At 68.8% G+C, this 57,475-nt stretch carries 50 protein-coding genes and 1 riboswitch; of the genes, 34 read left to right on the top strand and 16 right to left on the bottom strand.

What is annotated here, in order from left to right:
- Positions 1-539 precede the first annotated feature (539 nt).
- From dapB to EV643_RS12570, 4 genes are all read left to right on the top strand, one after another.
- Positions 540-1,286, top strand: coding sequence for a 4-hydroxy-tetrahydrodipicolinate reductase (gene dapB / locus EV643_RS12555; RefSeq protein WP_133800204.1), 747 nt, complete (start codon positions 540-542; stop codon positions 1,284-1,286).
- 56 nt (positions 1,287-1,342) lie between these two features.
- Positions 1,343-1,783, top strand: coding sequence for a hypothetical protein (locus tag EV643_RS12560; protein WP_133800205.1), 441 nt, complete (start codon positions 1,343-1,345; stop codon positions 1,781-1,783).
- A 227-nt stretch (positions 1,784-2,010) separates the two neighbouring features.
- The gene (locus EV643_RS12565) at positions 2,011-4,503 is read left to right on the top strand and encodes an ATP-binding protein (protein WP_238165541.1); all 2,493 of its coding nucleotides are present in this window, start codon (positions 2,011-2,013) and stop codon (positions 4,501-4,503) included.
- A gap of 140 nt (positions 4,504-4,643) precedes the next feature.
- The gene (locus EV643_RS12570) at positions 4,644-6,098 is read left to right on the top strand and encodes a peptidoglycan-binding protein (protein ID WP_133800207.1); all 1,455 of its coding nucleotides are present in this window, start codon (positions 4,644-4,646) and stop codon (positions 6,096-6,098) included.
- A gap of 500 nt (positions 6,099-6,598) precedes the next feature.
- Here EV643_RS12570 and EV643_RS12575 read toward each other — a convergent pair whose 3' ends face one another.
- On the bottom strand, positions 6,599-8,338 hold the full coding sequence (locus tag EV643_RS12575; protein ID WP_133800208.1) for an alpha/beta hydrolase: 1,740 nt from the start codon (positions 8,336-8,338) through the stop codon (positions 6,599-6,601).
- Positions 8,339-8,506: 168 nt separating this feature from the next.
- Here EV643_RS12575 and EV643_RS12580 point away from each other — a divergent pair, with 168 nt between their 5' ends.
- Genes EV643_RS12580 through EV643_RS12590 form a run of 3 tightly spaced genes read left to right on the top strand, consistent with a single transcriptional unit; the run spans position 8,507 to position 9,970 of the window.
- Entirely contained in the window at positions 8,507-9,055 is a 549-nt protein-coding gene (locus EV643_RS12580; protein WP_133800209.1) for a DinB family protein, read from the top strand.
- Positions 9,052-9,489 (top strand): VOC family protein, encoded by a 438-nt coding sequence (locus tag EV643_RS12585; protein WP_202869531.1) that lies wholly within the window; start codon positions 9,052-9,054, stop codon positions 9,487-9,489. Before EV643_RS12580 ends, EV643_RS12585 begins: the two co-directional genes overlap by 4 nt.
- Before the next feature lie 58 nt (positions 9,490-9,547).
- Positions 9,548-9,970, top strand: a complete 423-nt coding sequence (locus EV643_RS12590) for a DUF5655 domain-containing protein (protein WP_133800210.1) — start codon at positions 9,548-9,550, stop codon at positions 9,968-9,970.
- A gap of 112 nt (positions 9,971-10,082) precedes the next feature.
- On the opposite strand, the gene EV643_RS12595 is transcribed toward EV643_RS12590, so the two are convergent.
- Positions 10,083-10,466 (bottom strand): cupin domain-containing protein, encoded by a 384-nt coding sequence (locus tag EV643_RS12595; protein ID WP_133800211.1) that lies wholly within the window; start codon positions 10,464-10,466, stop codon positions 10,083-10,085.
- A 53-nt stretch (positions 10,467-10,519) separates the two neighbouring features.
- Between EV643_RS12595 and EV643_RS12600 the strand changes: the two genes are divergently transcribed.
- A complete protein-coding gene (locus tag EV643_RS12600) occupies positions 10,520-11,527 on the top strand; it encodes a GlxA family transcriptional regulator (protein ID WP_133800212.1) in 1,008 nt (335 codons plus the stop codon).
- Here EV643_RS12600 and EV643_RS12605 read toward each other — a convergent pair.
- A complete protein-coding gene (locus EV643_RS12605; RefSeq protein WP_133800213.1) occupies positions 11,516-12,121 on the bottom strand; it encodes a GNAT family N-acetyltransferase in 606 nt (201 codons plus the stop codon). The genes EV643_RS12600 and EV643_RS12605 overlap by 12 nt on opposite strands.
- A gap of 121 nt (positions 12,122-12,242) precedes the next feature.
- Between EV643_RS12605 and paaA the strand changes: the two genes are divergently transcribed.
- The 7 genes from paaA (at position 12,243) to EV643_RS12640 (ending at position 17,422) form a co-directional block, all read left to right on the top strand.
- Complete coding sequence (paaA, locus tag EV643_RS12610) at positions 12,243-13,172, top strand: 1,2-phenylacetyl-CoA epoxidase subunit PaaA (protein ID WP_238165542.1); 930 nt, start codon at positions 12,243-12,245, stop codon at positions 13,170-13,172.
- Positions 13,169-13,447 (top strand): 1,2-phenylacetyl-CoA epoxidase subunit PaaB, encoded by a 279-nt coding sequence (paaB, locus tag EV643_RS12615; protein ID WP_133800214.1) that lies wholly within the window; start codon positions 13,169-13,171, stop codon positions 13,445-13,447. The genes paaA and paaB overlap by 4 nt, the downstream gene beginning before the upstream one ends.
- Positions 13,444-14,187: a 1,2-phenylacetyl-CoA epoxidase subunit PaaC gene (gene paaC, locus EV643_RS12620; RefSeq protein WP_133800215.1), complete on the top strand. Its 744-nt coding sequence runs from the start codon at positions 13,444-13,446 to the stop codon at positions 14,185-14,187. Before paaB ends, paaC begins: the two co-directional genes overlap by 4 nt.
- 35 nt (positions 14,188-14,222) lie before the next feature.
- Positions 14,223-14,711, top strand: coding sequence for a 1,2-phenylacetyl-CoA epoxidase subunit PaaD (paaD, locus tag EV643_RS12625; RefSeq protein WP_133800216.1), 489 nt, complete (start codon positions 14,223-14,225; stop codon positions 14,709-14,711).
- A gap of 10 nt (positions 14,712-14,721) precedes the next feature.
- Positions 14,722-15,807 (top strand): 1,2-phenylacetyl-CoA epoxidase subunit PaaE, encoded by a 1,086-nt coding sequence (gene paaE / locus EV643_RS12630; protein WP_133800217.1) that lies wholly within the window; start codon positions 14,722-14,724, stop codon positions 15,805-15,807.
- A gap of 95 nt (positions 15,808-15,902) precedes the next feature.
- Positions 15,903-16,697, top strand: coding sequence for a metal-dependent hydrolase (locus tag EV643_RS12635; RefSeq protein ID WP_133800413.1), 795 nt, complete (start codon positions 15,903-15,905; stop codon positions 16,695-16,697).
- Positions 16,694-17,422 (top strand): leucine-rich repeat domain-containing protein, encoded by a 729-nt coding sequence (locus tag EV643_RS12640; RefSeq protein ID WP_133800218.1) that lies wholly within the window; start codon positions 16,694-16,696, stop codon positions 17,420-17,422. The genes EV643_RS12635 and EV643_RS12640 overlap by 4 nt, the downstream gene beginning before the upstream one ends.
- 373 nt (positions 17,423-17,795) lie before the next feature.
- Here the strand turns inward: EV643_RS12640 and EV643_RS12645 are convergent, their stop codons facing one another.
- On the bottom strand, positions 17,796-18,299 hold the full coding sequence (locus EV643_RS12645) for a hypothetical protein (RefSeq protein WP_133800219.1): 504 nt from the start codon (positions 18,297-18,299) through the stop codon (positions 17,796-17,798).
- Positions 18,300-18,538: 239 nt separating this feature from the next.
- Here EV643_RS12645 and dapA point away from each other — a divergent pair, with 239 nt between their 5' ends.
- The 3 genes from dapA to EV643_RS12660 all read left to right on the top strand — a co-directional run bounded on the left by dapA (position 18,539) and on the right by EV643_RS12660 (position 22,294).
- Positions 18,539-19,453, top strand: coding sequence for a 4-hydroxy-tetrahydrodipicolinate synthase (gene dapA, locus EV643_RS12650; protein ID WP_133800220.1), 915 nt, complete (start codon positions 18,539-18,541; stop codon positions 19,451-19,453).
- Positions 19,450-21,144: a ribonuclease J gene (locus EV643_RS12655; RefSeq protein ID WP_133800221.1), complete on the top strand. Its 1,695-nt coding sequence runs from the start codon at positions 19,450-19,452 to the stop codon at positions 21,142-21,144. Before dapA ends, EV643_RS12655 begins: the two co-directional genes overlap by 4 nt.
- Positions 21,145-21,265: 121 nt before the next feature.
- Positions 21,266-22,294: a LacI family DNA-binding transcriptional regulator gene (locus EV643_RS12660; protein ID WP_133800222.1), complete on the top strand. Its 1,029-nt coding sequence runs from the start codon at positions 21,266-21,268 to the stop codon at positions 22,292-22,294.
- A gap of 40 nt (positions 22,295-22,334) precedes the next feature.
- Here EV643_RS12660 and EV643_RS12665 read toward each other — a convergent pair whose 3' ends face one another.
- From EV643_RS12665 to EV643_RS12680, 4 genes are all read right to left on the bottom strand, one after another.
- Positions 22,335-23,093, bottom strand: a complete 759-nt coding sequence (locus EV643_RS12665) for an alpha/beta hydrolase family protein (RefSeq protein ID WP_133800223.1) — start codon at positions 23,091-23,093, stop codon at positions 22,335-22,337.
- An 84-nt stretch (positions 23,094-23,177) separates the two neighbouring features.
- On the bottom strand, positions 23,178-24,257 hold the full coding sequence (locus EV643_RS12670) for a fatty acid desaturase family protein (protein WP_133800224.1): 1,080 nt from the start codon (positions 24,255-24,257) through the stop codon (positions 23,178-23,180).
- 127 nt (positions 24,258-24,384) lie between these two features.
- Complete coding sequence (locus tag EV643_RS12675) at positions 24,385-25,092, bottom strand: GAF and ANTAR domain-containing protein (RefSeq protein ID WP_133800225.1); 708 nt, start codon at positions 25,090-25,092, stop codon at positions 24,385-24,387.
- A gap of 72 nt (positions 25,093-25,164) precedes the next feature.
- Positions 25,165-26,244 carry a fatty acid desaturase family protein gene (locus tag EV643_RS12680; RefSeq protein ID WP_133800226.1) on the bottom strand — a complete coding sequence of 360 codons (1,080 nt, stop codon included), beginning with the start codon at positions 26,242-26,244 and terminating at the stop codon, positions 25,165-25,167.
- 238 nt (positions 26,245-26,482) lie between these two features.
- Between EV643_RS12680 and EV643_RS12685 the strand changes: the two genes are divergently transcribed.
- Together EV643_RS12685 and EV643_RS12690 are read left to right on the top strand one after the other, a co-directional pair.
- Positions 26,483-28,018, top strand: coding sequence for an alkaline phosphatase D family protein (locus EV643_RS12685; protein WP_133800227.1), 1,536 nt, complete (start codon positions 26,483-26,485; stop codon positions 28,016-28,018).
- A gap of 137 nt (positions 28,019-28,155) precedes the next feature.
- Entirely contained in the window at positions 28,156-30,210 is a 2,055-nt protein-coding gene (locus tag EV643_RS12690; protein WP_133800228.1) for a prolyl oligopeptidase family serine peptidase, read from the top strand.
- 161 nt (positions 30,211-30,371) lie between these two features.
- Here EV643_RS12690 and EV643_RS12695 read toward each other — a convergent pair whose 3' ends face one another.
- Complete coding sequence (locus EV643_RS12695; protein ID WP_133800229.1) at positions 30,372-31,739, bottom strand: aminotransferase class V-fold PLP-dependent enzyme; 1,368 nt, start codon at positions 31,737-31,739, stop codon at positions 30,372-30,374.
- A gap of 14 nt (positions 31,740-31,753) precedes the next feature.
- Positions 31,754-31,867: riboswitch (SAM riboswitch) on the bottom strand.
- Between the two features lie 128 nt (positions 31,868-31,995).
- On the opposite strand from EV643_RS12695, the gene EV643_RS12700 reads away from it, so the two are divergent.
- The 8 genes from EV643_RS12700 to EV643_RS12735 all read left to right on the top strand — a co-directional run bounded on the left by EV643_RS12700 (position 31,996) and on the right by EV643_RS12735 (position 40,375).
- On the top strand, positions 31,996-32,514 hold the full coding sequence (locus tag EV643_RS12700) for a DinB family protein (RefSeq protein ID WP_133800230.1): 519 nt from the start codon (positions 31,996-31,998) through the stop codon (positions 32,512-32,514).
- Between the two features lie 178 nt (positions 32,515-32,692).
- Positions 32,693-35,314, top strand: a complete 2,622-nt coding sequence (locus tag EV643_RS12705; RefSeq protein ID WP_202869532.1) for an FtsK/SpoIIIE family DNA translocase — start codon at positions 32,693-32,695, stop codon at positions 35,312-35,314.
- 2 nt (positions 35,315-35,316) lie between these two features.
- The gene (locus EV643_RS45570) at positions 35,317-36,174 is read left to right on the top strand and encodes a hypothetical protein (protein WP_238165545.1); all 858 of its coding nucleotides are present in this window, start codon (positions 35,317-35,319) and stop codon (positions 36,172-36,174) included.
- An 88-nt stretch (positions 36,175-36,262) separates the two neighbouring features.
- On the top strand, positions 36,263-37,015 hold the full coding sequence (locus EV643_RS12715) for a helix-turn-helix domain-containing protein (RefSeq protein ID WP_133800231.1): 753 nt from the start codon (positions 36,263-36,265) through the stop codon (positions 37,013-37,015).
- Positions 37,016-37,087: 72 nt separating this feature from the next.
- Positions 37,088-38,731, top strand: coding sequence for a 30S ribosomal protein S12 methylthiotransferase RimO (rimO, locus tag EV643_RS12720; RefSeq protein ID WP_133800232.1), 1,644 nt, complete (start codon positions 37,088-37,090; stop codon positions 38,729-38,731).
- The gene (gene pgsA / locus EV643_RS12725; RefSeq protein WP_133800233.1) at positions 38,728-39,351 is read left to right on the top strand and encodes a CDP-diacylglycerol--glycerol-3-phosphate 3-phosphatidyltransferase; all 624 of its coding nucleotides are present in this window, start codon (positions 38,728-38,730) and stop codon (positions 39,349-39,351) included. Before rimO ends, pgsA begins: the two co-directional genes overlap by 4 nt.
- A 69-nt stretch (positions 39,352-39,420) precedes the next feature.
- Positions 39,421-39,915 carry a CinA family protein gene (locus tag EV643_RS12730; protein WP_202869533.1) on the top strand — a complete coding sequence of 165 codons (495 nt, stop codon included), beginning with the start codon at positions 39,421-39,423 and terminating at the stop codon, positions 39,913-39,915.
- 163 nt (positions 39,916-40,078) lie between these two features.
- Positions 40,079-40,375 carry a helix-turn-helix domain-containing protein gene (locus tag EV643_RS12735; RefSeq protein ID WP_133800234.1) on the top strand — a complete coding sequence of 99 codons (297 nt, stop codon included), beginning with the start codon at positions 40,079-40,081 and terminating at the stop codon, positions 40,373-40,375.
- Positions 40,376-40,431: 56 nt separating this feature from the next.
- Here the strand turns inward: EV643_RS12735 and EV643_RS12740 are convergent, their stop codons facing one another.
- The 3 genes from EV643_RS12740 to EV643_RS12750 form a co-directional block, all read right to left on the bottom strand.
- Positions 40,432-40,893, bottom strand: a complete 462-nt coding sequence (locus EV643_RS12740) for a DUF4262 domain-containing protein (RefSeq protein ID WP_133800235.1) — start codon at positions 40,891-40,893, stop codon at positions 40,432-40,434.
- A gap of 87 nt (positions 40,894-40,980) precedes the next feature.
- Positions 40,981-41,766 (bottom strand): Fpg/Nei family DNA glycosylase, encoded by a 786-nt coding sequence (locus EV643_RS12745; protein WP_133800236.1) that lies wholly within the window; start codon positions 41,764-41,766, stop codon positions 40,981-40,983.
- 23 nt (positions 41,767-41,789) lie between these two features.
- On the bottom strand, positions 41,790-46,403 hold the full coding sequence (locus tag EV643_RS12750; RefSeq protein ID WP_133800416.1) for an ATP-dependent helicase: 4,614 nt from the start codon (positions 46,401-46,403) through the stop codon (positions 41,790-41,792).
- 79 nt (positions 46,404-46,482) lie between these two features.
- On the opposite strand from EV643_RS12750, the gene EV643_RS12755 reads away from it, so the two are divergent.
- Together EV643_RS12755 and EV643_RS12760 are read left to right on the top strand one after the other, a co-directional pair.
- Positions 46,483-47,685: an LppM family (lipo)protein gene (locus EV643_RS12755; RefSeq protein ID WP_133800237.1), complete on the top strand. Its 1,203-nt coding sequence runs from the start codon at positions 46,483-46,485 to the stop codon at positions 47,683-47,685.
- Positions 47,682-47,876: a DUF3046 domain-containing protein gene (locus EV643_RS12760; protein ID WP_133800238.1), complete on the top strand. Its 195-nt coding sequence runs from the start codon at positions 47,682-47,684 to the stop codon at positions 47,874-47,876. Before EV643_RS12755 ends, EV643_RS12760 begins: the two co-directional genes overlap by 4 nt.
- 77 nt (positions 47,877-47,953) lie before the next feature.
- Here EV643_RS12760 and EV643_RS12765 read toward each other — a convergent pair whose 3' ends face one another.
- From EV643_RS12765 to EV643_RS12775, 3 genes are all read right to left on the bottom strand, one after another.
- Positions 47,954-50,071, bottom strand: a complete 2,118-nt coding sequence (locus EV643_RS12765) for an MMPL family transporter (RefSeq protein ID WP_133800239.1) — start codon at positions 50,069-50,071, stop codon at positions 47,954-47,956.
- A 160-nt stretch (positions 50,072-50,231) separates the two neighbouring features.
- Entirely contained in the window at positions 50,232-50,795 is a 564-nt protein-coding gene (locus EV643_RS12770) for a GrpB family protein (RefSeq protein ID WP_133800240.1), read from the bottom strand.
- A gap of 73 nt (positions 50,796-50,868) precedes the next feature.
- Entirely contained in the window at positions 50,869-51,669 is an 801-nt protein-coding gene (locus EV643_RS12775; protein ID WP_133800241.1) for a hypothetical protein, read from the bottom strand.
- A 269-nt stretch (positions 51,670-51,938) separates the two neighbouring features.
- On the opposite strand from EV643_RS12775, the gene recA reads away from it, so the two are divergent.
- Both recA and EV643_RS12785 read left to right on the top strand, forming a co-directional pair.
- Positions 51,939-53,006 (top strand): recombinase RecA, encoded by a 1,068-nt coding sequence (gene recA / locus EV643_RS12780; protein ID WP_133800242.1) that lies wholly within the window; start codon positions 51,939-51,941, stop codon positions 53,004-53,006.
- A 529-nt stretch (positions 53,007-53,535) separates the two neighbouring features.
- The gene (locus EV643_RS12785; RefSeq protein WP_202869534.1) at positions 53,536-54,075 is read left to right on the top strand and encodes a regulatory protein RecX; all 540 of its coding nucleotides are present in this window, start codon (positions 53,536-53,538) and stop codon (positions 54,073-54,075) included.
- Positions 54,076-54,219: 144 nt separating this feature from the next.
- Here the strand turns inward: EV643_RS12785 and EV643_RS12790 are convergent, their stop codons facing one another.
- Positions 54,220-54,615 (bottom strand): Dabb family protein, encoded by a 396-nt coding sequence (locus EV643_RS12790; protein WP_133800243.1) that lies wholly within the window; start codon positions 54,613-54,615, stop codon positions 54,220-54,222.
- A gap of 601 nt (positions 54,616-55,216) precedes the next feature.
- Between EV643_RS12790 and EV643_RS12795 the strand changes: the two genes are divergently transcribed.
- Complete coding sequence (locus EV643_RS12795) at positions 55,217-55,633, top strand: NUDIX domain-containing protein (protein ID WP_202869535.1); 417 nt, start codon at positions 55,217-55,219, stop codon at positions 55,631-55,633.
- 705 nt (positions 55,634-56,338) lie between these two features.
- The gene (locus EV643_RS12800; protein WP_133800244.1) at positions 56,339-56,992 is read left to right on the top strand and encodes an antitoxin; all 654 of its coding nucleotides are present in this window, start codon (positions 56,339-56,341) and stop codon (positions 56,990-56,992) included.
- Positions 56,993-57,475: the final 483 nt, after the last annotated feature.

The raw sequence follows: 57,475 nt of genomic DNA on the forward strand, positions 1-57,475 counted from the left end.
CCGGCGCGACGATTCCGTGGCCACCCCGTGCTCAAGGTCGCCGAACGCGACCGCCGTCCGCCGGCCCAGCTCGTACGGCGTGCGCGGGGCCGATCGGGTGCGCACGTTGGGCACCCACCGGGCGCCGGCGCGACGATTCCGTGGCCACCCCGTGCTCAAGGTCGCCGAACGCGACCGCCGTCCGCCGGCCCAGCTCGTACGGCGTGCGCGGGGCCGATCGCATCCGCACCTTGGGCACCCACCGGGCGCCGGCGCGACGATTCCGTGCCCACCCCGTGCTCAAGGTCGCCGAATACGAGCGCCAGCTGCGGGGAGTGGCCGATGGGCTTGCGCCGTGCGGATGGACGGCTCGCGCCGTACGGATCGACAGGTAGTAGTCGTCGGACCGGGAACTCCTTACGCCTGGCCGCTAGCGAATGTGGCGCCTGTAGGCGACTACTACCTGTCCATCCGTACGCCGGCTGCCCAAGGTCGAGTGGGGGGAGGGAGGGGTGGGGTGAGATCCTGGGGCGGGTCTGGTGTGTCTAGGAAGGGTGCGGATGATCAAGGTCGGGGTGCTGGGGGCCAAGGGGAAGATGGGGGCTCAGACGTGTCTGGCGGTCGAGGGCGCGGACGGGCTCGAGCTGGTGGCTCGGCTCGACCAGGGGGACGAGCTCGACGAGCTGACCAAGGCCGGGGCTCAGGTGGTGGTCGACTTCACCCGGCCCGAGGTGGTGATGGGCAACCTGGAGTGGTGCATCGAGCGCGGGATCCACGCGGTGGTGGGGACGACCGGGTTCGACGACGAGCGGCTGGCCACGTTGCGCGGGCAGCTCGAGGCCAGCCCCGGGACCGGCGTACTGATCGCGCCCAACTTCTCCATCGGCGCGGTGCTGATGATGCAGTTCGCCGCCCAGGCAGCCCCGTACTACGAATCCGTCGAGATCATCGAGTTGCACCACCCGGACAAGGTCGACGCGCCGTCCGGTACTGCGCGTCGTACGGCGGAGCTGATCGGCGCGGCCCGTCGTGAGGCGGACTCGGCCCCGATCCCGGACGCGACGACGACGGAGCTCGAGGGTGCGAGGGGCGCCGAGGTCGACGGGATCCGGGTGCACGGCATCCGGTTGCAGGGGCTGGTCGCGCATCAGGAAGTGATGTTCGGCCGTACCGGCGAGGTCTTCACGATCCGGCACGATTCGATGAACCGTGAGTCGTTCATGGGCGGCGTGATCCTCGGTATCCGCCAGATCGGCGACACCCCGGGACTGACCGTCGGCCTGGAACACTTCCTCGACCTCGGCTGACCGATGACGTGCGCTGACCCGTCGACCTCGGCTGCCCCGTCGACGGTGGCTGCCCGATGACGGCGAAGCGAGCGGCGATCGTGATCGCGGTGGTTTTCATCGCGTACGCCGGGCTGCTCGGCTGGCGGGGTGTGTTGCTGATCGGGACCGGTGATCCGGTGGCGATCGGACTCGGAGTCGCCGTGCTGGTGATCCCGCTGATCGGGGCGTACCTGGTCTGGCGGGAGTTCCAGTTCGGCCGGCGGACCGAGGTACTGGCTCGCGAACTCGAGCGCGACGGGCTGCTCCCGGTCGACGATCTGCCGCGCCGCCCGTCCGGCCGGATCGAACGATCGGCGGCCGACGCGGCCTTCGCGAAGTACAAGCAAGAGGCCGAGGCGGCGCCGGGGGACTGGCGGGTCTGGTTCCGCCTCTCCACCGCGTACGACGCGGCCGGCGACCGCAGACGCGCCCGAGCCGCCATGCGCACCGCCATCACCCACCACGACCACATCTGAGCCGACCGCCGTCCACACAGCCAGCTCTGAGCCGACCGCGGCCGAACGCCTGCAATAGCTGAGGAATCCTCAAGCGCTCGTTTGGTTCCACGACGTGCTTCCTGGGAGTTTGCCGGGAGTTGGCCGGGATCGCCGAAGAGTGCCTGACAACGTGGGTGGGAACGGCTAACGTCAGGGAATACGTGGCGACCGCCACGTTGAGGTCGGAGACTGGGTGGAGCCGTCCTTTGCCATCAGACGGGTCTCGCCGCGGCTCGGACGACGTGCAGGGGACGGGATTCGGTGATCTGCTCCGGCGGCACCGGCGTGAGGCCGGTTTGTCCCAGGAGCGGCTGGCCGAACTCGCCGGTCTGAGCGTCGACGCGATCGCGGCGTTGGAGCGGGGTCGTCGACGTGCACCAAGGCCACACACGCTGAGGTTGCTCGGAGACGCACTCCGGCTCGGCACGCCCGATCTCACCGAGCTCGCCGCGGCCGCCCGTCGGGACGGCGACACTCCCCGCTCGCCGATGCGGCCGCTGCCGGTCGCCGCCAACGAACTCCTCGGCCGCGCGACCGAGCTCACCGACACCAGCCGGCTCCTCGGGGAAAAGGTCACCCGGTTGCTCACCCTCAGCGGTCCGGGGGGCGTCGGCAAGACGCAGCTCGGGATCGCCGTCGCCGGTGCCGTCCGGGACAAGTTCGCCGACGGGATCTGCTGGGTCCCGCTCGCCCCGATGGCGGAAGCGGCCGCGGTCGCACCGTCGATCGCGGCGTCGACCGGACTGCACCCGCTGGACGGCGGCCGGCTCGTCGAGGAGATCGCGGATCAGATCGGCCGCCGGCATCTTCTGCTCGTGCTGGACAACTGCGAGCACGTGATCGGCGACGCGGCCCTGGTCTGCACCGCCCTGCTCGAGCAGTGCCCCAATCTCTCCTTGCTGACCACCAGCCGGGAGCTCCTGCGCATCCCCGGTGAGACCGTGTACGTCGTACCGCCGCTGGCGTTGCCCGAATCCGACCAGCAGCTGGAGGCGTCGCCCGCGGTCCGGTTGTTCGTCGATCGCGCGACCGCCCGCGGACACGAGCCGACCGAGCAGATCGACCAGGTCGCCCGCGTGGTCCGCCGGCTCGAGGGGATGCCGCTGGCGATCGAGCTGGCCGCAGCCCGGACGAATGTGCTGACCGTCGAGGAACTGGCGGTCGAGCTGGAGAGCTCGTTCGGCATCCTCAGCGGCGGATCCAGTACTGCCGGTCCGCGGCAGCAGTCCCTGTCGGGTGCGATCGGCTGGAGCTACGACCTCCTGGCGCCGCCGGAGCGGGAGTTGTTCGGCCTGCTGTCCGTGTTCGTCGGCGGGTGGACCTTGAACGCGGCCGCGGCCGTGCTGGCCGGCAAGACGAACCCGGGCCCGATCGAGCGAGCGGCGGCGCTGGACCTGACCGGCCGGCTGGTCGACAAGTCCCTGGTCCGGGTCAGCCGCGATCGCGGGATCGCGCGGTACGACATGCTCGAGGTGATCCGCGAGTTCGCCGCCGGCCAACTGGCGACGGCCGGCCGTACCGACGAGGCCGCCCGGCACCACGCGGCCTTCTACCGGACCCTGGCCGAAGAGGCCGAGTCGCACCTGCGCGGCGCGAACCAGGGGGACTGGCTCGACCGGCTCGACGGCGAGCTGGACAATCTGCGAGTTGCGATCGCGTGGGCGTTGCGGGCCCGGGCGACCGACGAGGCGGTTCGGCTGTCCGGTGGTTTGTGGCTGTTCTGCTACCTGCGCGGTTACTACGCCGAGGGCAGCGAGTGGCTCGTACGGGCGCTTGCTCTGGCCGGCGAGTCACCCACCCCGACGGCCGCGACCGCGAAGGCTTCGCTGGGCGCGGGGATGCTCGCCTTCCTGCAGTGCGAGTACGACGAGGCGACCGCCCGGTTGGAGTCCGCGCTCGCGCAGTACCAGGAGCTCGACGACACGGCCGGTACGGCGCTCGTGATGCAACGTCTCGGCGGGGTCGCCCGGGAGCGCGGCGACTACGTGACGGCGGAGAACCTGCACTGCCAGAGCTTCGATCTGTACGAAAGCCTGCGCGACCGGTCCGGGATGGCGTGGGCGCACAACCACCTGGGTTTCGTCGCGTGGTTGCGCGGTGATCTGGAAGTCGCGGCGAGGCGGTGCCGTAAGGCGCAGGACAGTTTCCGCGTGCTGGGTGACGGTGAAGGGCTCGCCTGGTCGCTGATCAGTCTGGGCACGATCGCGCAGTACAGCGGCGAACTGACCGAGGCGGAGGACCTGCTGCAGGAGAGTCTGGCGCTGTCGCAGCGACTCGGGTACCGCGAGGGCGTCGCGTGGTCGCTGAACCAGCTCGGTATCGTCGAACGCCGTCGCGGCCTGACCGAACGTGCGGTCCACCTGCTCGACGAGAGTCTGGCCGAGCACCGCGATCTGGGTGATCGCTGGCGTTCCGCGAGTGTGCTGGAGGAGTTGGCCACGGTCGCGAAGCAGCGCAACCGTTCGGAGTACGCGGCCTTCCTGCTGGGTGCGGCGGACGGGATCCGCGAGGTGATCGGCGCGCCGGTGCCGGAGGTCGAGAAGGCCGACCACCAGGCGACCCGGCAGGCGATCGAGCAGAGCCTGAACCGCCACGCCTTCCGCGCCGCCTGGTCCGCCGGCCGGGCCACCCCGCTGTCGGCGGTCGCCGACGGCTACCCCGGCCCTGCCACCAGCCCGGACCGCTCCAGCCGCCTCTGAGTTCCATGTCGTGATCGCTAGTGGGACCTGTGGGTTCCGCCTGGCGGGAATCGGTTTCGACCACGCCGGTAAGCGCTTGCCAACTGATCTGCTGGAACCCAGACTGAGCCTCCTGATCCGCCCATCAGGAAGGCTTTTCGATGTCCAGACAGTTCAGTCGCAGGAGAGTGCTGGGTGCCGGTGGGGGCGTCGCTCTCGGCGCATTCGGCCCGCTCGGCGCCGGCACCGCAGCCGCCACCCCGAACGGAACCAACGCCCCCATGAGCATCGAGAGCAACGGCCGCTGGCAGTCGGAACTGGTCCGCTACGACTCGGAGTACCGGCTGGTCTACGCCGAGGACGCCGAGGGGAACCGGATCCCCGACTTCAGTCACGCTGGTTACCGGCACGGCGACCGGCCGATCCCGCACGTCCGCACGGTCAAGACCGTCTCGCCGGTCGACGGTGACAACACGGCCCACCTGCAGGCCGCGATCGACGAGGTCGGCGCCCGTCCGCGGGACCAGCGTGGCGCCGTACTGCTTGCTCCTGGCAACTACCCGGTGGCCGGGACCCGGACGGACATCACGACCGACTGGGTGCAGGTCGGGTCGCGATCGTTCGAGGTCGCGGACGCGAGCCGGTTGAAGCGCGGCGACAGCATCATCGTGGTCCACCCGTGTACCGAGGCGTGGCTGGAATCGGTCGATTACGGCGGTACCGCGACCGATGCGGCCTGGACGGTCGGGAGCCAGCCGATCACGTACAACCGCCGGATCACCGCGATCCGCGGCAACACCGTGACGGTCGACGTACCGGTGTTCGAGCACCTCCGACGGGTCCGGTCGCAGTCCTACTTGTACGTCTGGGATCGCGCCGGCCTGGTGACCGACGTCGGTCTGGAGAAGCTGCGGATCGACATCCAGTTCGCCGGGGACCCGAACCAGGACGAGGCGCACGCGTGGATCGCGGTGAAGGTCCGGCAGGTGGAGGATGCGTGGGTCCGGGATTCCACCTTCCTGCACTTCGCGAAGGCCGGCGTGGAGACGACCGAGGCGACCCGGGTCACGGTACGCAACTGCCGCGCGCTCGATCCGGCGTCGGTGATCACCGGCGGGCTGCGGTACAACTTCAACTGCGAGGGGTTCTCGCAGCAGGTGCTCTTCGTCGACTGCTACGCGACCAAGGCGCGGCACGCGTTCATCTCGAACGGCACCAGCAGCGCGTCGGGGATCGTGTTCCTGCGCGGCACTTCGGAGGGTGCGCTGGCGTCGAGCGAAGGTCACCGCCGGTGGAGCCAGGGGATGCTCTGGGACAACCACCGTGACATCGCCCCGCAGGTGGACCTCGTGCTCGGCATCTACAACCGAGGCGACTACGGGACCGGTCACGGCTGGGCGACCGCACATTCGGTCGGCTGGAACTGCGACACCGGCACGGCCGAACTCGTCGTCCAGAAGCCACCGACCGCCCAGAACTACGCCATCGGCTGCCATGGCGTCATCACCGGCGACGGCCCGTTCGAGCAGCCCGTCGGCTACATCGAAGGGGCAAATCGCCCCGGCCTGTTCCCACCGTCCCTCTACCAAGCCCAGTACGCGGACCGTCACCGCTGAGGACACAACGAAGCCCGGGTGGTGCGTCCACCAGATCGCACCACCCGGGCTGTGACCGCTGCCGAGGCGGCACGCAGTGCAGCCCTCGGAACGGAGAGATGAGCCTCGCGAGGCACCACGACCTGGGGGATCGAAGGTACCCCGCGAGGGATTCAGGGGCGGGATGGACCGACGACTAACGGGTCCCGGCCGGCTGTGTGCCTGTCTGACCCCCCAGGCAGTCCCCCCACCCACAGCCGGCCGAAAACCGCGTCGGCGAAAGTCCCTCTCCCGTCGAGCCCTCCCAGACGACGGTTGGTCTCCCGCGCTGACTCAAGGTTGTCCTGGTCACGCTCTGTCAAACAGGGACGGAACCCTGACATCGCCCTGACAATCATGTCCTGACAACGAAAACCCCAGCCGGATTTCGCCGACGGTGACGGAAGCCTGTCGGTGTGTACCCGGAAAACGGCCGAATTCGGCCGAACTCACCGTCGAATACAGGTCAATTGCAGCGGCAATCAGGGCAAATATCCGGAAACCGCTTTCGTGAATCCTGCGATCCGGTGCAGCGGTGCCCCGGTGGCCGTCCCGTCCAGGTTGTTTCCGTCCAGGTTGTGCGTTGGCGGTGCCGGGATGCCCTCGCCCTGACAAGTGGTGTCGGCGGCCGGCGCCCGGCCCGTGGTCAGGAACGTGTTGACCAACTTGTCGACGCACTTGTTCACGCCGCCGTAGATGCCGTGGTCGCCTTCACGCGTGACCGTGATCAGCCGCGACCCGGCGTACCGGCTGTGTGCCGACGCCGCCAGTGACATGTTGGTCGCGGGGTCGTGCACCGACTGCACCATCAGCGTTGTCGGCAGGCCCGCGCCGGTCGGGGTCGGGGCAGTGAACTGCGGGCGATTCCAGTAGAAACAAGGGTTCTCGCTCATGCCCCAACCGAGCAGCGGGTAGTGCGGGCCGAGTCGCGCGGACAGGAGTTCGCCGTACTCGCGGCCCTGCGGCCATTCGGTGTCGTTGCACGTGACCGCGGTGAAGGTAGCGTTCTCCGCGTCCTCGGCGAACGGCCGGCCGAACGTGGGCAGGCCGAACGGGGCGAGCCCGACCGGGCGCCGGGTCGCGCGCTCGACGAGCTGCTGCTGGCGGGCGAGCGGAAGCGCGTCGACCTTGCGTTGCGCGGCGCGCGGTCCGCCCTGACGCTGGGCGGCCGCGAGATCGCGGAAAAAGGCGAGATCGAGGGCCAGCGAGTAGAAGTCGAGCTTTGTATACATATCCCCGGTGACGATCGCGTCCAGGGTGTTCTGGTCGTAACTGATCTTCACCGAGCCGTCGAGGAATTCTTCCACCGCGGGCTGTTTCTTCAGATCCGCCCGGAGCCGCTCATACGTGCGGATCACCAGGCGTGGCGTCCGGCCGAGGCCAAGCTGATCGTCGTACCTGGCCGCCCACCGAGCGAAGTCCTCGCGGAAGCGCCGCTCGAACGCCTGCGGCTGGGCGGTGAAGGTGTCCAGCCAGGGCCGGGTGAAGTCGGTGTTCGAGTCGAGTACGAACCGGCCGACGTGCTCGGGGAAGTAGGTCTGGTAGTACGCACCCATCCAGGTGCCGCCGGAGTACCCGACGAAGTCGATCTTGTCGTAGCCGAGCAACCGGCGGATCAGGTCGATGTCCTGGACGGTCTGCGCGGTCGTCACGTAGGGGAGCAGACCGCGCGACTGGCGTTCGCAGTACGGGCGGACCAGGCTGGAGGCCTCGGAGATCAGGTCGAGGTTCGGCCGGTCGCGGTCGCGGGCGTCCATCGAGTAGCCGGGGGAGCCGGCGCAGGTGACGTTGGTGCTGTCGCCGGTGCCGCGCGGGTCGAAGCCGACGGCGAGGTGGTCCTTGGCGAGCGGCTGCTGGCTGGCCAGGTATGGCGCCATCCCGAGCCCGGCACCGCCCGGTCCGCCCGGGTTGCCGAACACGACCCGGCTCGGCTTGCCCTTCACCGGCGCGACCTTGCTGACCGCGAGCTCGATGTCGTTCCGGTCGGCCGGGTTCCACCAGTCGTGCGGCGCGATGATCTTGGCGCAGTACGTCCGCAGCTCGGGGTCGCCGCACTGCCGCCAGGCGGGCTTCTGGTCCAGGTACTTCCCGGCCACGTACTTCGGTCTCTGGCCGCCCTGGGCGGGCAGGTCGACCGTGGCGGTGGCGCCGGAGCCGGGGATGATCATCAGGGCGGGAAGGCTGATACCGAGGCCGAGGACGGCCAGGGTACGGAACTTCATACATCCTCCAACGGATGGCCAAGCGTGACTGGACCGTCGCAATCTGTCATAGCAACGTGTCCCGGTCGAGCACCACCCCCGGCCCGTCGCGGGCTCGTCCGGGTGATAGGGCGTTTTGTCGGCGACGGCTTCTAGGCTGCGGGAGTCGACTGGACTGGGGAGGGCTGGATGAGCGGTGAGGTGCTGATCTCGCAGCTGGAGTTCTACTGGGACGCGCATCTGCGGCCGCGGCTGGACGGGCTGACGGATGCGGAGTATCTGTGGGCGCCGGCCGAGCCGAGTTGGACCGTGCACCCGGACGCGACCGGGAAGATCGTGATCGACGAGGAGGATCAGGTGTCCGATCCGCCGCCGATCACCACTATCGCCTGGCGGATGGTGCACATCGGGGTGGGCTGCTTCGCGATTCGGTGGAACACCTTCTTCGGGGACGGTCCGGCGGATGCGGACATGTTCGATCCGCGGCAGCTTCCGTCGGAGTTGCCCGGCACTGCGGACGCCGCGCTCGCGTTCCTGGATCACTGGTACGGGCGGTGGATAGGGGCGATCAAGGGGCTCGACGAGGAGGCGCTGAACGAGCCGCTCGGGCCGAGGGGCAACATCTTCGCCCAGGACTCGATGCTCGGACTGATCGCTCACATCAACCGCGAGACGATGCACCACGGTGGCGAGATCTGTTTGCTGCGGGATCTCTACCGGGCGGGAGTCGGCCGGTGACGGTGGCGTTCGATGTGCACGTGGTGTTCGACTGCGCGGATCCGGATCGGCTGGCGCGGTTCTGGATGGAAGCGCTGGGTGGGTACGACTTTCCCTTCGGTATCCCCGAGGGGTTCGCGAGCTGGGACGAGTGGGCGGACGCCAACAACATGCCGGTGGACCAGCGCAACGCCGGTCGCACCCTGGTCGATCAGGAGCGGGATCGCCCGGACATCTTCTTCTTGCAGGTGCCGGAGGGGAAGGCGGTCAAGAACCGGGTCCACCTCGACATCAAGGTCGCACCCGGACTGGACGGCGACGACCGCCGGACGAAGATCGAGGCCGAGGCGGAGCGCTTGATCGCGTTGGGCGCGACGGTCGCGATCCGGCACGAGGAGGATGGCTTCCACCTGGTGATGCAGGACCCGGAGGGCAACGAGTTCTGCCTCGCGTGAGCGCTCAGGCGGTGGACGTCGATCGCCGGGCGGAGGTGCTCCGGAGAAGGAGGGCGTGATGTGGACCTGCGCGCGGTGCGGCCGGACGTTCGCCAACACGAACCAGTCCCACACCTGCCGCCCGCTCGGCAACCTGGACGACCACTTCGCCGGCAAGGACGCGACTGTCCGGGAGACCTTCGACCGCATCGTCGAGATCGTCCGGGGATTAGGCCCGGTCGAGATCCTCCCCGAGCAGACCCGCATCGCCCTGCACACCCGGATGAGCTTCGCCGCCTTCACCCCACGCCGCCATTGGCTCGACGGCCACGTGGTCCTGGCGGAGCGCCTGTCCAGCCCGCGCTTCACCAGGATCGAGGTCTACTCACCCCGCAACATCCTGCACGCCTTCCGCCTCCATACCCCCGCCGAAGTCGACCCCGAGGTCGCCGACTGGCTGACCCGCGCGTACTCCGTGGGCCGCCAAGAACACCTCCGCTGATCAACCACAGAGCGACCCGGTCAGCCGCAGAGCCGAACTCAGGCCGGCCGGCCACGAGCATCCGCAACCCGGTGTCGTTGATCGCGGCAACCACCAACCCGGACGGGTGGGTTCAGACGGGTAGGCCGGTGTGGGTTTGGATGTGGTCGGGGAGGGGGTCGTGGCGGTCGCCGGTGGTGGGGATGCCGGCGGGTTCGATGACGACGATGGAGGCGCCGCCGTCGGAGTACGGGCGGTGTTCGACGCCGCGCGGGACGACGAAGACGCAGCCGGGGGACAGAGTCACCACGCGTTCGTCGGGGTCGCGGACGGCGATGCTGAGTTCGCCGTCCAGGACCAGGAAGAACTCGTCCGTGGTGTCGTGCACGTGCCAGATGTAGGAGCCGGCCACCTTGGTGACGCGGACGTCGTAGTCGTTGATGCGCGCGGCGATCCGTGGGCTCCACAGGTCGTCGAAGGTCTTCAGGACAGCGCGGAGATCGACAGCTTCGGTCATACGAACAATCGTCGGCGCTCGCCAGACTGCCCCGTGAGTGCTAGGAATGACACATGTCGAAAGAATCCTCGCAGAGCGGGCTGCGGGCGGAAGCGCAGTCCCGGCCGCACCGCGTCGTCGTGATCGTCGACGAGGGCTCCAACCCGTTCGAGCTCGGTGTCGCGACCGAGTTGTTCGGCCTGCGTCGTCCGGAACTCGACCGGGAGTGGTACGACCTCGCCCTCTGTACGCCGTCCCCTGCCGTCGGCATGCACCACGGCTTCTTCACCCTGACCGACGTCGCGGGCCTCGACCAGGTCGATCAGGCCGACACCCTGATCGTCCCGAATCGCCCCGACCCCGAGACCCCGCCTTCACCCGAAGTACTCGATGCTGTACGCCGTACTGCGGATCGTGGGGCGCGCCTGGTCAGCTTCTGCACGGGCGCGTTCACGCTCGCCGCGGCCGGAGTACTCGACGGCAAACGAGCGACAACGCACTGGCGCTGGGCCGAGCTGTTCGAGCGGATGTTCCCGCATGTGCATCTCGAGCCCGATGTGCTGTTCGTTGCGGACGGCAACGTGTTCACCGCGGCGGGGAGTGCGGCCGCGCTCGACCTTGGGCTGCACCTGATCAAGCGGGACCACGGTGCCGAGATCGCGAACGCGGTCAGCCGGCGCCTGGTGTTCACGGCGAACCGCGACGGCGGTCAGCGCCAGTTCATCGACCAGCCGGTACCACCGGTCGCCGACACGTCGCTCGCCCCGCTGCTGGATTGGGCCCGCGCTCAGCTCGACGGCCCGCTCACGGTCGGCGATCTCGCGGCCCGGGCGGCGGTCAGTCAGGCGACCTTGCACCGCCGGTTCCAGGCCGAGCTCGGCACGACCCCGCTGACCTGGCTCACCGGCGAACGAGTCGCCGTCGCCTGCCGGCTGCTGGAACGCGGCGAGGTCCGGCTCGACAAGATCGCCCGGCAAACGGGTCTCGGTACGGCGACCAATCTGCGGATCCAGCTGAAACGCAGTACCGGCCTCACCCCGAGCGACTACCGCCGCCGCTTCAGGCTGGAATCAGTCGGCTGACCCCGGGTCGGTGTGCAAGCGGATCTGCTTGATTCGGACGGACTCGTCGCCGTACAGGTCGAGCTCGCGATGCGCGCCGTCCGGACTCCAGCCGGCTTCGGTGTAGAAGGCCCGCAACACGTCGTCGGTCGAGTTGACCCAAACCGTCACCCGGGTGAACCCATCCGCGCGGACCGTGTCGACCACGGCGTTCAGCAGCCGCGACCCGTGGCCGGCCCGGGTCGCGGCGGGATCCACGGCCAACTCGGCGATCAACGCGTCGGACTTCGGATCCGCGTCAGGATCGTCCGACGGGGTGATCGCCGCGAAGCCGACCAGTTCGCGTCCGGCCAAGGCGACCATCACCCGGTTCCGCGCCTCGCCGGGGGAGAGGAGCGCGGCCCGCCACTGTGCGGCGAACTGCGCGGGGTTGAGGTCGAGCAGTACGTCGGCCGGCAGCAGACCGTGGTACGTCGCGCGCCACGCGGTGACCTGGATCTCGCCGATCCGGTCCGCCTCGGCGGGCAACGCCAGCCGCACACTCGACTCGGCGATCGGGTCCTCACCCATGGCCGACAGACTGACCGGTTCCGGTACGCCGAACTCGCTGCTCATATGCCCCATCCTCGCAAAGCCCGGCCCGGCCACCTCCGGCAGGACCGGTACCGTGTCCGATCTTGTGACACTTTTCGTCGGAATGGCGTTGTGGTGTCACATCTGGGCTATGCTGGCCGGCATGGACAGCTTCCAGGCCACCATCGACGCCGACGGCCGGATCGAGCCGCGCGACGCGATGCCGGAGGGGTACCGCAAGACCCTGATCCGGCAGATCGCGCAGCACGCGCACTCCGAGATCATCGGCATGCAGCCGGAGGCGAACTGGATCAGCCGCGCCCCCTCGCTGCGCCGCAAGGCGATCCTGATGGCCAAGGTCCAGGACGAGGCCGGCCACGGGCTCTACCTGTATGCCGCGGCCGAGACGCTCGGCGTGGACCGGGCGGACCTGCTGGACCGGTTGCACAGCGGCAAGCAGAAGTACTCCAGCATCTTCAACTACCCGACTCTGACCTGGGCCGATATCGGCGCGATCGGCTGGCTGGTCGACGGCGCCGCGATCGTCAACCAGGTCCCGCTCTGCCGCTGCTCGTACGGTCCGTATGCGCGGGCAATGGTCCGGGTCTGCAAGGAGGAGTCGTTCCACCAGCGGCAGGGGTTCGAGATCCTGTACACGCTGTGCAACGGCACGCCCGGGCAGAAGGCGATGGCGCAGGACGCGCTGGACCGTTGGTGGTGGCCGAGCCTGATGATGTTCGGCCCGCCGGATGCCGCCTCGACGCACTCGGAGCAGTCGATGGCGTGGGGGATCAAGCGGCACAGCAACGACGAGTTGCGGCAGCGGTTCGTCGACATGACCGTGCCGCAGGCGGATGTGCTCGGGCTGCGCGTCCCCGATGACGGTCTGCTGTACGACGAGGAGACCGGGCGCTACAGCTTCAGCGAGCCCGACTACGAGGAGCTCTACCAGGTGGTCAAGGGCAACGGGCCGTGCAACCAGCAGCGGCTGGCGAACCGGGTGAAGGCGCACGAGGACGGCGCCTGGGTCCGCGAGGCGGCGGCCGCCTATGCGGAGAAGCAGGAACTGAAGAAAGAGGAGAGTGCCGCATGATCGAGCCTCTCTGGGAGGTCTTCATCCGGTCCCGCCGCGGGCTGTCGCACACCCACGTCGGCAGTCTGCACGCGCCGGACGCGACGATGGCGCTGCGCAACGCCCGCGACGTCTACACCCGCCGGCAGGAGGGCGTCTCGATCTGGGTCGTCCGGGCCGCCGACATCACCGCGTCCAGCCCGGACGAGAAGGACGAGTTCTTCGACCCGGCCGGGGACAAGGTCTACCGGCACCCGACCTTCTACCAGGTCCCGGAAGGCGTCGACCACCTGTGAGCGACCTGTTCGAGTACACCCTCCGGCTCGGCGACGACGCGCTGATCGCGGCGCAGCGGACCGCCGAGTGGATCGCGGCCGCCCCACAGCTCGAGGAGGACGTTGCTCTCGGCAACATCGGGCTCGACCAGCTCGGCCAGGCCCGGTCCCTGCTCCAGTACGCCGGCCAGGTGGAGGGCGTGGGCCGGTCCGAGGACGACCTCGCCTACTTCCGAAACGAACGCGACTTCCGCAATCTCCAGCTCTGCGAACTCCCGAGCGGCGACTTCGCCCACACGATCGCCCGGCTGCTCTACTTCGCGACCTATCAGCACCTTCTCTACGAAGAGCTGCGGATGTCGTCCGACGAGACCCTCGCGGGCGTGGCCGGCAAGGCCGTCAAGGAGGTCGCGTACCACGTCGACCACGCGACCCAGTGGGTGCTCCGACTCGGCGACGGGACCGAGGAGAGCCATCGGCGCATGCAGTCCGGCCTCGACGCGATGTGGCCGTACACCGCGGAGATGTTCGCCTCCGACGATCTGGTACGACGGCTCGCGGGCATCGCCGTCGACCCGTCGACCTTCGCGGACGAGTGGTCGCGCCGGATCACGCAGGTGATCGACGAATCCACGTGCAGCCGGCCGGAGTCGTCGTACCAGCACGACGGCGGGCGCGATGGGCGGCATACCGAACACCTCGGCTACCTCCTCGCCGAACTCCAGCACGTCGCGCGCTCGCACCCGGGGGCGACATGGTGACCCGTGAAACTGTTGCGTCCGAACACGGGAGCGCTATGGCGCACGATTCTTCGGACGCAAGGATCTGGGCGGCGGTGGGGGAGGTCGCGGATCCTGAGGTGCCGGTGCTGACGATCGCGGATCTCGGCGTGCTGCGGGACGTGCGGCGCGAGGGGGACGAGGTGGTCGTGACGATCACCCCGACGTACTCCGGCTGTCCGGCGATGGACCTGATCCGGCACGAGGTCGAGCTGACCCTCAACTACCTCGGCGTCGAGGGCCGGGTCGAGACGGTGCTGTCGCCGGCCTGGACGACCGACTGGATGAGCGATGCGGGCAAGGCGAAGCTGGTCGAGTACGGGATCGCCCCGCCAACAGGAAAGCGTGCGGTGGACGGGCCGATCCCGTTGACGCTGACTGTTCGTTGCCCGTTGTGCGGCTCGCCGGACACGTCCGAGCTGAGCCGCTTCGGGTCCACGTCGTGCAAGTCGCTCTGGCGGTGCAACGCGTGTCGTGAGCCTTTCGACCACTTCAAGAATCTCTGAGGCCTCTGCGATGACGACGACGATGACCCGGCGGCGGGCCAGCTTCCATCCGCTGAAGGTGAAGGCGATCGAGGAGATCACCGACGACTCGGTCGCGATCACCTTCGACGTGCCGGCCGAGCTGGCTGCGGAGTACGAGTTCGCCGCCGGCCAGCACCTGACCGTCCGCCGCCCCGGCGAGGAGGTGCGACGGAGCTACTCGATCTGCGCGCCCGCGGGATCCGGCGTACTGCGGATCGGCGTCAAGCGGATCCCCGGCGGGGAGTTCTCCTCGTACGCCGCGGAGCGGTTGAAGGTCGGCGACACGATCGACGTGATGACCCCGCTCGGTCGGTTCGGCACCGAGCTGGATCCGGACAACGAGAAGCACTACGCGTTCGTCGCCGCGGGCAGCGGGATCACGCCGGTGCTGTCCCTGGTCGCGACCGTCCTGCAGGTCGAACCGCGCAGCCGGGTCACCTTGCTCTACGGCAACCGCTCGGCCGGGTCGGTGATGTTCGCCGACGAACTGGCCGACCTCAAGGACCGGTACGCCGAACGGCTGCACCTGGTGCACGTGTTGTCCCGGGAGACGACCGAGGTCGAGTTGTTCAGCGGCCGCATCGACGGTGATCGGCTGCGTCGGATGATCGATGCGATCCTGCCGGTGAAGACCGTCGACGAGTGGTTCCTCTGCGGGCCGTACGCGATGGTCGTCGGGGCGCAGGACGTGTTGCATTCGGAGGGCGTACTGCGTGAGGCCGTGCACGCCGAACTGTTCCACGTCGGCGACGAGGTCCCGGTCGCGCGGGTCCCGGAGACCGCGGTCGACGAGGACGCCGCCGAGGTCACGGTGATCCTGGACGGGCGCCGGTCGACGTTCCCGTTGGGCGAACACGCGAAGGCGGTGCTCGACGCGACCCTCGCCGTACGGTCGGACGCACCGTTCGCCTGCAAGGGCGGCGTCTGCGGCACCTGCCGAGCCAAGGTCATCGAAGGCGCCGTCCGAATGGACACCAACTGGGCCCTGGAACCCGACGAAATCCAGGCCGGCTACGTCCTCACCTGCCAATCCCACCCCACCACCCCCAAGGTCACCCTCGACTACGACGCCTAAGGATTTCTTGGGCCTGCTCGTCGTGCCTGATGAGAACTGTCGGTGGGCGCTGCGATACTCAACCCTTCACAAAACAAGGGGGTTCGCGGCGGATGATGGGGCGATCGCACGCGTTGTCCGGATGGTGCGCCGGGTTGGTGGCGGCTCCGCTGATCGGTCTCACCAGTGTCGCCGAGGTGGTGCCGTTCGCGGCCGCGACCGCCGGGTATGCGCTGGTGCCGGACCTGGATCACCCCGGGGCGAAGGCCTCGAGGTTGCTCGGGCCGATCACGCGGATCGTGTCCGCCGCGGTCCGGACCTTCTCCAGTGTCCTCTACCGGATCACCAAGGGTCCGCGCGACGAGGACAGTACGGGTAAACACCGGCACGCCACGCACACGGTCGCCGCGGCCGCTCTGCTCGGATTCCTCGCGGCGGGTGCCGGTGCCAAGGGTGGACGATGGGCCGTGCTCGCGGTCGCGCTCGCCGGGTTGCTCCTGGCCGCGGATGTCCTCGGCGACTGGATCATCACCGCGGTCATCGGCGCGGCGGTGTGGTCTGTCGCGGGCGGCGTGATCCCGGGCATGACCGCGGCCGATGCGGTCCAGGCCGGTCTGGCCGAGATCGGCAGCTGGATCGGTGTGGCGGTTGCCGTTGGCATGTTCGTGCACTGTCTCGGCGACAGCCTGACCCGGTCCGGCTGTCCGTGGTTGTGGCCGCTGCCGATCCGCGGCGAGACGTGGTACGAGATCCGCCTGCCCCGACCGCTCCGGTTCAGCACCGGCAGCTGGGTCGAGCGGCTCATCATCGTCCCGCTCCTGCTGGTCGGGAGCTTCCTGCTGATGCCCGGCGCTCTCGAGCTCGTCCGCAACTTCATCTCCACCACCTCGGTCTGGGTGGCCGGCCAATGAGATCGGTCAACCTCGGCGAGACCGGCCTCCGCGAGGTCGCACCGGGGGTCCGCCGGCAGACCGGTCTGCGCGAGCTGTACCTACACGGCAACCAGCTGACCAACCTGCCCGACTGGCTCGGCGACTTCACTGAGCTCCGGATCCTCGATGTCAGTCACCAACCGCTCGTGGCCCTGCCCGACTCACTCGGCCGGCTGAAGAGCCTTGAGTTCCTCTACGTCAGCGAACTCGCGATCTCGAGGCTGCCCAGCACCCTCGGCGACCTCGGTTCGCTCGTCTACCTCGGCGCCACGGACAACGGCCTGACCGAAGTCCCCGAATCCCTCGGCCGCCTCACCTCACTGGTCGAGCTCCGCCTGTACGGGAACCGGCTCACCACTCTCCCCGACTCGTACGGCGAACTGACGGCGCTCCGCGAGCTCCACCTCGATCGCAACCCCTTGACCCGGCTGTCCGACACGTTCGATCAGTTGACCGAACTCCGCGTGCTCAGCCTGCGTGCGAACACGTTGACCGACTTCCCGGTCCAACTCGCCCGCCTCCCACGACTCCGGCACCTGGATCTCCGCGCGAACAGGATCACCCGTCTCCCCGATCTCGCCCCCGACGCCTTCCCGGCTCTGGAGAAGCTCGATCTCCGCTGGCTCGACCTCCCCGTCGTACCGGAGTGGGTCCATGACCTGGAGCGCCGCGGCTGCCTGATCTACCGAACCGCCGCCGGCTAGCGCAGGTCGTATCCCTCCAGTCGACGCCCTCCACGCCTGGGGCCCACCGAACGAACGCCCCGACCGCGGAATACTGCCTGTCCGTCCGCACCCTTGCGTGAGATCCGGGCGCTGAGTTGGAACCGTGCATACCCTTCGGGGACCTCGGTCACGGCACGTCTTGTTCAAGCCCACCGTTTGTTGTTCAAGCCGCCGGTTCGGGACCGGGGATGGGGGGCGAGGAGTTGGAGATGGGCTCGGATCGGGGATGCGGGGCGCGCGTGGATAGTGGTGGGCCGAGGATGCGGGGCGCGCGTGGATAGAGGTGGGCCGAGGATGCGGGGCGCGGGTGGTTAGGGGTGAGCTCGGGGCCGGGATGCTGGGTGAGGGACAGCTAGAGGTGGTCTTGGGGGCGGCCGGGGAGGTAGGAGGGGACGCCTCGGGCTTCGAGTGCGGCGGCGAAGCGGCGTTGGTTGCGGGGACCGGGCCAGACTTCCCAGGTGAGGAGGGCAAGGCCGAGTGCGGCGCCGACCAGGACGATCCAGAAACTCTGGGTGATGATTCCGAGCGGAACGGAGATGAGGAACACCGCCTCACACACCGCGAACCGGACGAAAGTCGACGTGGTGAAGCGCATCCAGGACGCCGCCTCCACCTCGTGCGGCTCCCCACCGTGCTCGAGCGGTGCCGTGCGGAAGCCGACGTACTCGCAGAACGCGTACGCCCCGACCGCGAGAGCCAGGATGGCCAGAGCCCAGGTCGCGGGGAAGTCGCCGAACCCGTCGTCGGTGACGAGCACGAAGTACAGAGTGAAGGTCATCAACGGCACCGAGAGCACCATCGCGCCCACAGTCGTCGTCAGCGTGGCAGCGGAGGGCGGCCGGGAAGAGTTAGGCATCGACACCAGGTAGACGCTAGTGGACCAGGCGTCCACAGGGTGGATTATCGGCGCTGGGTGACCACGGTGTCACCGAGGGTATTATCAGAAGTTTTTCCGGATTTTCTTGGCCAGAGCTGTAACGCCTGCAGGGGCTGGGCCGATATGACCATTGAGCCTGGTGGCTGCCCGGACCCCCGAGCGGACAGCCACCAGGCCTACCCATTTCTCGAGGGTGATGGAGCGGTAATCTGACCCCCATGTCCTCTGCAGCAAGTCATGCCCCGGCGGCACCGCCTTTCGGCCGGTTGACCACGGCGATGATCACCCCGTTCCGGCCCGATGGCGCCCTTGATCTGGCTGCTGCGCAGAAGGTGGCGACCCACCTCGTCGACCAGGGCAACGACGCGCTCGTGATCAACGGCACCACCGGCGAATCGCCGACCACGTCGGACGCCGAGAAGGTGCAGCTGCTCAAGGCCGTGCTGGAGGCGGTCGGCGATCGGGCGAAGGTGGTCGCCGGCGTCGGGACGAACGACACCGCGCACACGATCGAGTGCGCGAAGGCGGCCGCGGCTGCCGGCGTACACGGCCTGCTGGTCGTCACGCCGTACTACAACAAGCCCCCGCAGGACGGCCTGAAGGCGCACTTCACCGCGGTCGCGGACTCCACCGAGTTGCCGGTGATGCTGTACGACATCCCGGGGCGCGCCGGTGTCCCGATCAAGACCGAGACGTTGCTCGCCCTCGCCGACCACCCGCGGATCATCGCGGTGAAGGACGCCAAGGGCGATCTCGCCGCGACCACCAAGGTGCTGGCCAACTCCGGCCTCGTCTACTACTGCGGCGCCGACGAGCTGAACCTCGCCTCGCTGGCGATCGGCGCGGTCGGCATCGTCAGCGTGGTCGCCCACGTCGCCAGCCCGCAATACCGGCAGTTGATCGACGCCGTGCTGGCCGGCGACCTCGCCACCGCCCAGCGAATCGACCGGCAACTGGTGCCCGCGGTCGAGGCGATCATGACCAGGACCCAGGGCGCCATCATGGTGAAGGCCGCGCTCAAGCTGGCCGGTGTCATCGAGCACGCGACGATGCGGTTGCCGCTGATCGAGGCGACCGCCGGTCAAGTGGACTGGCTCACCACCGACCTCAAGACGGCAGGACTGATTGCATGAGCCACCCCCATCCAGATCTCGACGCGCCCGGACCACTGGTACCGGGCGCGCTGCGGGTGATCCCGCTCGGCGGCCTCGGCGAGGTCGGCCGGAACATGACGGTCTTCGAGTACGACGGCAAGCTGCTGATCGTCGACTGCGGCGTGCTCTTCCCGGACGAGAACCAGCCCGGTGTCGACCTGATCCTCCCGGATTTCCAGCCGATCCGGGAGCGTTTGGACGACATCGTGGCGGTGGTCCTGACGCACGGCCACGAAGACCACATCGGCGGCGTCCCGTACCTGCTCCGCGAGCGCGGCGACATCCCGCTGATCGGTTCGCAGCTCACCCTCGCGCTGCTCGAGGGCAAGCTGAAGGAGCACCGGCACCGCAACGTGCCCCAGCAGATCGTGGTCGAGGGCGAGAAGATCCAGCTCGGCCCGTTCGAGTGTGAGTTCGTCGCGGTCAACCACTCGATCCCGGACGCGCTCGCCGTGGCCATCCGTACGCCGGCCGGCCTGGTCCTGCACACCGGTGACTTCAAGATGGACCAGCTCCCGCTGGACAACCGGATCACCGACCTGCGCGCGTTCGCCAAGCTCGGTGAGGAAGGCGTCGACCTGTTCTGCGTCGACTCCACCAACTCCGAGGTCCCCGGCTTCACCACCCACGAACGCGACATCGCGCCGGTGCTCGACCGGGTCTTCACCAACGCGCGGAACCAGCGGATCATCGTCGCCTGTTTCGCATCCCACGTGCACCGGGTCCAGCAGGTGATGGACGCCGCGGTGAAACACCGCCGCAAGGTCGCGTACGTCGGACGTTCGATGCTGCGGAACATGGGCGTCGCCCGTGATCTCGGCTTCCTCAACGTGCCCGGCGAGACGCTGATCGACATGCGTGAACTGGACAACTACCCGCCGGAGCAGGTGGTGCTGGTGTCCACCGGTTCACAGGGTGAGCCGATGTCCGCGCTGTCCCGGATCGCGGCCAACGACCATCACGTCGTCCACATCCAGCCCGGCGACACCGTCGTACTGGCGTCCTCGCTGATCCCCGGCAACGAGAACTCGGTCTACCGGGTGATCAACGGCCTGACCCGGCACGGCGCGAACGTGATCCACAAGGGCAACGCGCTCGTGCACGTGTCCGGACACGCGTCGGCGGGGGAGTTGCTCTACTGCTACAACATCGTCAAGCCGCGCAACGTGCTGCCGGTGCACGGCGAGGTCCGGCACCTGCACGCGAACGCCGACCTGGCCCGGCAGACCGGCGTACCGGCTGAGAACGTCGTGGTGGTCGAGGACGGGGTCGTGGTCGACCTGGTCGACGGCAAGGCCGTGGTGGCCGGCAAGGTCGACTGCGGGTACGTGTTCGTGGACGGCTCGACGGTCGGCGACATCACCGAGAGCTCGCTGAAGGACCGCCGGATCCTCGGCGACGAGGGGTTCATCTCGGTGATCGCGGTGATGGACTCGGTGACCGGCAAGCTGACCGCCGGACCGGAGATCCACGCCCGCGGGTTCGCCGAGGACGACGCGGTGTTCGACGAGCTGAAACCGCGAATCGAGGCGGAGATCGAGAAGGCGATCGGCGGCGGCGTGGACGACATGTACCAGCTGCAGCAGGTGATCCGCCGGGTGGTCGGCAAATGGGTCAGCGACACCCACCGGCGCCGCCCGATGATCATCCCCGTGGTGGTCGAAAGCTAGGCCGTTGCCGGCGTACCACGTACGCCGGGAGGCGGCTGTTCCTGCGGGTTTACTGCCTCCCGGGCCGGGATCGCTCTAGGATCTCCACCACCGGGCAACCAGCAGGGAAGGCGGGACCGGTATGACGATCAACGTGAACGGCACCGGGCAGCGTCGGCCGACGATGAAGGAGGTCGCGGCGCGGGCGGGTGTGGCGCTGAAGACCGTCTCCCGGGTGGTCAACGAGGAGCCGAACGTCAGCCCGGAGCTGACCGCGAAGGTCCAGGCGGCGATCAAGGAGCTCAACTACACGCCGAACGAGAGCGCCCGGATGCTGCGCCGCGGCAAGACCGGGACGATCGCCGTGGTGATCCGCGACATCGGCGACCCGTTCTTCGCCTCGCTCGGCCGCGCGGTCGAGTTGTGGGCCCGCAGCAACGGTTCGGTGGTGATGATCGGCCTCACCGACGAGGACCCGGAGCGGGAGCGCGACGTCTGCCTGGAGTTCGTCGCCCGCCGCCCGGACGCGTTGATCATGGCCCCGATCGGCGAGACCCAGGACTACCTGGCACCGCATGTCGACGCCGGGATGGCCGTGGTCACGATCGACCGCCCCGCGCACGGGATCGAGGCCGACGCGGTCCTGGCCGACAACGCCGGCGGGATCGACCAGGCGATCGACCATCTGGTCCGCCAGGGGCATCGCCGGATCGCCTACCTCGGCGACGACGAGCGCATCTTCACCGCCCGGGAACGGGTGGTCGCCTACCGCGCCGCGATGGCCCGGCACCGGATCGACGTGGACGAGGACCTGGTCCACCTGTCCGAGCCGACCACCGAGGGGATCGGGATCACCCTGTCCGCCGTACTGGACCGGCCCGAGCCCGCGACCGCGTTGCTGTCGGCCAACAACATGACGACAGCCGAGGTACTGCGTGGGCTGGCGGGCCGCCGCGATCAGGTGGCCCTCGTCTCCTTCGACGACCTCGCCCTCGGCGATCTGCTCAGCCCGGGGCTCACCGCGGTCGCCCAGTCGGCCGACGTGATGGCCCGTACCGCCATCCAGCTGATGACCGAGCGCCTCCCCGAACCACACCGGCCCGGCCGAACCGTCCGAGTCCCGGTCAAGCTGACGATCCGCGGCTCCGGCGAGATCCCACCGTCCAGCTGAGAAGCTGTCTAGCTGAGGAGCTGTCTAGCTGAGGAGCTGTCTAGCTGAGGAACTCCAGGACGCTCGCGGCCAGCTCTTCGCGGTGGTCGGACAACGCGTGGTCGGTGTCGAAGAGGCGGTGCTCCAGCTTGGCCTCGGCGTACGCGTCGACGAGCGGTAGGAAGTTCTGCTCGTACGGCGCTGCCGTGTCGCGCGAGCCGCCGACCAGCAGCACCGGGCGGCCGGCCAGCTTCGGCGCGAGACTGGCCAGTCGCCAGTTCGGTCCGTGGGCAACCATCTCGTCGACGAGGGCGGCGGCGCTGGTTCCCTGGAGCGGGAGGAGTTCATCCTCGAAGGCCTCGGTGTAGGCCTGCTGCGCAGCCGGATCGGCGGCGATGGCGACACCCGCCGCGCCGAAGTCGAACGGGGTGATCGCGGCGACTTTGATGAGACTCGGATCGGCCGCGGCCGTGTGCAGTGCGGCGAATCCGCCCATGCTGTGACCGACGATCGCGACCCGCTCAGCATCGACGTACGGCGACTCGCGCAACGCCGCCACGCCTGCCACCGCGTCTTCGAGGACGTTGCTCCACGACCACGATCCGGCCGCGCCCCACGAACCGCGGTAGTGAAAGACCAACGCGGCGAACCCCGCGCGCCGTAGTACGTGGGCCAGATCGAAGTTCCGCTCGTAGCCCGGGAATCCGTGCAGCAGCAGAACCCCGGGATGCGGCCCGTCGCCGGCCGGAAGGTAGAGCACGCCGGGCAAGTCAAGTCCGGCACTACGAACGACGAAGGCAGGCGTGCTCGCGTAGGTCATGCGTCAAGAGATTAGTTGCCACTGACGCCCGCGACGCGCCACGTCCGGATCGCGGATGCCACGGGCCTCTGAGCCGGCGGTCGGTCAGTTTCGGTACTGGGTGACCAGTGGGCACTGGAAGGGGTCGCGGGCTCGGAGGCCGACGTTGTTGAGGTAGTCGATGACGATTCGGTAGGACTCGACCAGGCCGACTTCGGTGTATTTGACGTCGTGCAGTTCGCAGTACTCGCGGACGATGGGCTGCACCTTCTTGAGCGTGGGGCGGGGCATGCTGGGGAAGAGATGGTGCTCGATCTGGTAGTTGAGGCCGCCCAGGGCGAAGTCGATCATCACCCCGCCGCGGATGTTGCGGGACATCAGCACCTGGCGGCGGAGGAAGTCGAGTTTCATCGTCGCCGGTACGAGCGGCATGCCCTTGTGGTTGGGCGCGAACGACCCACCGAGGCAGATTCCGAACACCGCGAACTGGAGCCCGAGGAACGCGCCGGCCTTGCCGACCGGCAGCAGGATCAACAGCACCGTGAGATAGCCGCCGAGCCGGGCCAGGACGATCGCGGCTTCTATCCGCTCGACCATGGTCGCCGTACGCCGGAGTAGGTGACGCAGGCTCGCGACGTACAGGTTCAGCCCCTCGAGGGTGAGCAGGGGGAAGAAGAACCAACCCTGGCGCTGTGCCAGCCAGGTGCCCAGACCATTGCGGCGGGCAACGGCATCGGGGGTGAAGGCAACCACTCCCGGCCCGATGTCCGGGTCCCGGTCCAGCTGGTTCGGCGCCGCGTGGTGCCGGCTGTGTTTCGCGCGCCACCAGGCGGCGCTCATGCCGGCCAGCACGCCGCCCAGTAGGCGCGCGGTCCAGTCGTTCCAGGCGTTGGAGGTGAAGATCTGCCGGTGGGCGCCGTCATGACTGAGGAAGGCGACCTGGGTCAGTACCAAGGCGAGCGCGCCGGCCATCAGGAGCTGCAACCAGGAGTTGCCAAGCAGGCCGACGCCGACCCAGACACCCGCGAAGGCGGCCGTCACCAGGCCGATGCGGGTCCAGTAGTACCCGCGGCGCCGACGGAGCATCCCGAGCTCCCGCACGGTCCGGGAGAGGTCCGTGTAGAGGCTGGTGTGCCGCTGTTGCGGCCCGTGCGGCTGACTGTCGTCCGCGACGAGTTGTGACATGAGAACGCCCCGCTCCGGAGTGCATCGGTCGAGATGCGCTACCGGGTCCGGGGCAGCGCCACGAGAAAGTGGCTGACACCTCTACGGAACCACGGCCGGCGGCCATGCACAACCACCGGGCCGGCAATTACCGGGCCAGCGATGAGATTTCCAGTGACCCGTCGAGTACTCCCTGCGCCACCACACTCAGGCCCTGCCCGGTACCGCGGGCGTACGAGCGCATCGCACCGAAGGCGTCCGCTGGGCTCAGGCCGGCTCGTTCCGCCAGCATTCCTTTGGCCTGCTCGATCAGGATCCGGCTGTTCAGCGCGTGCTGGAGCTGTTCGGCCAGGACCTGTTGCCCCCGGATCTGCCGCTCGTGCAGCAGGCCGATGGTGGCGATGTCGGACAGCCCCTGGCCGAGTGCGGTGTCATCGTCGGTGAGTGGTTCCGTACTGGTACGGAACAGGTTGAGCGCGCCGATGACGTGGCCGCGGAGGCGGAGCGGCAGCGCGTGGCTGGTGGCATACCCCCCGGCGGCCGCGGCTGAGGCGAACTCGGGCCAGCGGGCCGGATCGACGTTCACCACCGGCGCGCCGGTACGGAAACACTCGGGGCAAGGTCCCTCGTTCTGCTGGAGCTCGAACAGTTCCAGCAGCTCGACCTGGTCGTCCGAGGACGCCATCACATGCAGTACGCCGTCGTCGTCGGCCAGCATCAGACCGGCCGCGTCGACATCGAGCAGCTCCACACTCACCTCGGCGAGCGTGTGCAGGAAGTCGACCAGATCGAACTCGTCCACCAAGGTGTCGGCCAGTTCGATGAAGACCTGCGTGATGCGTTGTTCCCGTGACATTCCCACCGTTGCCCTTCGGTCCGGCAGCCCTTCCATCATCGGGCATCACCGGCCGTACGTCAGCAGGGCGGGTCAGTTCCGGTACTGCGTGACGAGGGGGCACTGGAACGGGTCGCGGGATCGTAGGCCGACGTTGTTCAGGTATTCGACGACGATCCGGTACGACTCGAACAGGCCGACCTCGGTGTACTTGACGCCGTGCAGTTCGCAGTACTCGCGGACGATCGGCCGCACCTTCTTGAGCGATGGGCGGGGCATGCTCGGGAAGAGGTGATGCTCGATCTGGTAGTTGAGCCCACCCATGGCGAAGTCGACGATCACTCCGCCACGGATGTTTCGCGACATCAGTACCTGACGGCGCAGGAAATCGAGTTTCATCGTCGCCGGTACGAGCGGCATGCCCTTGTGGTTCGGCGCGAACGAAGCGCCCAGGCAGACCCCGAAGACCGCGAGCTGGATCCCGAGGAAGGCACCGGCCTTGCCGATCGGCAACAGGATGAGCAGGGCGGCCAGATAGCCGGCGAGCCGGGTGATCACGATCGCGGCCTCGATGCGTTCCAGCCGGGTCGCCTTCCGGCGCAACAGGTGCTGAAGACTCGCCACGTGCAGGGCCAGCCCCTCCAGCGTCAGCAGTGGGAAGAAGAACCAGCCCTGGCGGTCGCCTAACCACTTGGTCAGGCCGCGACGTTTGGCGAGGGCGCCGGGGGTGAAGGCGAGCGCCTTCATGTCGATGTCGGGGTCCTTGCCGATCTGGTTTGGGGCGTTGTGGTGCTTGTTGTGCTTGTTCCGCCACCAGCTGGCGCTCATCCCGGCCAGTCCGCCGGCCAGGGCGCGCGCGGTCCAGTCGTTCCAGGCGTTGGAGGTGAAGATCTGCCGGTGGGCGCTGTCGTGACTGAGGAACGCGACCTGCGTCAGTACCAGGGCCAGCGCGCCCGCCAGCAGCAGTTGGTACCAGGAGTCGCCGAGCAGGATGACTCCGGCCGCGATGCCCGCGAGGGCGGCGACCACCATCGCTATCCGGACGACGTAGTAGCCCTGCCGCCGCCGGAGCAGACCGAGCTCACGGACGGTCTGGGCGAGATCGGTGTAGAGACTGGTATGCCGTTCCTGTGGTCGCTGCGGGTAGGCGTCGTCGGCGACGAGTTGTGACATCGGCAAGCCCCATCCTGGGAGTGCATCGGTCGAGATGCGCTACCGAGGTCCGGGGCAGCGCCACGAGAAGTGGTTGCTGCCCCCTAGTATCCAGATCCACGCAACGGGGCCGTTAAGCCGGTCGTGCGATCAGGTTGCCCCGGGAGGTCGGCTCGGCAAAGCGTGCGGCGGGTGGCTTGGGTGGAAGGCATCATCAGGGGTTCACCCGGGCGTCACCGGCGGGGTAGAACCTGACGGTATGAACTTGAGTCGCCGCCAGCTCTTGGCCGCATCCACCGCCGCGAGTGCATCGCTCGCCCTGCCCGGCGTCGCCGCCGCCACAACCACCGCCTCGCCGTCCGTCGTCCGCCGCGACCGTCCCGGCCTGCCGTCCGGGATCGCGACCGGCGATGTGACGTCGCAGTCCGCGATCGTCTGGTCCCGGACCGACCGCCGCGCCCGGCTGGTCGTCGACCTGACCAGTCACGGCCGGTTCGACAAGGCGATCCGGTTGCGCGGGCCGATCACCGGGCCCGACGCCGACTTCACCGCGCAGCTGCCGTTGCGAGGTCTGCGCCCGGGCCAGCAGTACGACTACCGCGTCGCGTTCGAGGACGAGTACGGCCGCCGGGGTGAGACGCAGACCGGATCGTTCAGTACGCCGGGCCGCAACCGGGGCGTGAGCTTCGTCTGGACCGGTGACACGGCCGGTCAGGGCTGGGGGATCAACCCGGACTTCGGCGGCATGATCGCGTACAAGGCGATGCACGACACGCGGCCCGACTTCTTCCTGCACTCCGGCGACAACATCTACGCCGACGGACCGCTGCAGGCCGAGGTGGTACTTGCCGACGGCACCGTCTGGAAGAACGTGGTGACCGAGGAGGTCGCCAAGGTCGCCGAGACGCTCGCGGAGTACCGGGGCCGGTACAAGTACAACCTGCTCGACGACAACGTGCGCGCGTTCAACGCCGACGTGCCGATCGTCAGCCAGTGGGACGACCACGAGACGGTCAACAACTGGTACCCCGGCGAGATCCTGACCGACACCCGGTACACCGAGAAGCGGGTCGACGTACTGGCCGCGCGGGCTCGTCAGGCGTTCCTGGAGTACCTGCCGATGGAGCACCCCGGCGGCCGGGACCGGATCTACCGCAAGGTCAGCTACGGCCCGCTGCTCGACGTCTTCTGCCTCGACATGCGGACGTACCGGGACAAGAACCCGGCACCGGGCGTCGCCGGTGACGTCGCGATCCTCGGCGAGGAGCAGGCGAACTGGCTGGTTCGTGAGGTCGCGGCCTCGAAGGCGACCTGGAAGGTGATCGCCAGCGACATGCCGATCGGCCTGCTCGTCCCGGACGGTACCGAGATCGAGGCGGTCGCCAACGGCCTGGCCGGCGCGCCGGGTGGTCGCGAGCACGAGATCGCCTGGGTGCTGAGCCAGTTCAAGCGGCGCAAGGTCCGCAACACGATCTGGCTGACCGCCGACGTGCACTACTGCGCGGCGCACCACTACGACCCGTCCCGCGCCGCGTTCACCGACTTCGACCCGTTCTGGGAGATCGTCGCCGGCCCGATCAACGCCGGCACGTTCGGGCCGAACACGCTCGACCCGACGTTCGGCCCGAAGCTCGAGTTCGTGAAGGCCGCCGACTTCCCGAACCAGCCGCCCAGCGACGGCAACCAGTTCTTCGGCCACGTCGAGATCGACCCGCGGACCGAGGTCTTCACCACCTCGCTGCGCGACCTGTACGGGAAGGTCCTTTGGAGCAAGGACCTGAACCCGGCCCACTGACCATCTCTGGGGAAACGTCCCACTCACCGAGGCCCCGGCGCCTGTGCGGGATGCCGCCCACCGGCGGCCCGGTGAGTGGGACGTGCGGTACGAAAAACGGTCGCCCGAGGGGTTGGGCTCGGGGATAGGTTGTCCCCATGTATCCCGAGAGCCGCCGCGGCGATATAGCGGAGACCTTGCACGGCCGCCGGATCGCCGATCCGTACCGCTGGCTGGAGGATCCGGACTCGACGGAGACCAAGGACTGGGTGAGCCGGCAGAACGCGTTCACCGAAGCCGAGCTGGCGAGCTACCCCGAGCGGGCCTGGTTCCAGCGGACGATGACGGCGATCCTGGCCCGCCCGCGAGCCGGCGTACCGGTGAAGAAGTCGGGCTGGTACTTCGTCGGCCGCAACGACGGCACCCAGGCACAGGACGTCGTGTACGTCGCGGACTCGTTGCCCGGGCTGCTCGAAGGCGGCCGGGTGCTGATCGACCCGAACAAGTTGTCCGACGGCGGCACCGACTCGCTCGGCAGCTTCACCGTGAGCCCCGACGGACAGCACTTCGCGTACGGGATCAACGAGAGCGGCAGCGACTGGATCACCTTCCGGCTGCTCGAGGTCGCCACCGGGGCCGAGGTCGATGATGTGGTGACGGAGGCCAAGTTCTGTGTGGCGACCTGGCTGCCCGACTCATCGGCGTACCTGTATGTGCACTACCCGTCCAGTGGGCGCAGCGAAGGCACGGAGACGCAGGCGCTCGGGATCGCGGAGCTGAAGCTGCACCGGATCGGCACGCCGCAGTCCGAGGACGAGCTGATCGTGCGGATGCCGGAGAACGAGCGGTTCTACCTCGACGTGGAGATCTCCGACGACGACCGGTACGCCGTACTGCACATCTTCGAGGGCACCGATCCGCGCACCCGGCTGTGGCTCTACCCGATCGAGGGCAGCGCGCTCGGCGAGCCGGTCAAGGTGATCGACGAGTTCGCCTATGAGGCGTTGTTCGTCCGGATGCATGGCGATCGGCTGGTCCTGCGCACCGATCGCGACACCCCGCGCGGCCGGGTGGTGAGCAGCTCCCTGACCGCCGATTTCGTCGACCTGATCCCGGAGGGTGAAGGGGCTCTACTGGAAGCGCGCGGGACCGAGACCGGCCTCGCGACCGTCACCGTCGTGGACGCGCAACCCGTCCTCACCCTGTACGACCTGGACGGCGGCAACCCTCGCGTCGCCGACCTGCGTGGCGGCGGCATCGTCGGCATCAACGCGAGCCCCAAACACGACGAGGTCTTCGTCGGCTTCTCGTCCACCACCGACCCGACCCTCTCGTACGTCGTGTCGGCGGCCTCCGGATCGGTCCGCGCGCTGCCGGAGCTGGTGCCGTCCGGCGGAACGGGCTTCACTTCACCGGAGGTCACCGTGACCCGCCGGATCGAGCCCGGCCGCGAGGTCCCGTACTTCGTGATCTCGCGCGCGGACCTGGACCTCAACGAACCGCGGCCGACGCTGATGTACGGGTACGGCGGCTTCCGCATCCCGATCTTCGCGGACTACAAGCCGGGCTGGCCCGGATGGCTCGCGGCCGGGGGAGTGCTGGTGATCGCCAACCTCCGCGGCGGCGGCGAATACGGCGCCGCCTGGCATGACGACGGCCGGCTGAAGAACAAGCAGAACGTGTTCGACGACTTCATCGCCGTTGGCGAGCATCTGGTCAAGTCGAAGGTGACGACGCCGCAGCAGTTGGCGATCCACGGCCGCTCCAACGGCGGCCTCCTTGTTGGCGCGGTGATGGCGCAGCGCCCGGACCTCTTCGCCGCGGCGCTTCCCGGCGTCGGCGTACTGGACATGCTCCGCTTCCACCTCTTCACGGTCGGTGCCGGCTGGGCGTCGGACTTCGGGCTGCCGAGTGACCCATTGCAGTTCGAGGATCTGCTCGCCTACTCCCCGCTCCACAACCTTCGCGATGGCACGGAGTACCCGGCAACCCTGGTCGTCACCGGCGACCACGATGACCGGGTCGTCCCGTTGCACAGCCACAAGTTCATCGCGGCCCTCCAGCAAGCCCAGGTTGCCGACGCCCCGGTCTTGACCCGTATCGAGGTCGACACCGGCCACGGCTTCGGCAAACCCGCCGCCATGATCGCCTCGGAATGGGCCGACCTGCTGGCGTTCGCCGCCCACCACACAGGCCTGGACCCGACTTCCTAGATCCACGCCCCGGGCGATTCACCGCTGTGTGGACGCGCACCTGCAGGCGTCAGCCGCTCACCACGCAGGCGTGTGTCCGCACCACTCACCAACCCTGTTCTTGACAGCCTCGCCGAGCGGTGGGTCGGCCTGTTCCAGGGGTTTGGTTGAGTGCTGGAGGTTCACCAGATGTGCGGTGCCTCGAGGTCGCGGGGGTCGTTCGTGGGCTGGCAGCCGTGGGCGGACTCCTCGTACTGCGTGCGCGGGCCGCTCGTGGCGAGGGTGCGCACGGCGGCGACGAGGCGGTCGACGTGTTCGCGGGTCGTGCCGAGGCCGAGGCTCGCGCGGACGGCCGTACCGTTCTCGGGGGAGTCCTCGAGCAGGCGACCGACCAACGGGTGCGCGCAGAACTTGCCGTCCCGCACACCGATTCCGTACTCCGCCGACAGCGCGGCCGACACGAGGGTCGAACTCACGTTGTCGACGGTGAAACAGACGGTGCCGACGCGATCCGCGTCCTCGCCGAAGATCGAGTAGGTGGTCACTCCAGGGAGCTGCGCAAGACCGGTCCGGAGCCGGGCGAGCAGGCTGCGCTCGTGCTGCTCGATCGCGTCGCGGTGCTTGGCAATCGCCGCACACGCCGCGGCCAGCGCGATCGCACCGATGACGTTGGGGGAGCCGCCCTCGTGCCGGGCCGGGCCGTCGTTCCACACGGTCGCGTCGGTGGAGACCGATGCGGTCGCGCCGCCGCCGTACAGGTAGGGGTCGGCCTCGTTCAGCCAGTCTGCGCGGCCGATCAGGGCACCCGCGCCGTACGGGGCGTAGAGCTTGTGACCGCTGAGTGCGACCCAGTCGACGTCGAGCTCGGCGATGTCGACCGGACGGTGCGGCGCGAGCTGGGCGGCGTCTAGGCAGATCCGCGCACCGTGGGCGCGCGCGACGGCGGCGAGCTCGGCGATCGGGAAGATCTCGCCGGTGACGTTGGACGCGCCGGTCACGACGACCAGCCGCGGACCCTCGGGCGCCTGGCGGAGCGCGTCGGCGACCGACGTGACCGCGTTGGTGGGGGAGGTGGGCGCCGCGAGCCGGATCGTGCGCTCGGTCGGCCACGGGAGGAGCGCGGCGTGGTGCTCGGACTCGAACACGATCACAGTCGCGTTAGCCGGGACCGCACGGGCCAGCAGGTTGAGGGCGTCGGTGGTCTGACGGGTGAAGATCACCTGGTCGTCCTCGCGCGCGCCGACGAACTCGTGCACCTGCTTACGGGCCCGCTCGTACCACTGGGTGGTGATCCGGGAGGCGTACCCGTTCCCGCGGTGCACCGACGCGTACGACGGCAGGGCGGCCTCGACCGCGGCTCGCACCGACTCCAGACACGGCGCGCTGGCCCCGTGGTCGAAGTTGGCGTAGTCCGTCACGCGACCGTCGGCCAACGGTACCAACAGGTCGGCGCCGACCGTGGCGGGGATGCTGCCGGTGCTGAACCGCGCGATCGCCGGCCGCGGGGTGACGGTTGCGTTGGCAGGCTCGAGGATGGACAGGATCGACATGTTGGCTCCCGGGAAGTCCGCACTTGCCGAACGGGGTATCCGCACGGCCTGGTCCTCACCCGGGGCACCCCACCGCGGAGGAGGGTTGCCGGCCAGCAAGCCGGGGCTTCGCGCTGACACTCATGACCTGCCGAAGACCGTAGCCAAAGGGACGCTCGTCGCGCCAGCAGCAATCTCACTAAATGAGACTTCGCGACGCATCATGAGACACGACCCCGTTGGCGCGGCGTCTTCGGGGCTGAGGCAGGATGCGGCAATGACATGGATCGCGCCCGAGGTCGAACGTCCGGACGGCTCGCTGGTCGCCCCCGAGCACGAACTGCTCGCCGGCTACCTGAACTTCTACCGGACCACTCTGCTCTACAAATGCGCCGGTCTGACCGCGGACCAGTTGGCCGAGCGGCCGTCACCGCCGTCCAACCTGTCGCTCCTTGGCCTGATCCGGCACCTGACCAAGGTCGAGCGCATCTGGTTCCGCATCCACTTCGCGACTGGCACCCCGGCCGAGCCGCTTTTCGCCCCCGAACTGGGCAAGGACGCCGACTTCGACCTGATCGACCCGGCCCACGCCGAATCGGAGTACGAGGGCCTGATCGCCGAGTGGAAGCTGTCCGACGAAGCAGCCGCCGACCACAGCCTGGACGACCGCTTCACCTTCAACGGCACCGAATCCACGCTCCGGATGATCTACATCCACCTGATCGGCGAATACGCCCGCCACTGCGGCCACGCCGACCTCCTCCGAGAACACCTGGACGGCACCACCGGCGCCTGACCCAGGGCCGACCTTCCGGCCCTACGGCCGTGCCGTTCACCCTCGCTCGCCAGCTGGCACGTCGCCCGACTGCGGAGGCTTGGTAGTGGAGTGGCGAGGCTGTGACGCTACGGATGGGGCGGCGTGATCGGCGTGTGACACGTGTGACTCGAGTGGTCCTCGGGGTAGCCTGCTAGACATGGCGACCCGCACGTCTTCCCCGACGCGGGCGCAGAAGTCGGCAGCCAGCCGCCCGGGAACGGCGCGGTCGGCTGCTGGTGGACGCTCCCGTCCGTCAGGCGCCCAGAAGCGTGGGCAGAGCGCGAAGCGCGGTGGTGGTACCTCCGCGCGGACCCGCACGCCCAAATCCGGCGGGGGAGCGGGACCTTTCGCCGCCGCCATGCTGGCTCTCGGCCGCGGCCTGATCAAGATCTGGATCGGTATCGCGCACCTGCTCGGCAGCTTGGTCCGCGGCGTCGGCAAGGGCGCCCGTGACCTGGACCCGGCCCACCGCCGCGACGGTGGTGGCCTCGCCCTGATCGGCCTGGCCGTCGTGGTCGCCGCCGCGATCTGGTGGGAGCTCCCCGGCGCGGTCGGCAACGGCATCCGCACTGTCGTCAGCGGCAGCGTCGGCATGCTCGGTTGGGCCGTCCCGCTGATGCTGCTGTTCGTCGCCCTCCGCACGCTGCGGCACCCGGACCGCAACGGCCCGGCCGGCCGCCAGGTGATCGGCTGGACGTCGATCGCCCTCGGCGTACTCGGCCTGGTCCACATCGCCAACGGCATCCCCCGCCCGAACGACCCGGCCGACGCCCCGCTCCAGGAAGCCGGCGGCGCGATCGGCTACGTCGTCTCATCGCTCCTGTCCGACCTGCTGACCAAGTACGTCGCCTCGCCGCTGCTCGTGCTGCTGGCGATCTTCGGCGCACTGGTCGTCACCGGTACGCCGATCTACGCGATCCCGCTCCGGGTCCGTGCCGCGTTCGACGTACTGCTCGGGCGGACCGAACTCCCCGCCGACGCGCCCTCCGTGACCGCGGCGACCGACGACACCGTGCGCCTGTCCCGCAAGGAACGCCGGGCCAAGGCCGCTCTCGAAGAAGACGGCGAACCCACGGTCAAGCCGTACGACTCGCCTGTGCTGGAGGGCCGCGAGCTGTCCAAGCGCGGCCGGAAGTCGAAGGCCGCAGCGGAAGAGGACGCCTACGACGTCGACGCGGCCGCCGGCGAACCGGCCTCCGGGTTCAGTAGCGCAAGCCCCGTGGTCGCCGCCCCCGCGAAGCCGGAGTCGGCCGCCGAACCGCCGCCGCACACGCCGCTGCCCCAGCGCGTCGAGCAGCTCAGCTTGTCCGGCGACATCACCTACACGCTGCCCGACGGCCAGACGCTCAAGCCCGGTTCGGTGCACAAGGCCCGGACCAAGGCGTCCGACCAGGTCGTCGACCGGCTGACCGAGGTGTTCGAGCAGTTCGGCATCGACGCGCAGGTCACCGGCTACACCCGAGGCCCGACGGTCACCCGGTACGAGGTGGAGCTCGGCTCGGCGGTCAAGGTCGAGAAGGTCACCGCGCTGAGCAAGAACATCGCGTACGCCGTGGCGTCGGCCGACGTCCGGATCCTGTCGCCGATCCCGGGCAAGTCCGCGATCGGTATCGAGATCCCGAACACCGACAAGGAGATCGTCAGCCTCGGCGACGTGATCCGGTCGGCGACCGCCCGCAACGACCACCACCCGATGGTGGCCGGCCTCGGCAAGGACGTCGAGGGCGGTTTCGTCGTCGCGAACATGGCGAAGATGCCGCACCTGCTGGTCGCGGGCGCCACCGGTTCGGGGAAGTCGTCGTTCGTGAACTCGCTGATCACCTCGGTTCTGATGCGGTCCACCCCCGACGAGGTACGGATGATCCTGGTCGACCCCAAGCGGGTCGAGCTGAACAACTACGAGGGCATCCCGCACCTGATCACGCCGATCATCACCAACGCCAAGAAGGCCGCCGAGGCGCTGCAGTGGGTCGTCCGCGAGATGGACATGCGGTACGACGACCTGGCCGCGTTCGGTTTCCGCCATGTCGACGACTTCAACAAGGCGGTCCGCAACGGCAAGGTGAAGCCGCCGCCGGGCAGCGAGCGGGTGCTCACGCCGTACCCGTACCTGCTGGTCATCGTCGACGAGCTGGCCGACCTGATGATGGTCGCCCCGCGCGACGTCGAGGATTCGATCGTCCGGATCACGCAGCTCGCCCGCGCCGCCGGTATCCACCTGGTGCTGGCCACCCAGCGGCCGAGCGTCGACGTGGTCACCGGTCTGATCAAGGCCAATGTGCCGTCCCGGCTCGCCTTCGCCACCTCGTCGCTCGCCGACAGCCGCGTCATCCTGGACCAGCCGGGTGCGGAGAAGCTGGTCGGCCAGGGTGACGGGCTGTTCCTGCCGATGGGCGCGAGCAAGCCGATGCGTATCCAGGGCGCCTGGGTGACCGAGAACGAGATCCGCAGCGTCGTCGAGCACTGCAAGGAACAGTTGCAGCCGACGTACCGGGAGGACGTCACCGCCGTCGCCGGACCGAGCAAGGACCTGGACGACGAGATCGGCGACGACCTCGACCTGGTGGTCCAGGCGGCCGAACTGATCGTGTCGACCCAGTTCGGCTCGACGTCGATGCTGCAGCGCAAGCTCCGGGTCGGGTTCGCCAAGGCGGGCCGGCTGATGGACATCCTGGAGAGCCGGGGCGTGGTCGGGCCGAGCGAAGGATCCAAGGCCCGCGACGTCCTGGTGAAACCGGACGACCTAGAGGACTTCGTCGCCACCTTGCGAGGAGAGTGACCGTGACCGCCCACAGCACGATGCCCCGATCCGGTCGGCACGAGCCCGACCGGCCCGAGAGCGGTGCCTACGAGGACAGTCCGAACGAGCCCCGCCGCCCCGCGCGCGACTCCCACGGACCCGGTAACGGCGCACCCGCCAACAACGCACGTGGCAGCGGCGTACGCGGCGATGGTGGAGCCGACAACGGTGCAACCGACAGCGGCGCACCCACCAACCGCGGACCCGTCCGTAGTGGACCCGTCCGCGGTGGAGCCGGCAGCGGTGGGGGCGTTCGGGTTGTGGAGAGCGTTCCGTACGAGACTGCCTTTGACGTGGCTGGGTTCGAGGTCGAGCCGGATGGGGTGGCGCAGGAGTTCACCATCCGCTCATCGCAGAAGGTGCACGGCGGCCTCGCGGTCGGCGCTGCACTGGTGGCGATCGGCTTCGCGGCCTCGGCATCGACCACCCCGACCGGCGTACTGCGCTGGATCGGCGCGGCCGCGTTCGCCGTACTGGCGGTGATCTGTGCCCGGGCTCTGACGGTCGGGGACATGCTGGTCGCCGACCAGGTCGGGATCCGGCTGCGGATCCGGGACGAGTGGATCGGCACCCGCTGGGAAGAAATCGAGGAGGTGACCGTACTGCGTCGCCGCCATCCGCTCGACGACGGACGGATCGCGGTGCATCTGGTAGACCCGGGGCCGGTGCTGAGCACCATGTCGGCCGCGACGCGCAAGACCACGGACGCGAACCGGCGATTGACGGGCTCGTCACTCGCGGTACCGTTCGGGTTGACGGCCAGACCGTCGAACGGGGAAGTGGTACAGGCGTTACACATGCTGGCGGATGCCAGGTGTCCTGTGCGGGAACAGCTCTGATCTTTCCGTGACCCCGTCGGCTCAAGGCCGTTGACTGTGATGTCAACGGATCCGAGCAGTGTGCAGACGGTGGAGAGGCGGTGGGGACGTGAGCATCGGCAGCGAGCTCACGGCGGCCCGCGAACGGGCTGACATGACGATCGAGCAGTTGAGCGCCGCGACCAGGATCAGAACCGGCTTGCTCGTCGCCATGGAGGCCGATGACTTCTCCCGCTGCGGCGGCAACTTCTACGCCCGCGGCCACATTCGCTCCATCGCCCGGGTGGTCAAGGCCGACCCGGCCCCCCTGCTGGCCGCGTTCGACGAGGAGCACCAGCCGGCAGAGCCCGATCGCGGCCGACGCGAGGAGCGCGCAGAGCTGAAGACGCCCACTCTGCACCCGGCGCGTCCGCGTTGGCCCCTCGTGCTCGGTGCGATCCTGGTCGGCCTGATGGGGTGGGGAATGGTCCGCCTGTTCACGCTCCCCAGCGATGTCGAGGCGAACGCGTCCCGCACCACCCCGACCGTCGCGGTCACCACACCGACGCCCAAGGCCCCGGTCGCCAAACCACCGCCGAAGTCGGCGACCAAACCCAAGGCCCCCGTCTCCAACCGCGTGGTCGTGAGCCTCAAAGCCACCCGCGACGGCTCGTACGTCACCTTGCGGAACTTCCACGGCCTCCGTCTCTTCCAGGGCCTCCTCGGCCCCGGCTCCACCCAGACCGTGACCTACCCCGGCTCGATCCGCGTCAGCCTCGGCGTCCCCGGCAACATCTTGGTCTTCGTCAACGGCAAACAGATCCAGCCCAAGACGGCCCGCTTCATGATCACCCCCACCGGCGCCATCCAGAAGGCCACCTGACGTCCCCAGCGGCAGGGCGGCTGGATTGGGCTCGGTTTCTGCGGGGGAGACGGAGCAGTCATACTCGGAGTGATGACTAAGACTCCGACGACCGTTGCCCTGGTCACGCTGGGCTGTGCCCGCAATGATGTCGACTCCGAGGAACTGGCCGGCCGGCTCGAGGCCGGTGGCTTCCGGCTCGTCGACGACGCCGCTGATGCGGACACCGTGGTGGTGAACACCTGCGGGTTCGTCGAGGCCGCGAAGAAGGACTCGGTCGACACACTGCTCGCCGCCTCCGACTACAAGGAGTCCGGCCGGACCCAGGCCGTGGTCGCTGTCGGGTGTCTGGCCGAGCGGTACGGCGAACAGCTGGCAGAGGCGTTGCCGGAGACGGACGCGGTGCTCGGATTCGACGACTACGCGGACATTTCGGACCGGCTGCGGTCGATCCTCTCGGGTACGAAGCACCAGTCGCACGTACCGCGCGACCGCCGCAAGCTTCTCCCACTGGCACCCGCCGACCGCGCCCACGCCCACGGCGTCGCCCTCCCCGGTCACGGCGACTCCTCCACACCCGCTGGGGCTGAGCTCCCGGCGGGCGCTGAGCTCCCGGCGGGCGCTGAATTCCCGGCGGGCGCTGAGCTCCGCACGGACCAGGTGTCGTCCAACGGTTCGCAGTTGAAGGGCCGGATCGTGCAAGGGACGAGTGCCGGCGGGCTCACCATCGACGCGCCTGACCTGATGGCGGCGCCGGCGAGCGGGCCCCGAGTGGTCCGGCGGCGGCTCGACGGCGGACCGATGGCCCCGCTGAAACTTGCTTCGGGATGCGACCGGCGCTGTGCGTTCTGCGCGATTCCGTCCTTCCGGGGTGCGTTCGTGTCGCGCCGTCCGACCGAGGTTCTCGCCGAGGCCCACTGGCTCGCGGAGAACGGCGTCCGCGAGGTCTTCCTGGTCTCCGAGAACTCGACCTCGTACGGCAAGGATCTGGGCGATCTCCGGCTGCTGGAGACCCTGGTCGCGGAGATCGCGGAGGTGCCCGGTCTGACCCGGGTGCGGGTCTCGTACCTGCAGCCGGCCGAGATGCGGCCGACCCTGATCAAGGCGATGGCGTCGACGCCCGGTGTGGTGCCGTACTTCGACCTGTCCTTCCAGCACGCATCCGGTTCGCTGCTGCGGCGAATGCGCCGGTTCGGCGATGCCGAACGGTTCCTGGAGCTGATCGAGCTGGTGCGCGCCGAGGCCCCGACTGCCGGGATCCGGAGCAACGTGATCGTCGGCTTCCCGGGGGAGACCGAGGAGGATGTGGACATTCTCTGCGACTTCCTTTCCCGCGCCGGCCTGGACGCGATCGGGGTGTTCGGGTACTCGGACGAGGACGGCACCGAAGCGGAGACGTACGACGGCAAGCTGGACGAGGACACCATCGCCGCGCGGCTGGACCGGGTGACCCGGCTGGCCGAGGACGTGACGTCGGTGCGGGCAGAGGCCCGGATCGGCGAGACCGTCGAGGTCCTGGTCGAGTCGATCGACGGCGACACCGCCGAAGGACGCGCCGCGCACCAGGGCCCTGAGGTGGACGGTTCCACCACGCTGACCGGGCTGCCCGAGGACGTGACCGTGGGTGACCTGGTCACCGCCGAGGTCGTCGGCAGCGAGGGAGTCGACCTGATCGCGGAGTACGCCGCGCACGAGAGTCCCCGGGAAGTCGTCCCGGCAGCTAACCTGACCGCGTGACCAACCCGCCGACGAATCCGGTGCCGCCCGCGGCCACCGGTCCGATCAGCGCGCCGAGCGCCTGGAACGTGGCCAACGCGCTGACCGTGCTGCGGCTCGTCCTGGTGCCGTTGTTCGTCTGGCTGCTCCTTCGCGACGGCGGCGCCGACGACGAGATCCGGTTGCTGGCCACGGCGGCCTTCGTCGTCGCGATCGTCACCGACCGGTTCGACGGCGACCTCGCGCGCCGGTGGAACCTGGTCACGAACTTCGGCAAGATCGCCGATCCGATCGCCGACAAGGCACTCACCGGTGCCGCCTTCATCGGGCTGTCCATCCTCGGCGAGCTGCCCTGGTGGGTGACGATCGTCGTGATGGTCCGGGAGTGGGGGGTGACCGCCCTCCGATTCTGGGTGATCCGGGTCGGGGTGATGCCGGCCAGTCGCGGCGGCAAGCTGAAGACGGTGCTGCAGGCGATCGCACTTGGTCTCTACCTCCTTCCTTGGCAGTCGGTGGCTGTCCTGCACTGGACTGCCGTCGCGTTCATGGGCGCCGCTCTGCTGGTCACGATCGTCACCGGCCTCGACTACGTCCGCCGGGCGCTCCGCCTCCACGCCGCCGCCAAACGCCCTCTGCCGTAGTACGAGGGTGGAACGCCGGGAACACGCAAACCGCGGGCGTCTGAGCTGGTTGTGCTGGAGGCTGGACTGGTGAGCGAGAACGACGCCGATGCGGCACTTCAGACGTTGGTAGGGCTGCTGAAGCAGCGCGGCGAGACCGTGGCCACGGCCGAGTCCCTGACCGGCGGCATGGTCGGCGCCGCCCTGACCGACGTTCCTGGCGTCTCGGCGGTCTATCGCGGCGGCGTGGTCGTGTATGCCACCGACCTCAAGGCGACCCTGGCCGGCGTCCCTGCGGATCTCCTGGCAGCTGCCGGCCCGGTCCACCCCGACACGGCAGCTGCACTGGCGAGGGGCGTCCGCGAGCGCCTGGGAGCGACCTACGGACTGGCGACGACCGGTGTGGCGGGCCCGGACCCGCAGGGGGGCATCCAGGCCGGCACGGTGTTCGTCGCGGCTGCCGGACCTGCATCAGTACGAGTCCAGCAGCTGTCGCTGACCGGTGATCGCACGGCCGTCCGCCGGGCCACCGTGGACGCCGTACTCCGTCTGGCGGCCGAACTGGTGGCGGAAGAACCGGGCTGATCGGAGTGTTGAGACCACCATGGGCACAGGTAGGGCAGACTGGCACGGCACACCGAAGGTGGACATTGCGACGAGTAGTGACCCGGCAACAGGTACCGTTGATCCTCACGGGCGAGCTACGGTGCGAGTAGATTCGGTCCGACAGGCGGAAGGGAGAAACCTCATGGTGCTGGTTCGTGGCCTTCTGGGCGACGTGCTGCGGCGCAAGCGGCTGCGCCAGGGGCGCACTCTGCGTGAGGTGTCTGCCGATGCCCGGGTCAGTCTGGGCTACCTCTCCGAGGTGGAGCGCGGTCAGAAGGAGGCCTCCAGTGAGCTGCTCGCGGCCATCTGCACGGCGTTGGACGTCCCGCTGTCGGCGATCTTCGCCGAGGTGAGCGAGGACCTGGCCCGCGAAGAGGCGCTGATCCTGACGCACCCGACCACCATCGAGCAGGCCGAGGTCGTCGCTTCCGCAGCTTGATCCGGGCTCGAGGTCGCGCACCTGCGAAACAGCTGGTGCGCTCACTGCGTGGGTGCTCATCGTGCGTGTCCGCTCTCGGCCGGGCCGGCCGGTCGGTCCCGAAGGAAGGCGAGTGGGTCAGGCCAGAGGAGTTGCAGGGCGGGGAGCGGTGGTTCGCCGGGACGCCGGTAGAGGTCGTTCGCCGTCAGCAGGTGGGTCGACGAGTCCGGGAACCGGAGCAGCTCGGCCCGGTCCGGTGGTTGGTAGAACCCGCTGAGGTCGTCGCCCTCGTCGAAGTACATCCCGGTCATGATCGGATACGCGAGCTGTCTGAGCCCGTGGTACGCGTGGTCGGGTGAGCAGTCGAAGACGATGATCTCCGGATGCCGCACCCGGCTCAGCCCGACGGTGTAGGCGAAGCTCGGGTTCCGATCGCCCTCGCCCTCCACGTACTGCACGGTCCAGCCCTGCCGGCGGATGGACGTCATGATGCTCTCGAGGTGCTCCTGCTCGGACATCCCGTTGCACAGTTCACACACGGCTCGTCTCCTCTCTGGTTCGAACAGATGTTCGATCTGTCAGAGAAGATATCCGGGTTCCGGGCTGGGAAAGACGTTGTCCACAGGTCAGTTCTCGGGTTGGCAGCTGGGGCACCAGTAGCTGATGCGATCGCGTGGCGGTTCTCCGATCGGAGCCGTCAGGATCGTGGCGCCACAGCGGCGGCAAGGTTTCCCGGCGCGCTCGAAGACCCACGAGCGCTGCCCCGGCCGGTCGACCCCCGTGCTGACCTGGCCAGCGCGCCCGAGATTGGACTTCATCAGCCGCCGGGCCAGGCCGACGGTTGCGCCCAGATCGACCGTCGAGACCGGCTTCCACGGATGAAGGCCGAGGAGGAAGCAGACCTCGGTACGGTAGAAGTTCCCGATCCCGGCCAGATTCCGCTGGTCGAGGAGGGCCTCGCTGATGGTGCGAGAGGGGTCGGCGGAGAGGTTCGCGACAGCCGCGGCACGGTCGAAGTCAGGCGATAGCAGATCGGGCCCCAGATGACCCACCACGCTCTCCTCGTCGGCGGTCGCCACCAGTTCGAGCACCGGTAGCCGATACCCGACGGCGGCCCAGTCAGCGTTCTCGAGGACGACGCGCACCTGATGGTCGGGTCCGCCCTTCCAGCGCTCGCCTGGCCGGTACAGATGCCAGCTCCCGTCCATCCGGAAGTGGCTGTGGATCGTCACGCCGCCGGACATGCGCATCAACAGGTGTTTGCCGCGCGCAACGACCTCGAGCACGCTCTGCCCGGCGAGATCGGTCGTCGCCAGCGTCGGCACCCGAAAGTCGGTCCCGGTCAGCTCCTTCCCGGCCAACGCCTGATGAAGCCGCTTGGCAGCCCGCCAGACGGTGTCCCCCTCAGGCATCGCTCACCACCTCAGCCAACCCCTCAGGCGCGCAGCCGCAGTCCTCGTGGCGTCGCGTGGAAACCGGCCTTGGCCAACGCATCCCCGAACGCCGTATGCCGCACCTGCTCGCCATCAGCCGTCTCGACGCTGAGCTTGCCCAGATGCCCATCCCGGATCGCCAGCGCCAACGCATCCACAGCGGGCTGCAAGGACTCTGGCTCCTCGGTGAAGCTCAGCACCGTCCGCCCGCCACGCTCGACGTAGACGATCAGCCGCCCGTCCACGAGCACGACCAGCGCACCCGCCTTCCGCCCAGGTCTGTGCCCACCCGCGTTCTCCCGCTCCGGCCACGGCAGCGCGGCACCATACGGATTCGCCGGATCAGACGCAGCCAGCACGACGGCGCGCGCAGCCGGTTCCTCCTTCTTCCCACGACCACGTTCAAGCGGACGTACCACGGAGCCTGGATCAACCCCAGTCGGCAGTTCCGCCAACGCACGCAGCCGATCAACAGCCCCAGGCAACGCGAACTGGGCCGCCCCCAGCCCGGCCACGAAGTACCCCCGCCGACAACGTCCCGACTCCTCAAAGGCACTCAGTACCTTGTAAACGGCCGCAAACCCACCCGGCGTTCGCTCGGTCATCACCGACCCGCGGGTGACGATCCCGTACCGATCGAGCAAGGTCTCCGCCGCCGCATGTGCTCGCCGAGTCGCATCCGGATTCCGCGCGGGCAGGAGCGACCATCGACCTCCAGCAGTCGGCGGACCACTCCGCGCGGGCATCGCCGGACGCCCCGGACGAATCGGCCGCCCCGGCCGCGCGCGCGGCGTAGTACGGCGGGTCCGGTGACTGCCTCGGCCGCCCCCGACCAGGGAGCGGATCGGGGCCAGAGTGTCGTTCGTCAGATGCCCGGCCCAGGCGAGATCCCACAGGATCCCGGCCAGCGTCTGGTCGTCCACGGTCCCGACAGACGAACCGACCACATCGCTCAACTGCCGGAAGAAGAACGCTCCACCGCCGGCCAACGCGTCGAGCACCGCCTGGTGCGTCTCGCCAAGCTCCAGAGCCGGATCCGGATCAGGCAAAGTCAGATCGCAGTTGTCGGCCAGATGCAACGACACCCACCCGTCCGTCCCCGGCAGCGAACCCGACCCGGCCCACACCACCTCACCCGTCGCCGTCAGCTCGTCGAGCATGGACGGCTGGTACCCCGGCACTCGCGACGGCAACACGATCGACTCGAGCGCGGACGCCGGCACAGCACACCCGGCCAACTGCTCGACGGCTCCCAGCAGTACGTCGTACCCCCGGCCGCGGCTGCTCGTGATCCCTTGCCAAGCGGGCAGGAATCGCGCCAGCGCAGCGGGATCGACCGGCTCGACCTCCTTCCGGAGCGCGGCCAGCGACCGACGCCGGAGCAAGCGCAGGATCTCGGCATCGCACCACTCCAACGCGATCCCACCCGGCAAGAACTCGCCCTCGACGACCCGGCCTGCCGAACTCAACCGGCGCAACGCATCCGTCACCACGGCAACGCCGATCCCGAAATGCGTCGCAAGATCGATCGCCCGGAACGGCCCATGCGTCCGCGCATACCGCGACACCAGGTCGCCCAGCGGATCCGCAACCGGCTCGGCATGCGCCTCGGCAACTCCAGGCGGCACCGGCACGCCGAGGGCGTCGCGCAAGCGGGCGACATCTTCGACCACTGCCCACCGGTGTTCGCCGGCGATACGGACTCGAACCACCCGACGCGCGGCAGCCAAGTCGGTCAACCAGGACTCCGCGTCAGCGCCATCCGCACAACGCTGGGACGCCTCGGCGACCGACAGCGGCCCGACCAGCCGCAGTACGTCGAACAGTCCCTCCGCATCGCGCGCGCGACGGTCCTCGGCCAGCCGCTGGAGCTCGGCCTCGGTCCGCAACACCACTTCGGCGTCGAGCAGCTCGCGAAGCTCTGTCCGCCCGAGCAACTCGGCCAGCAGGCTCTGGTCCAACGCCAGCGCGGCCGCGCGCTTCTCGGCCAGCGGCGCGTCGCCCTCGTACATGAAGGCGCCCACATACCCGAACAGCAACGACTTCGCGAACGGCGACGCCTCGGCCGTCTCGACCTCGACGACGGAGATCCGGCGCTCGCCGACCCCGGTGAGCAGATCCTTCAACGCATCGAGGTCGTAGACGTCCTGCAGCACCTCACGCAAGGTCTCCAGCACGATCGGGAACGACCCGTATTTGCTGGCCACACTCAACAACTGGGCCGATCGCTGCCGCTGCTGCCACAACGGCGACCGGCGACCCGGATTGCGCCGGGGGAGCAACAGCGCACGAGCCGCGCACTCCCGGAAGCGAGCGGCGAACAACGCCGACCCACCGACCTCGGCCGTGACCAGATCCTCGATCTCCGCGGGATCGAAGAGCACCAGCTCGGCACCGGGCGGCGGCTCGTCGGTCTCCGGCAACCGCAGCACGATCCCGTCATCACCCGAGACCGACTGCGCATCCATCCCGTATCGCTCGCGCAGGCGCGCCGCGATCGCCAGCGCCCACGGTCCGTGGACCTGACCGCCATACGGCGAGTGGATGCACACTCGCCAGTCGCCCAGCTCGTCGCGGAACCGCTCGACCACGATGGTCACGTCGTCCGGCACCCGGCTGGTCGCCTCGCGTTGCTCGCGGAGATAAGAGACCAGGTTGTTCGCCGCGAACTCGTCCAGACCGGCGTCGAGCGCCCGTTTGACCGCCTTCGCCGGTGGCAGCGAGGCCATCGTCCGGACGAAGGCACCGGTCGCCGCCCCGAGCTCGGCCGGCCGCCCGACGGCATCACCCTTCCAGAACGGGAGCCGCCCTGGCTGACCGGGCGCGGGCGAGACCAGGACCCGGTCGTGGGTGATGTCCTCGATCCGCCAACTGGACGCGCCGAGGGTGAACACATCGCCGACGCGGGACTCGTAGACCATCTCCTCGTCGAGCTCGCCGACGCGGTGGTTCGTGGATTCGCCGACCAGGAACACGCCGAACAGCCCGCGATCCGGGATCGTGCCGCCACTCGTCACCGCGAGCCGCTGCGCACCCGGCCGCCCCGAGATCTCGCCACTCACCCGGTCGAACACGATCCGCGGCCGCAACTCGGCGAACTCGTCCGACGGATACCGCCCGGACAACATGTCCAGCACCCCGTCGTACGCCGAACGGGGCAAGCCGGCGAACGGGGCGGCCCGGCGTACCAGACTGAACAGCTCGTCGACGTCGAGAGTGTCGAGCGCCACGATCGAGACGACCTGCTGGGCGAGCACGTCGAGCGGGTTCGCCGGGATGTGCAGGCTCTCGATCAGGCCCTCGCGCATCCGCTGCACCACGACGGCCGTGTCGACCAGGTCCCCGCGGAACTTGGGGAACAGCACACCCCTCGACACCGCGCCGACCTGGTGGCCCGCGCGCCCGACACGTTGCAGACCGCTGGCCACCGACGGCGGCGCCTCGACCTGGACGACGAGGTCGACGGCGCCCATGTCGATCCCGAGCTCCAGACTGCTCGTCGCGACCACGCACGGCAGCCGCCCGGACTTCAGGTCGGCCTCGATCAACGCGCGCTGCTCCTTGCTCACCGAACCGTGATGCGAGCGGGCGATCAACGTCGGCGCCGCGAGCGATGCACCCGATTGAGCCATCACCTGTGCGGGCTTGCCGAGCTCGGGGAGCTCCAGCTCGGCCCGCTCGGCGGCGATCTCGTTCAGCCGGGCTGTCAGCCGCTCGGCCAGCCGGCGGGAGTTGGTGAAGACGATGGTCGACCGATGAGCCGAGATCAGGTCGAAGACATGCTCCTCGACATGCGGCCAGATCGACGCGTGCTGGGGCGGACCCGCCGCCGGCCCGGAGGTCTCGACCTCGGTCGCCGCCAGCTCGGCCATGTCCTCGACCGGCACGACGACGCTGAGGTCCCACTGCTTCGTGTACTTCGGCTGGACCACTTTCACCGGCCGCTCGCCCCCGAGGAACCGCGCGACCTCGTCGACCGGCCGCACGGTCGCGGACAACCCGATCCGCTGCGCCGGCTTGGGCAGCAACGCGTCCAGCCGCTCCAACGTCAACGCCAGATGGGCGCCCCGCTTCGTCCCGGCGACAGCGTGCACCTCGTCGACGATCACGGTCTCCACCCCTCGCAGCGACTCACGGGCCTGCGAGGTGAGCAGCAGGAACAGTGACTCCGGGGTGGTGATCAGTACGTCGGACGGCTTGGTCGTGAACCTCCGCCGCTCGTTGGCAGGCGTGTCCCCCGAGCGCACCGCGACCTCGACCTCCATCGGCGCCTCGCCCAGCCGTCGTGCGGTCTCGCGGATGCCGATCAGCGGAGCCCGGAGATTTCGCTCGACGTCGACCGCCAGCGCCTTCAGCGGGGACACGTAGAGCACCCGGCAGCGCAGCTTCGGGTCGTCCGGTGGGGGAGACGTGGCCAGCCGATCCAGCGCCCAGAGGAAGGCGGCCAGCGTCTTGCCCGAGCCGGTGGGCGCGACGACCAGTGCGTCCCGGCCCGCGGTGATCGCGTCCCACGCCTCGAGCTGGGCCGGGGTGGCCGCCTCGAAGACGTCGCCGAACCACGCCCGGGTGGCGGGCGAGAATCGGCTCAACGCGGTGGACTTCTGCACGTCCACTATCTTGCCGGGTGGCTCCGACAGTTTTTCGCGGACGGCTCCGGAGGCGTTGTTGTCCCCCTCTTCTGGAATGATCGGCGGCATGAAGAACCGCGTGCGCATCGCGCTCGTCATCGTGGCGTGCCTGGTCAGTCTGACCGGCTGCGTGAAACTCGATGCCGACCTCAAGGTGAATTCGGACGAGACCGTCTCCGGCAACATGCAGATCGGGGTCGACAAGCAGCTGGTCCAGTCCAGCGGGCAGTCGCTCGACGCGGTCCGCGAACAGGTCGAGAAGCAGATCAAGCAGACTGCCACCGACGGGGTCACGTGCGAGGCGTTCGACGACGACAAGTACATCGGCTCCAAGTGCGACTTCGACAAGGTGCCGTTCAGCGAGATGGGCAGCTCGACCGGCGACGGCGTCGGCTTCCGCAAGGAGGGCGACCAGTTCAAGGTCACGGTCAAGGGCGGGGACCTGGGCAGCCAGGTGCCGGACAACGTGCAGCCGGTGATCAACTTCAAGATCACCATGCCCGGCAAGATCGTCGAGCACGATCCCGGCGCCGACGTGAGCGGGCGCACCGCGACGTACGACAGCATCGACGAGCTCGGCAACGTCTCGCTGACGTCCGAGGCCGGCGGCGGCTTCCCGATGTGGGCGATCATCCTCATCGTCGTGTTGGTGCTGATCGCGGCCGCCGCGGTGGTGTTCTTCGTGATGCGTGGGAAGAAGGGGGGCGGTCAGCCGTTCCCCGCTCAGTACGGTCAGTACCCGGGCCAGCCGCAGCAGGGCCAGTGGGGCGGCCAGTACGCCGGTCAGCCGGGCCCGGGTGGTCCGTACGGTCAGCAGGGTCCCCAGGGACCGCAGTACGGGCAGCAGGGTCCGCAGGGGCCAACGGGACCGCAGTACGGTCAGCCGGGTCAGGGGCAGTATCCGGGTCAGCCCCAGCAGTACCCAGGTCAGCCGCAGCAGGGCCAGCCTGGTCAGGGTCAACCGGGTCAAGGGCAGCCAGGCCAGTGGGGCGGTGGGCAGCAGCAGCCGCCACAGGGACCGCCGCAGCAGGGCGGTTGGGGACAGCCGCAACAGGGCCAGCCGCCGCAGCAGCAGGGTGGTGGATGGGGCCAGCCGCCACAGCAGGGTCAACCGCCGCAGGGACAGCAACCGCCGCAGCAGGGGCGACCCCCGCAGCAGGGCCAGCCCCCGCAGGGACAGCAGCCCCCGCAGCAAGGGCAACCGCCTCAGGGGCAGCCGCCGCAGCAGGGCGGCTGGGGACAGCCGCCGCGGGACGACGGGCGGGCATGAGGCTCACCGAATTCTGGGAACGGATGGACCGGCACCTCGGGTCGGCCTACGCGCGGACCTGGGCCGAGACCCAGGTCGTCCGCGAACTCGGCGGCCGCACGGTCACCGAAGCCCTGGCCGAAGGCGAATCGGCCAAGGCCGTCTGGCGCGCCGTCTGGGCACACCTCCAACTCCCGCCCAGCGAGCGCTGACCGCCACGACCGCACCCGTCACCAGTTGGTGATCGGGCCGGCGGTCAACGCGCTGGATGGGTCGGCGTGGCCGGTGGTCAGCTGCCGGCGAGGGTGCTTTGCGGCTCCTGGAGCGGGACCTCGGGTTCGGGGTCGCGCTTCTGCGCGAGCTTGCTCGGCCACCAGAGATGACGCCCGATGTCGAGGTTGAGCGCGGTCACCAGTACGGACCGCACCACGATGGTGTCCAGCAGTACGCCGAGCGCGACCGCGATCCCGATCTCCGCGAACGCAACCACCGGCATCGTGGCCAAGACCGCGAACGTCCCAGCCAGCACGAGCCCGGCCGACGTGATCACCCCACCAGTGGCCGCGACCCCGATCAGCGCACCACGCCGTGTCCCGTGCGTCTTGGCCTCCTCGTGCACCCGGGTCATCAGGAAGATGTTGTAGTCGATGCCCAGCGCAACCAGGAAGACGAACACGAACAACGGCAACGAGGGGTCGGCCCCCTCGAACCCGAGCAGGTACTTGAACACCAGAGCGCTCAGTCCCAGCGCGGCCCCGAACGACAGCACTACGGTTGCCACCAGCAACACAGGGGCAAACAGGGACCGCAGCAGTACCGCCAGGATCAACAGCACCACGAGCAGCACGACCGGAATGATCACCTTGTTGTCGTCGTTCGACGCCCGCTGTGTGTCCAGGATGATCGCGGTACCGCCCCCTGCCTTCGCGTCTGCTCCTGGGACATCATGTACGACGATCCGTACGCGATCGACCGTGTCCTTGGCGGCCTGACTGTCCGCGGGGTCGGCGAGGGTCCCCTCGAGGTACGCGAGCCCGCCCGCGGTTTGCGGCTCTGCCACGGAGGCGATCCCCTGGGTCGATGCCATCGCAGTACGGACGGCGCCGGCCTGATCGGCATTGCTGACCACGACGAGCGGATTGCCCGCGCCCGCCGGGAAGTGCGCTGCGACCACACGTTCACCGATCACCGAATCCGGCGTACCGGTGAACGACTCCTTGTTGGACAAGCCGTTCGCGTCGAGTGTCAGCATGCCGAGTGCTGCGACCCCTAGCAGGACGGTTGTGGTCACCCAGGTGAGTCGCGGCCGGATAGCGATCTTCCGGCCGATCCGTCCCCAGACGCTGGTCTCGGTGTGGTCGTCGGAGCCGTACGTCGGCCGTAGTGGCCAGAAGACCCAGCGGCCGCAGATGACGAGCAGCGCGGGCAACAGAGTCAGCATGGCGAGCAGGGCGATCACGATGCCGACAGCGGCGACCGGTCCCAGACCACGGGTCGAGTTCATCGATGCCAGCAGCAAGCAGAGCATTCCGGCGACCACTGTCGAACCGGAGGCCACAATGGCGGGCCCGGCCCGGTGCAGTGCGAACGCCATCGCCTCGTGCCGATCCTGGTGTCGGCGGAGTTCTTCCCGATAGCGGGCGACCAGTAACAGGGCATAGTCCGTCCCCGCGCCGAACACGAGCACTGTGAGGATCCCGGCGCTCTGTGCGTTGACGGTGAGGTCCGCCCTGGTCGCCAGCAGGTACACGACCGCCTGTGCAGCAAACAGAGCTATTCCTGCCGAGATCAGCGGGAGCAGCCAGAGCACCGGGCTGCGGTACGTGAGCAGCAGGATGACGATCACGACCGCGGCCGCCGAGTAGAGCAGCTTGCCGTCGATGCCGGCGAACGCTTCCTGCGAGTCGGCGGCGAATCCGCCCGGCCCGGTGATGTGGAACGACAACCCGTCCGGCCGGTCCTCGGCGATCCCGCGGAGGTCGTCTGCGCGTTCGCCGAGGACCTCCCAGCCGCCGTCACCCGCGTTGATCGGGACCAGGACCTGCAGAGCCTTGCCGTCCTCGGACGGGATCGGGCCGACGACATCGCGATCGACGTTCGCAAGGTCGCCGTACGCCCTGGCGTGACCCGCGACGGCCTGCTGATCCGCCGGCGTGATCCCGGAGTCCCGTTCGTACACCAGTACTGCGGGGATCTCGTCCGGCGAGGAGAACTGCGCGGTGGCCTTCAGCACTTCGGTGGACTCTGCGTTGCCGGGCAGCCAGGACACCGCGTCGTTGTCCTGTGCACCGGTCAGCTTCCCGGCCGGTCCGACGGACGCCGCTATCGCGACGATCCACAACGCCAGCACGATCCACTTCGATACTTTGCCGCACGGCAGCGCCGCGAGCCGTCCTACTCCACCCATCCGGAACCACGCCCCCTAGCCGGGGAGCCGCCCGCCCGCCGTACGCCGGGTCAAAGGACGACGGCACCCCTCGCCCAGCCTGTAGGTATGTAACGCGAAACGTCAACGAGCGCTGCGTAGTACTCCAGTCACCGTCTGCACGACTCGGGTGTGGTGTGGATCAGGAGGACCAACCCGTGCGGGCGGCCCACTCCTCGGCCGGCAGGTAGATCAGGTCGCACACGGGATCCTTCAGATCGGCGTACTCGCCCACTGTCTCGATCGGCAGCGTCGCCGCCTGCCGCTTGAACGCCCCGTACGCCGCCGCGGTGTCCGGGTGAGCCCGCAGGTAGTCGCGGAAGAGCAACGCGTACCGCTGGTTGGCGCGGCCCTCGACGCGGATGTGCAGGTTCACCCGTCGGCGGTACATGGGCTCCACGACGAGCCGTTTGACCCACTGCAGCTCGTCCGAGGGCAGCCCTGGTACTGCGTGGTCGCGGCGAGGCGGGCGGAGTTCCCAGTCGGCCTCCACCAGCAGTTGGGTGGCGTCGTCCAGCTGCGGTTCGCTGGACACGGTCGCCTGGATGTCGAGGATGTCCTTGGCCACCAGCTGTGGGACCGAGGTCGAGCCGATGTGATCCACCCGGGTGACGACCTCGCCGAGGATGCCACGCAGCACCTTGGCGGTCTTCTCGTACTGCGCGGCCCAGGTCGGGTCCGGCCGGACAATGGTGATCGAGCTCATGCGCCAGATCATTCCAGTGCCCGCACCACCTGGCCCAGTCCGTTTCGGTGCGACCGGCCCGACGCCGACCGGTTCACACTGGTTTCACCCGGAATGCTCTGGTTGTGAGGAGGTCGGCGGCGGCGTACGCGGCCTTGCGGATGCCCTTGCGCTCGTCGAAGAAGCCACCGACCACGCCGACGCCCGGGAGCTTCCCGAGCGCCCGGGCCGCGAGACTGCCGCGCGGACGCTCCTCGAAGACCTCACCGAGCCCGCCGAACAGCTTGGAGATCCGCCAGACGAGCCGGATGCCCCTGCGCAGCCCTGCTTCTCCTGCCTCATCTGAGTCGTCGGCGAGGCCCAACTGCTTGGCGACGTCCTGCCCGGCCGCCGTGGGATCGTCGTACTGGAGCACCTCGTCCGGAGTGATCGGCCGCGCCGTCAACACGCGCGCCATGATCGCCGTACGGTCCGCGTGCGCCTCCACGCCGTACTCGCGGCAGACAGCACCGATCACCATCGCCTGTACTGCGGCGCCGAGGGTGTCCTTGATCGGGAGGCGGTCGGCGGCGGCCCCGCTGATCCGGGGGAGTCCCGCGACCACAGCGGCGAATCCGCCGAGCCGTTCCACCCACCAGTCGCACCGGTCGGCCAGTGGCAGCGTCGGCCACTCGGTGTGCCCCGGGACCTTCATCCGCAACAGCCGGTCGATGGCCGCGATCAGAGCCTTCTCGGCGAGGTTCGGGTGCTCCTGGGCGGAGTACTCGGTGAGGATGCTGCGGATGAAGAACGGGTCCTCGGTACGGAGTGCGTCGAGCACCGAGTCGATGCCGAACTCGACCCGGCTGAGCGCGAGGACGACGGCGGAATCAGGGATGTCGGGACGGTCGGTCACGCCCGCCAGGGTAGGTAGTCGCGGGTCCAGTGCCCCGCGTCGGGGTACTGGCGCAGCTGTTGGGTGGGTTCCGGCGTGTCAGTTGTGATTCGAACACGTGTTCGGGCTAGTTTGTCTCTTACAAGTCCGGCGGACCGGGCCCGGTTGTCCACAGCTTCAGGATTCATCCGGAAACTGTCCGTCGAAACCAATACCGTCTCTGGCGACAACGAAATTCCGGGCGGCTGGCACAGCGGCCCCGATCACTAGATGGGTTAGGTGGCAGTCACATGGCTGGTGCAGCGAGCGCGGAACGGGTCGCGGCGGATCGTGAGAAGGCGCTGGCGACCGCGCTGACGCAGATCGAGCGGCAGTGTGGCAAGGGTGCCGTGATGCGCCTCGGCGAGCAGGGCAGGGCTCCGATCGAGGTGATCCCGACCGGCGCGATCGCGCTCGACATCGCGCTCGGGATCGGCGGTCTGCCGCGCGGCCGGGTGGTGGAGATCTACGGCCCGGAGTCCTCCGGTAAGACGACGGTCGCGTTGCACGCGGTTGCGAACGCCCAGCGCGCCGGCGGGATCGCCGCCTTCATCGACGCCGAGCACGCCCTCGACCCGGACTACGCGCGCAAGCTCGGGGTGGACACCGACGCCCTGCTGGTCTCCCAGCCGGACTCCGGTGAGCAGGCGCTGGAGATCGCCGACATGCTGGTCCGCTCCGGTGCGATCGACATCGTCGTGATCGACTCGGTGGCCGCGCTGGTGCCGCGGGCCGAGATCGAGGGTGAGATGGGTGACAGTCACGTCGGTCTGCAGGCCCGGCTGATGAGCCAGGCGCTGCGCAAGATGACCGGTGCGGTCAGCGGGACCAACACCACCGCGATCTTCATCAACCAGCTGCGCGAGAAGATCGGCGTCATGTTCGGCTCACCGGAGACCACGACCGGTGGTAAGGCGCTGAAGTTCTACGCCTCGGTGCGGCTGGACGTGCGCCGGATCGAGTCGCTCAAGGACGGCACCGACGTCGTCGGCAACCGGACCCGGGTCAAGGTCGTGAAGAACAAGGTGGCCCCGCCGTTCAAGCAGGCCGAGTTCGACATCATCTACGGCGAGGGCATCAGCCGCGAGGGCGGTCTGCTCGACCTCGGTGTGGAGCAGGGCTTCGTCCGCAAGGCCGGTGCCTGGTTCACCTACGAGAGCGACCAGCTCGGCCAGGGCCGGGAGAACGCGCGGAACTTCCTGCGCGACAACCCGGATCTGGCCAACGAGCTGGAGAAGAAGATCAAGGAGAAGATGGGCATCGGCCCGACCTTGGACCAGCCGGCCGAGAAGCCGGCCGAGGTCGATGTCGACTTCTGACCACCCCGCCACCGGTAACAGTGCTTCCCAACGGCCGGGCACCTTGCCCGAATCCGACCGGCCAAGCACTCCGCCCGACTCCGACAGGCTGGCTCTGGCGCGCCGACTCCTGGCCGCCGGTACTGCGACCTCGGGGCGCCCCGCTTCCAACGACGGAGCGCCCGAGGCCGCAGCGCCGGACAGCGAGGCACTCGGAGGGACTGCGTTCAGGAGTACCGCATCCCCCGACGGCATGACCGCGGCTGGTGGTGCCGCTACCTCGGTCACCACGACCGCCTCGCGTGCCTCGGGTATCTCCGGCGGCGCGGACATTTCGCGTGGCGCGGACGCACCGGATGGTGCTGATGTACGGGGTGGTGCTGACGGCTTCGGTGCTGCTTCTGGGCGTGCTGAGCGGGGGAGTGGTGGTGCGGGGGCGCGGCGGAGCGGGCGGTTCGGATCCGGCCAGTCTGGGTTCGGGTCTGGTCGGTCCGGGTTCGGGTCTGGTCGGTCTGGGCGGAGGCGGTCTCGGACGCAGGATGAGCCTGAGGTGCCGGCGGATCCTGAGCTCGATCAGGCGGCTGACCCACATTCGGCCGCACGGACGATCCTGCTCGACAAGCTGACCGGCCAGCCGCGAACCCGGGCCGAACTCGCCGACCTGCTGGCCGAGCGGGAGATCCCCGACGACGTCGCCGCCGAGGTCCTAGACCGTTTCACCGATGTCGGCCTGATCGACGACGCCGCCTTCGCCAACGCCTGGGTCGAATCCCGTCACCGCGGCCGCGGACTCGGCAAACGCGCCCTCGCCCAGGAGCTCCGCCGCCGCGGCGTCGACGACGAACTTGCCCGCGACGCCCTGGACGAGCTCGATCCCGTTCAGGAGGAGGAGACCGCCCGGGCACTGGTCCGCAAGAAGCTCCGCACAATGCGTTCCCTGGACCGGCAGGTCGCCATGCGCCGCCTCCTCGGCCTGCTCGCCCGCAAGGGCTACCCAGCCGGCCTCGCCCTCCAGATCGTCAAACAAGAACTCGCCGCCACCGACGAAGAACTTCCACTCCTCAACGACTCAGGCCTCGGCCCGGAGTAGCCCCGTCACCAGGGGACGTGCTTCAGGCCTCGACCCCGGAATAGCTCGGCCACCAGGAGCGCCTCAGCACTCGGCCCCGGATTAGCTCCGCCACCACGAGAGCGCCTCAGCACTCGGCCCCGGAGTAGCTCCGCTACCGGGAGTTCAGAGGTGTGCGCCGAAGAGGTGGTTGATCTGCTGGAACCACTCCGGGTACATCGCGGCCTTGCGGGCATGCAGGTCATAGACCGATTTGCCGACGTCGGGATCGAGATCGTCGGACATGCGGACCGCCGAGATCTTCGCCAGGTAGTCGAGCATGCGATCGTCTCCGTCGAGATGGAGCGGATCGTGCATGTACCGCTCGAGCGCCGCGAGATCGGAAACCGCCGTCACGTAGGTATGCGTGAACCCGTCCGCCGGATCCCCGAGGTCCTGCCCGACGACACCGAACGCCACCGAATCCAGCGAGGCCGTCCGCCGCATTAGCGCGAGCACCTCCTCCTGCTGAGCAACGGCAATCCCGTCCTTGAACCGGAACCGCAACACGTTGACGAACACGCGCACTCCTCACCTGTCGATTCAATATGCACTTACTGGTGCAATCTAACAGACCATGGAGTCTCGTCGATGGTGTGGGAGAGAGCGGGACGAGGCGGGACGCGAGCGGGGAGGGCCAGTCGGGGTGGGGCGGGGCGCGGGATGAGGCGGGACGAGGCGCGGCGCGGGATGAGGCGGGACGAGGCGCGGCGCGAGCGAGGCGGGCGAGGGCAGCGTGGGGTGGGCGGAGCGCGGGGCGAGTGGGGTGGGACGAGGCGCGCTACGCGAGCGGGGCAGGGTGGGGCCAGGCGGGATCGGATGCGGGACGAGGCGGGATGGGGTGTGGGACGAGACGGGGCGGGGGGCGCTACGAGCGGGGATTGGGGCGGTGGCGCGAGGGCGATTCGGGTGGCGGCCTGTGGTGGTGTGGGCGTACAGCCGGGAGGGTCAGTCGTGCGCGGCTAGGATCGCTCGGGCTGGGCGGGCTCGAGATCGCGAACGCGTGGATCCGGGTTATCCACGAGCAGGAGAGGCGGGGGCGGGATGTCCTATGTCGGCTCGTATGTCTGGCGCCTTCGGCAACGGGTTGGGGCTGAGTTGCTGCTGATGCCCCGGTGCTCAGGTGGTTGTGGTCGACGCTGAGGAGCGGATCCTGTTCCAGCGGCGACGGGATTCCGGGTACTGGGAGTTTCCGGCGCGTGCTGCTGAGCCGGATTCCGGGTTTCGCGGTACTGCGGTTCGTGAACTGCAGGAGGAATCCGGGCTCCTCGTACGGGAGGACGATCTCGCTGCGTTCGCATCGCTGTCCGATCCGGATGTGCATGTGATCACCTATCCGAACGGTGATCGGATGCACTGCTTCGCCCTCTGTTTCGAAGCTCGAACGTGGACCGGCAGCCTCGCGCCGAACTCTGATGAGGTCCTCGAAGCAGCCTTCTTCACCATGACGAGTCCACCCGAGCCGCTGCAGCCGCAAACCCGCGCTGTTCTGGACTTGTACATCGCCTACCGGGGTACCGGCGTCTTCCAGACTCGGTGACCAAGGCAACCGATTCGAGCCGCTCGGTGTGGTCTGGGCTGCTCGTCCTCGGGCAGACGTCGAGAGCCGACGCCGGTGGGCCGTCGGGGGTCACCGATAGATGCTTGTGTCACCACCAGCGGATGCAACACGCCAGCGGTGACACGAGCCGCCAGCGGCGCCGCCAGGCGGCGGCGCGGTGAGGCGGTGGCGCGGTGAGGCGGCCCCCCGCCGGCGGACCTCGGGCGCTCCACGCGCCGTGGCGGACCGCCAGACCATCAAATGCACCCGATTCCTCGCCCGGCCACGCTCAACCAGAACGGCTGTCCGCCAAATGTGATGGCCTGGCGGTCCACATAGCTGGACGTATCCGCTCCGGGCGCGACCGCCTCTACCAAGCTCAGGTCCGACGAGTCGGGGTGGCGCCGTAAGTGGGGTGATGGGGCAAGCGGTTGGATGTGGGCAACGGTTCGAGGGTCTGGGGCAACCGGTTTGTGATGGGGAAGGCGGTCCGGGGAGGGTCACTCGGCGGGGCGAGGGGGCCGCTTGGTGATTGAGGCAACCAAAGGGGGTGGTGCCGGTGGAGAACTGGGGGAGCGGACGGCGAGGGGCGTTGACGGGTTGGAATCGACGGTGTGTTATCCGAAGTAGGCCGGGTTTTACGGACCGGTGCGTACGCTGGGATTTTCGTCGTCGATCCGCCCCTGACACCTCTCGGAGGGTCCAATGAACGATTTCCAGGAACAGGCGAAGAACTGGCTCCGGAACGTCGTCAAGCAGAACCCGGACAAGATCAAGGCCGGTGTCGAGAAGGCCGGCGACCTGATCGACAAGCAGACCGGTGGGAAGTACGCCGAGAAGGTCGACACCGTTCAGGAGAAGGTCGGTCAGTACGTCGATTCCCAATCCGGTCAGCCGTCCTCCGAAGACGCGCCAGAAAGCACCGAAACCACCACCGACCCCACGTCCTCGGGCAACACACCAACCCCCGGCGGCGGAGACCCCAGCCCCTACCAGCCAGAGTCCGACCCAACCTCAACCGACCCCGAGTCAACAGACTCCGAGTCAACCGAGCCCGCCGACTCCAGCTCAACCGAGCCCGCCGACCCAACCGACTCGGTCCCAGCGGATTCCGACGCTGCGGACCCTGGTACGGCGGACGCCGGCACCGCCGAGTCCAGTTCGGTTGACTCCGACTCGACCGACCCGGGCCCTGCTGACTTCGCGCCTGTTGACTCGGATTCGGCCGACCCTGACTCAGTCGACTCCGGCCCGGCCGACCCAAGCCAGGCCGAGGGTGAAGCGGATCCGGCCGGTGAGGCGTCTGTCGGAGATCGAGGCGACAGTGCTGGCGATCGGCAATCCGGCGGCACCACCTGATCGGTACCTACCCGCCAGCCCGGCTAGAAACCGCCGAGTGTCGAGGGGTCCTGCCGCGGGAGTCGCAGGGCGAGCCGACAGGCAGCAGCCGGGCGCGGCTCGTCGCGGAAAGTGACGAGGTGACTCTAGATTGTCACGCGGATGCATGGCGTGGGCAGATCGCGGAGTCGGTGGCGTGAGCCGGAGGTCGGGGCTGACGATGCCAACGGGTGACTGTGGACGCTTGGGTGGGTGCGGGAAGTTACCTTCGAGTCGGTGGGCGGGTGTTCGTCTTGACCGTGTGGATGGGCGCGCTTAGCCTCGGAACCAGTAAGGGAGCTGTCCACCCGGACGGTTGACATAGCAATCGGGCGGCTGGTTGACCACCGGCCGACCGGACCCGACCGGGCCACGACCCGTCGTGACCCGGGACCACGAGATCGACGCTCGACCGAGCTGAACCGATGGCGGCGACAGTTTCGCCGTTGGATAGGAACGGAACCC

Origin of the sequence: Kribbella caucasensis (assembly GCF_004361855.1) — a bacterium.
GTDB classification, from domain to species: domain Bacteria; phylum Actinomycetota; class Actinomycetes; order Propionibacteriales; family Kribbellaceae; genus Kribbella; species Kribbella caucasensis.

Excerpts from the sequence above, each read along its gene's own strand:
- EV643_RS12700 (WP_133800230.1), top strand. The coding sequence starts at position 31,996 with ATGACATGGATCGCGCCCGAGGTCGAACGTCCGGACGGCTCGCTGGTC.
- EV643_RS12695 (WP_133800229.1), bottom strand. The coding sequence starts at position 31,739 with ATGTCGATCCTGTCCATCCTCGAGCCTGCCAACGCAACCGTCACCCCG.
- dapA (WP_133800220.1), top strand. The coding sequence starts at position 18,539 with ATGTCCTCTGCAGCAAGTCATGCCCCGGCGGCACCGCCTTTCGGCCGG.
- EV643_RS12595 (WP_133800211.1), bottom strand. The coding sequence starts at position 10,466 with ATGACCGAAGCTGTCGATCTCCGCGCTGTCCTGAAGACCTTCGACGAC.
- rimO (WP_133800232.1), top strand. The coding sequence starts at position 37,088 with ATGACTAAGACTCCGACGACCGTTGCCCTGGTCACGCTGGGCTGTGCC.
- EV643_RS12770 (WP_133800240.1), bottom strand. The coding sequence starts at position 50,795 with ATGAGCTCGATCACCATTGTCCGGCCGGACCCGACCTGGGCCGCGCAG.
- dapB (WP_133800204.1), top strand. The coding sequence starts at position 540 with ATGATCAAGGTCGGGGTGCTGGGGGCCAAGGGGAAGATGGGGGCTCAG.
- EV643_RS12755 (WP_133800237.1), top strand. The coding sequence starts at position 46,483 with ATGAAGAACCGCGTGCGCATCGCGCTCGTCATCGTGGCGTGCCTGGTC.
- EV643_RS12680 (WP_133800226.1), bottom strand. The coding sequence starts at position 26,244 with ATGTCACAACTCGTCGCCGACGACGCCTACCCGCAGCGACCACAGGAA.
- EV643_RS12690 (WP_133800228.1), top strand. The coding sequence starts at position 28,156 with ATGTATCCCGAGAGCCGCCGCGGCGATATAGCGGAGACCTTGCACGGC.
- EV643_RS12765 (WP_133800239.1), bottom strand. The coding sequence starts at position 50,071 with ATGGGTGGAGTAGGACGGCTCGCGGCGCTGCCGTGCGGCAAAGTATCG.
- EV643_RS12705 (WP_202869532.1), top strand. The coding sequence starts at position 32,693 with ATGGCGACCCGCACGTCTTCCCCGACGCGGGCGCAGAAGTCGGCAGCC.
- EV643_RS12685 (WP_133800227.1), top strand. The coding sequence starts at position 26,483 with ATGAACTTGAGTCGCCGCCAGCTCTTGGCCGCATCCACCGCCGCGAGT.
- EV643_RS12605 (WP_133800213.1), bottom strand. The coding sequence starts at position 12,121 with ATGAGCAGCGAGTTCGGCGTACCGGAACCGGTCAGTCTGTCGGCCATG.
- EV643_RS12635 (WP_133800413.1), top strand. The coding sequence starts at position 15,903 with ATGGGGCGATCGCACGCGTTGTCCGGATGGTGCGCCGGGTTGGTGGCG.
- EV643_RS12760 (WP_133800238.1), top strand. The coding sequence starts at position 47,682 with ATGAGGCTCACCGAATTCTGGGAACGGATGGACCGGCACCTCGGGTCG.
- EV643_RS12735 (WP_133800234.1), top strand. The coding sequence starts at position 40,079 with ATGGTGCTGGTTCGTGGCCTTCTGGGCGACGTGCTGCGGCGCAAGCGG.
- EV643_RS12560 (WP_133800205.1), top strand. The coding sequence starts at position 1,343 with ATGACGGCGAAGCGAGCGGCGATCGTGATCGCGGTGGTTTTCATCGCG.
- EV643_RS12745 (WP_133800236.1), bottom strand. The coding sequence starts at position 41,766 with ATGCCTGAGGGGGACACCGTCTGGCGGGCTGCCAAGCGGCTTCATCAG.
- EV643_RS12665 (WP_133800223.1), bottom strand. The coding sequence starts at position 23,093 with ATGACCTACGCGAGCACGCCTGCCTTCGTCGTTCGTAGTGCCGGACTT.
- EV643_RS12660 (WP_133800222.1), top strand. The coding sequence starts at position 21,266 with ATGACGATCAACGTGAACGGCACCGGGCAGCGTCGGCCGACGATGAAG.
- EV643_RS12800 (WP_133800244.1), top strand. The coding sequence starts at position 56,339 with ATGAACGATTTCCAGGAACAGGCGAAGAACTGGCTCCGGAACGTCGTC.
- EV643_RS12590 (WP_133800210.1), top strand. The coding sequence starts at position 9,548 with ATGTGGACCTGCGCGCGGTGCGGCCGGACGTTCGCCAACACGAACCAG.
- recA (WP_133800242.1), top strand. The coding sequence starts at position 51,939 with ATGGCTGGTGCAGCGAGCGCGGAACGGGTCGCGGCGGATCGTGAGAAG.
- paaA (WP_238165542.1), top strand. The coding sequence starts at position 12,243 with ATGGACAGCTTCCAGGCCACCATCGACGCCGACGGCCGGATCGAGCCG.
- EV643_RS12575 (WP_133800208.1), bottom strand. The coding sequence starts at position 8,338 with ATGAAGTTCCGTACCCTGGCCGTCCTCGGCCTCGGTATCAGCCTTCCC.
- EV643_RS12655 (WP_133800221.1), top strand. The coding sequence starts at position 19,450 with ATGAGCCACCCCCATCCAGATCTCGACGCGCCCGGACCACTGGTACCG.
- paaE (WP_133800217.1), top strand. The coding sequence starts at position 14,722 with ATGACGACGACGATGACCCGGCGGCGGGCCAGCTTCCATCCGCTGAAG.
- paaD (WP_133800216.1), top strand. The coding sequence starts at position 14,223 with ATGGCGCACGATTCTTCGGACGCAAGGATCTGGGCGGCGGTGGGGGAG.
- paaB (WP_133800214.1), top strand. The coding sequence starts at position 13,169 with ATGATCGAGCCTCTCTGGGAGGTCTTCATCCGGTCCCGCCGCGGGCTG.
- EV643_RS12570 (WP_133800207.1), top strand. The coding sequence starts at position 4,644 with ATGTCCAGACAGTTCAGTCGCAGGAGAGTGCTGGGTGCCGGTGGGGGC.
- EV643_RS12580 (WP_133800209.1), top strand. The coding sequence starts at position 8,507 with ATGAGCGGTGAGGTGCTGATCTCGCAGCTGGAGTTCTACTGGGACGCG.
- EV643_RS12675 (WP_133800225.1), bottom strand. The coding sequence starts at position 25,092 with ATGTCACGGGAACAACGCATCACGCAGGTCTTCATCGAACTGGCCGAC.
- EV643_RS12645 (WP_133800219.1), bottom strand. The coding sequence starts at position 18,299 with ATGCCTAACTCTTCCCGGCCGCCCTCCGCTGCCACGCTGACGACGACT.
- EV643_RS12640 (WP_133800218.1), top strand. The coding sequence starts at position 16,694 with ATGAGATCGGTCAACCTCGGCGAGACCGGCCTCCGCGAGGTCGCACCG.
- EV643_RS12600 (WP_133800212.1), top strand. The coding sequence starts at position 10,520 with ATGTCGAAAGAATCCTCGCAGAGCGGGCTGCGGGCGGAAGCGCAGTCC.
- EV643_RS12670 (WP_133800224.1), bottom strand. The coding sequence starts at position 24,257 with ATGTCACAACTCGTCGCGGACGACAGTCAGCCGCACGGGCCGCAACAG.